The sequence below is a fragment of the Latilactobacillus curvatus JCM 1096 = DSM 20019 genome, from assembly GCF_004101845.1.
Lineage (GTDB): Bacteria > Bacillota > Bacilli > Lactobacillales > Lactobacillaceae > Latilactobacillus > Latilactobacillus curvatus.
In genome coordinates this window covers 1,786,987-1,844,657 of sequence record NZ_CP026116.1, presented here as the reverse complement: position 1 = coordinate 1,844,657, position 57,671 = coordinate 1,786,987, and the positions used below count along the sequence as shown (strand labels likewise).

Sequence of the window (57,671 nt, the reverse complement as noted above, 5' to 3'; positions counted from 1 at the left end):
AACCATACGTATCAAATAACTTGAAAGCATCTGCCCCAGCAATTTCACTTTGACCAGCAGCTTTGACACTGTCAATCGTTTGGTTCAATAAACGTAAACCATCATTCAAGGTTTCACGGAAACGATCTTCTTCAGAACGGATGACTTTTTCGATGAATTCTTTTTGTGCTAATACGTCTGGGTAATAGCTTTGCATGATTTCACCAACGATTGGTACTAACTTGTACATGAAAGCGTCGTTGATGCCGAGTTTCTTACCATTTAAGATGGCCCGACGAATTAAACGGCGGAGTACATAGCCGCGACCTTCATTGGCCGGCATTGCACCGTCACCAATTGCAAACGTCACAGCCCGCGCATGATCTGCGATAATCTTGAATGAAATATCATCAGCTGCATTTTGACCGTATTGTTTGTGGTCACTCATCTTAGCTGTCGCTTCGATCAATGGCATGAATAAATCTGTTTCAAAGTTGGTTGGGGCTTCTTGAATCACTGAAACAAGTCGTTCGAGGCCCATCCCCGTATCAATGTTCTTGTGGGGTTGTTCAACATATTCGCCGTTTGGTAAATGGTTGAATTCTGAGAACACGATGTTCCAAACTTCCAGATAACGTTCGTTTTCGCCACCAGGATAGTTTTCAGGATCATCTTCGCTAACGTTGTTGAAGCTTTGACCACGATCGTAGAAAATTTCTGAATCGGGGCCACAGGGGCCTTCACCGATATCCCAGAAATTATCTTCAACTTCAATGATGTGTGATTCTGGCAAACCGACTTTTTCATGCCAAATCCGGTGCGCATCTTGATCTTTAGGATAAACCGTCACGTATAATTTTTCAGGATCGAAACCAATCCACTTGTCGCTGGTTAAGAATTCCCAAGCCCATGGAATCGCATCTTCTTTGAAATAGTCCCCGACAGAAAAGTTGCCGAGCATTTCGAAGAAAGTATGGTGACGAGCAGTCTTCCCAACATTTTCAATATCGTTGGTCCGAATACTCTTTTGTGCATTGGTAATCCGTGGATTATTAGGTACAACGCGACCATCGAAATACTTCTTTAGGGTCGCAACCCCTGAGTTAATCCATAATAATGTCGGATCATCATCTGGGACAAGCGATGCACTTGGTTCGACATCATGACCCTTTTCTTTAAAGAAATCTAAGAACATTTGGCGCACTTGCGCACTGGTTAGTTTTTTCATCATGTTTGCTCCTTCAAAAAAATAAAACACCGCTGCAATTTCAAGGACGCAAAAGCGCGGTACCACCTTGATTGCAACGATGTTAGTCGTTAACCTCTTTATGAGTTTATTGAATTGTTTGTGATGTTGGGGAGCACGTCAACCAATGGCGGCACCTTCTCTCAGTCTAGAAAGGCGTTCCTGTCTCCGTCAGTTCGTTGCGTATATCCCAACACTTCCAAAGTATAAAAAAGATTTGCTGAATTGTCAACTAATCCAAGGTAACGGTAATCGCAGGCCGATAGTAGCACTGAAGCGTCGGATTGCCCAATGCCGCCGTTTGAATCCCAGATTCATAGGCGGGTGCTTCAGGCAACCATTGTTCCAAACTATACCGTCCCCCTGTCACACAAGCACCACCCTTATAAACAAGTGGATCTTGAGTAAGTTCATAACCGTCAGCGGCTGTTGCTTGTAACCCAAATGGCATCTGCTGGCGCTGAGTCGGTCGTGGTAAGTGATTACCACTTAACCACAACGTCTTACTCCCTGCACCTTTAAGCCATTCATACTGATCAACACTCACCAGATCAAAACCGCGCCGCCGCAATGTCTGGCGTAGTTCACTTTCGTCACCATTAGTTTTTTCAAACACTTGGTAACAATCTGGTCGCCCACCCGCTTGTAAAATTAGGTGCGCACTTTCAAGTGTTTCAGCTGAATTTTGTTCCCGCCGCGCCCGAAACAAGGTATTTTGGATTTCCGCCAAAAACTGACGCCCAACTAGTTGGTTTCCATTAAAACGTCCTGTTGTCGTTTCATACTCGCCTTGGAGTACCCACTCACTTGAAATTGGTGTTTGTGCCACTAACATCGGTGCCATATTAACAATCCGATATTCTGATGTCATCTGATCAACGTATTGATCGACATCCGCTTGCGTCGCCCAAACGAGTCCTTGATCAACTGGTAACGTACGTTTAGTTTGTGCAAACCACTCACTCGGTGCTAAGTGGGCTGCCCCTGCTTGCCATCCCAACTGCACATTAGCTTGGCCGGGGATAAAAATAAACTGCTGCCCAGCTAGCCGGGCACTGTAAGTTTGAAATACTTGAGTGCCAATCGTTGCGGTCTCACTCTGAATCGCTTCAATTGGAATCAGCGGGCTAACAAAGTAGCGCAACACCTGGCCAAAATTAGCGCGCCGTGCTTCTTCGGATAACGATAACCAGTTCAGTAATTGTAAGTCATTTTCATGCATCACAGCCACCTCGATTATGAATTAACTAGCTATTTTGCTTCTTGTTTTGACGTTTCTTTTCACGTAATTCAAGTCGTTGTTCAATCCGGCGTTTCTTTTGTGCATCTTGTTTAATGGCTGCTTTAATCTTTTTCTTATAACCGGGTTTGCGTTTAAGTTTGGCCTTTTTGACCATCCCTTTCATGCCGACATCTAATTCATGCGTGGTAGCTACCCGTTTTTTACGACGGTTCCGATCATATGATGTGACCAATTCGCCATCTTTAAATGTCTTTGGTGTGAACTTGATGCCCATTGCTTCAATTTGTGCAACGGCTTGTTCATCATCTGGACCATAAAGCGTAATCGCGGTTCCTTTAAGACCATTCCGACCAGTCCGACCAACCCGGTGAATGAAGAATTCTAAATCTTCACGTGGGACTTCAGCATTAATGACCATGCTAATCCCTTCGATATCAATACCGCGGGCCGCTAAATCAGTTGCCACAACATATTGATAGTCTAAGTTATGAATTTCTTTCATAATCCGTTTACGTTGGCGTGGTGGAATATCGCCATGAATTTTAGCGACTTTCAAGCCTTGTGATTGTAAATAACGGTGGATGTCATCAACCTTGCTCTTCGTATTAGCGAAAACCAAGACCATGAAAGGATGGCCCATCGTCAATAATGAATAAATGGTTTGGTTGAGGGCTTTCCCCTTCGTTGGCACTAACCAGTTGTCGATTGTTGGGCTAATCACAGTTTCGTTTTTAACTTCTTCAATCACAGGATTGTGCATGTATTTTTGTAAGAAGGGTTGTAACTTATCAGGAATGGTTGCTGAGAAGACCATCATTTGTAAGTCTTCTGGCAAACGACTAGCGATGTCATCAACTGGCTTCAAAAAGCCCATGTCAAGTGTCATATCCGCTTCATCGATGACCAAGATCTTCGCTGTATAAATCTTAAGCGCCTTGCTCTTGATTAAATCTAAAATTCGACCAGGAGTCCCAATCACAATCTGTGGTTGATGTTGTTCGAGTTTTTCGATTTGGCGTTGCTTGTCAGTCCCACCAACATAACGACCAATCCGAATATCCCCCGTCATGTGTTGAGTGATTAATTCGGCAGCCGTATAGATTTGGTAAGCCAATTCGCGACTTGGGGCTGTGATGACGATTTGAACTTCGTCTTTTTCAGGCACCAGTTTATTTAAAAGGGGTAATAAGAACGCGTGGGTTTTCCCACTCCCCGTTTGTGATTGACCGATAACACTTTTACCAGCGTTGATGGCTGGAATCACACGCCGTTGAACCGCCGTGGGTTTTGTAAAGTGCATGTCGTCTAAAGCCGCAATGATTTCGGGTTTTAGATTAAATTGTGTAAATTGATTATCCATAAAGTCCTGCTTTCTATTGTTTGAATCCGGTAAATCTGGATCTGCGTCTATTCAGTGTACTGCGCGGCTAGCGCTGATAATTCTGCAATAATTATGTCGATTTCAGCTTGATCAGCTGCCTTAGCGCCACTAGCGAGTGGATGACCACCGCCATCATGTTGCTTCGCTAGTTCATTAATGATTGGGCCCTTTGAGCGGAAATGCACGCGGTAAGTGTCATCTGCTTGTTGCACGAAGATGACCCACGTTAATACCCCTTTCAAACGACCGGGTGTTCCAACAATCGAGTGTACTTGTTGCGGTTCAACATGTAACCGGTCCTGGGTTGCGCGATCAACCACTAAGTAGGCGACTTGTTGGTCGTTCACTTGAAGTTGATCGAATAAGTACCCTTGTAATTTGGCTTGTTCCAACGTGATTTCGTTCATCTTTTGATTGAGCTTATCATGGTGAATATCAAACGTCATCATTTGGGCGGCACATTCCATGGTATGTGGACTGGTTGAATTAAACATGAAGCGCCCCGTATCACCAACAATCCCGGCATATAAAACACGCGCAGCTGCTTGATTGAATTGTAAGTGGCCTTCGCTGTTATTGACGATGTCAATAATGATTTCTGAGGTACTTGAGGCATCAGGTAACACCCAGTTTAAATCCCCATAAGGATCATCGTTGGGATGATGATCAATTTTGATTAATTCAGCGCCTAAGTTAAACGTCTCACCACTAATCCGAGGTGAGTTGGCTGTATCAGTCACAATCACTAATGCACCTTGATAAGCAGCCGGTTCAATTTCTTGAACGTTTGCGAGCCATGCCAAGTTACCGGTGTCGCTCCCGACTTGGTAAATCATCTTGTCTGGGTAGCTGTTACGCAGTACTTCAGCTAAGCCAACTTGTGAGCCAATCGCATCAGGATCAGGATTGACATGACGATGGATGATAATCGTATCGTAAGTTTCAATTTTAGCAATAATTTGTTCTGGAGTTGTCATTTATTAACCTCTTTCTAAGAGTTGACCAGTGACGAGGGCCTTAGCCACAATCACATGATTGGCGTAAACATCGACATCGATTTTAGCTGAACGCCGTCCAATTTCGAGCAAGCGTGGTAAAATCTGAATCTGCGTGTCGATTTGAATCAACCGTAAATAATGGAGGTTGATCTGTTCAATCATTGAATAGCGCTGATGTTGCGTCTGGAGCATTTGTTGACAAGCTGCCGAAACCGCTTCGGTCAGTACACCAAACGAAATTGTCCCTAAGTTATTCGTCATCTGGGGCGTCACTTCATATTCATATGCCGCCGTATAAAAGTCTGGGACAGTTTCACTAGGACGCAGTGGTTCGACAATCTGATCATAAAACGTCTCGGCGACTTGCGGTTGGCGTTGCGCCGTTTGCATGTTGCTCATGACATCTTGCCGGGTAATTAACCCTTCTAGTTCTAAATTGTCCGCCACCACTGGCATCACTTCTAAACTATTCCAAGTCATTGAATGGCCGACACTGGCAACACTCATGTATTTTTTAACGCTCGCGGGTTCCTTGGTCATGACTTTATCCAAGGTCATCGTGGCCGGTTTATCTAAAATATCCTTCACCGTCACAATCCCAACGAGGCGCATATGTTCGTTGACGACTGGAAAACGCGATTGTTTTACCGCCGCACTCAATTGCTTGTAGTCGGCTACCGTTTGATTAGCATGTAACGTGTGGATTTCAGCAAGTGGGTGGTAGATATCAGCCACCGTTATGATTTCTTTTTTAATCAATTGATCGGTCAACGCCCGATTAATCAATGCCGCCACCGAATAGGTATCGTAGGCAGTTTGCAAAATCGGTAAAGCCAAGTCGTTGGCCAATGCAATGACGTCCGCCGAAGTGCCAAAACCGCCGGTAATCAAAACAGCGGCCCCGTTTTCAAGTGCTAAGCGTTGCACATCCGTCCGATCACCAACAATCATCAATGACTTTGGCGTAATGTAGCGCGTGATGGCATCGATTTGCATCGCGCCAATCACAAATTTGTCCAACAACTTGTCTAAACCAGCGCGGCCACCAAGGACCTCGCCGTCAATCACTTGAACGATTTCTTCAAAGGTCAGATTTTCAATCTTCCCCTTTAACTTCTGTTCAATGCGGATGGTACCGACCCGTTCAATTGTGCTGACCAGGCCGTTATTTTCTGCCGCTTTAATTGCGCGATAAGCCGTTCCTTCACTTACCGAGAGTGTTTTGGCAATTGAGCGCACCGAAATCTTGTCACCAATTGGTAAATTTTCGATGTACATTAAAATTTGATCATGCTTAGTTGCCACTCAACGCCACCACCCTTTATCAGATTTACATAGTTATTAATAGTATATCGGTTTTAGCGCACAAAAACAAAGGAAACTCAACTATTCACGCTCCCAATCGTATAACGGTAACGTGATGTTTTCAAATGTTTGCGGTGCCAAGTTAGTCACCGTAATCCCGAGCAAGCGCACGCCATCTTCTGCATGGCCGATGGTTTGCCAAATTTCCCAAGCGATCGCCTCGAGTTCAGCTGCCTTGCCGACATATTCGTTAAATGTTTTACGCTTAGTAATAGTTTCAAATTGGCGATTCCGCACTTTTAAAACAACTGTCAAACCGTGTTTTTGATTCTTGCGTAAACGCCGTTCAAGTTCAATCGCTAACTTCTTCAACTCAACTTGCACCTGCTCTTCACTGATTAGGGGTTGCCCGTAAGTATTCTCATTGCCAATTGATTTGCGTTCACGTTGGTAGGCGACCGGGCGATTATCGATGCCGCGCACGTGCCGATATAAGCCGTAGCCAAGCTTGCCGAAATTTTGCATCAGCATCATTTCTGATTGTTCAAGCAAGTCCGCCCCCGTTAAAATCCCGAGTTCTTGCATTCGCGGCGCCGTTTTCTTACCGACCCCACGGAATTTTTCAATTGGCAAGCGACTTAAAAAGGCAATCGCTTGTTCCGGCAAAACGAGTGTCCGCCCCGCTGGCTTGCGGTAATCCGATGCCATCTTTGCTAAAAATTTATTGTACGAAATCCCCGCCGAGCTGACGAGTTGGGTTTCTTTAAGGATTTCTTTTTGAATGTAGGCGACCACATCAATTGTGTGTGCCAAGCCGAGTTTATTTTCCGTGACATCAAGGTACGCTTCATCAAAAGCAATCGGTTCAATCTTATCGGTTACCGTATGAAAAATCGTGTGAATCTGTTCCGAGACCGATTGATAAAGCGGAAAATTGGGCGCCTTAAAAACGGCTTGGTGATTCGGAATCAGTTCAGCTGCTTTTTGCGCACTCATCGCCGAGTGCACACCGTATTGTCGGGCAACATAGTTCGCGGTCGTCACGACCCCTTTGCCACCAGTATCACTCGGATTACGGGCAATCACGAGGGGCTTTTGGCGTAAGTCGGGCTGTTCACGCTCTTCAATCGATGCGTAAAACGCGTCCATATCAATGTGAATGATTTTGCGACTCGTATCATTTTCTAATGGAATCTTGAACAGCTCTGCCATGTTACCCCTCCTTAATTTTTTCAACATGCTTTTTCAGGCACATTGTTCCGCTTTTGACGCACTTCTTTCTTTAACGTGCTTTTAATTCGTAACCTTCTGTGCTTTGCTACATCAGCCAAATAATCGCCCTTGGCGCTTATCCGTCTGATTAGGCAAATGCTCAAAGGCTAACCGCGAATTAACGCACTTCTTCCTTTAACGTGCTTTTATCAACAACTTCTTCCGCTTTACCTCACTTGCCAAATCGGCGATTCCGTCGCCAATTCGTCAAGTGCTGTAAATGCTCAGAAGTTACCCGTTGATGACGTACTTCTTTCAATAAGAAAAGCCTGGCATGAGCATCTCATACACAGACTTTGCTGACTTGTTTAATTTAATTATTTTGAGTGGGATCAAAAATCCATTCGGCCCCTGTTGTTGCCAGTAAATCTGTTGCTTCTTTAGGCCCCATTGAACCGATTGAGTAACCTGGTAGTGGCGTTTGATCCGCATCCCAGACTTCACGAATCGCATCGACAAATTGCCATGAAGCGGCTAATTCATGCCAATGTGTGAAGTTCGTGCCATCCCCATTGAGCGCTTCTAAAATCAAACGTTCATAAGCTTCTGGACTGTCAGCCAACATCTGTTCATCATATTGGTAAGCCAATTGATCAGGTTTCAAGGCGAATCCTTGACCGACTTCTTTACCATTAATCGTTAATGAAAAGCCTTGTTCCGGTTCGACATAGATTGTTAAGACATCAGGTGCCATTGCTGAACGATCTGACTTATCATCAGCAAAAATATTGACGCCAGTCTTCTTGAAGACGATATTGATTTGCGTTTCTTTACGTGCCAATCGTTTACCGGTCCGGACGTAAAATGGTACGCCACACCACCGTTCGTTATCAATCATCACTTTCCCAGCGACAAATGTTTCGGTTTGTGAATCAGGCGCAACGTTGGTTTCTTGTTGATACCCCGGTTTGTTTTCGCCATCCACCGATGTTTCAGCATATTGGGCGCGCACAAAGTTTTGTTTGATTTCTGCTGGTGAGTAAGGTTGAATACTTCTGAAAAGACGTGTTTTTTCACGTTGCACATCTTCTGCCGTAAAGTTAACCGGCACTTCCATTGCAAGCATTCCGATCACTTGCATGATATGGTTTTGGAACATATCGCGCAAGGCCCCCGATGTTTCGTAATAGCCAGCGCGTTCTTCAACCCCTACTGATTCAGCCAACGTAATTTGGACGTTATCAATGAATTGATTATTCCATACACCACTCAATAGACCGTTCCCAAAACGCAAAGCAACGATATTTTGAATCATCTCTTTACCAAGGTAGTGATCAATCCGGTAGATTTGGTCTTCATCAAAGGTTTGCGTCAATTCTTGGTTAAGCGCCTTAGCACTTTCATAATCGCGACCAAATGGTTTTTCGATAATCAACCGGTTAAAGCCATCCGCCGTTAGGAGCGCTTCTGATCCGAGATGACTTGCGATTGTCCCGAAGAACCGTGGTGACATGGCCATGTAATAAATCCGATTTTGGTGTAATTCGTATTGTTCATCCAACTGACTTGCTAAAGCCTTTAATGTTTCGTAGTGCTTGGCGTCCGTCACATCATGTGATTGATAATAGAAATGACCTACGAAAGCTTCTTTAGTTGCTTGATCTTCATCAAAGTTGTCCAAAGCTGTCATGACGATTTCGTGATAATGATCATCCGTCCATGGCCGCCGTGCTGTTCCAATGACAGCGAAGTGTTCTTTTAAATAACCCTTCCGGTATAAATTAAATAATGCGGGGTATAATTTCCGTTGGGCTAAGTCCCCGGAACCACCAAAAATAATAAAGAGTGCTGCTAAATCTGTGTGCATATCTCACACCACTTTCATATAAATTAATTTTGTGGCGTCACAAAGATGTGTTGTGCCGCTTTGAGGCCGATTTGGATTTCTGTTTGACTCGTATTATTAAAAACAGTCAACGGACTTTCGAAGAGGCCAACCTTTTGGAGCGTCACACTGTCACCGACTGACAAGCCGATTTCCAGTGTATATTTTAATAAGTCATTATCATCCAATACGCGATCGATAATCGCCGTTTCACCCACTTGTAATGTTTCAAGTGCGATGTGACTTTGTTGTTCGAATTCCCCCTTGGCATTGGGTATAATCCCACCATGCGGGCAACGCGTTGGATGCCCCAAGAAATCAGCTAACCGTTCAGCCAAGTCGTGATTAGTAACATGTTCGAGTTGTTCTGCTTCTGGGTGCACCGTATTGAATTGATAATGTAACTTGTCGACTAAAAAAACTTCCCATAACCGATGATTGCGCACTAATAGGGCTGCTTCGCGGGCGCCTTCACTTGTTAGTTGAATTCCTTGGTAAGGTGTGTGGTTGACGTAGTTTTCCTTCACTAACTTATTGACCATTTCCGTGACTGATGCCGCCGAAACGTTCAATCCCGCTAGTATTTCCTTATTGGTAACTTTCTTTGCGTCGCCACCAAGTTCAAAAATAATTTTTAAATAGTCTTCTTTATTGGGTGTCATTGCCATCCAGATCCTTAATCAAGTTTGTCGACAAACTTTTCTTAGTTATCCCTGAACTAAATGAATGTCTACTTTCTATTATGCCTTATTTGTAATAATTTTCATACCATTAAGCTTCAATTTAGTCCCTTAAATAGTAAAAAATTAATCTCTTTTCAGCAACAAAAAAAGGCGGTAGACCGATTTGTTTCAGTCTACCGCCTTAAATTTGTGGTCGGGCTTCTCAAACCACTTATTCTAGCAAATCACTTGGTCAATTTGCTAGAATTCTGCTTCGAGAATCCCTTTCAATTCTTTAATTAATGGTTCTTTTGGATTGGTTACCGTACAGTTATCTTCATATGCCAGTTCTGCTAAATCATCAACGTGGCGATCAAAGTCGGCCTTTGTCACGCCATTATCACGTAAACGCATCTTGATGCCGATACTTTCCGCCAATGCAGTCACAGCATCTGCGTAAGCGGCCACCAGTTCTTCAGTCGTTTTACCTGGTAAACCGAGATAACGTGCAATTTCAGCATAATCTTCATCTGCTCTGAAGTAACTGTATTTAGCCCAGAGTGCCCGTTTCGTTGGTGTCTTAGCATTATAGCGAATGACATGCGGCATTGTAATGGCAATCATCAATCCGTGCGGCAAATTGAACGCGCCGCCCAGTTTGTGCGCCAGTGAATGGTTGATACCTAATAGCGCATTGGCAAACGCCATTCCCGCCATTGTTGACGCATCATGCATATTGGCTTTAGCTGTCTTATCGCCCGCATAACTCGCTTGTAAGTTATCAAACACTAATTTAATGGCTTGCAAACTGAGCCCTTTTGTATAATTTGACGCCATCGCTGATACGTAACTTTCAGTCGCGTGGCATAAAACGTCCATCCCAGTATGCGCAACCACGCGGGGTGGCACACTTTCGATGAATTGACTATCCACAATTGCCACATCTGGTGTTAACGCATAATCTGCCAATGGATATTTGATGTGCGTTTCACTATCAGTAATGACCGCAAACGGCGTTACTTCAGAACCCGTTCCAGAAGTGGTTGGGATACAGATTAGTTTCGTCCGATCGAGGTTTGGGAACTTGTAAGTCCGTTTCCGAATATCTAAGAATTTTTGCTTAGCGCCAAAGAAGTCGGCATCTTCTGAATCATAGAATAACCACATCCCTTTGGCCGCATCCATGACTGAGCCCCCACCAATAGCAACAATTGTATCGGGTTTGAAGCGTTTCATCACTTCGGCGCCTTTATAAATGGTATCGGTTGATGGATCTGGCTCGACATCGGCAAATACTTGGACCTGCACTTGATCTGTGCGGCGCGCCAAGACGTCTTCAACAATTTGCACGTAACCTAAGTCGACCATCCCTTGATCAGCGACGATAAAAACCTTATGCAAGTCCGCCATTTTTTCTAAATAGTTGACTGAATTTTTTTCAAAATAGATTTTGCTGGGCAACTTCACCCATTGCATGTTATTCCGGCGCTTGGTTAGCGTCTTCACGTTCAACAAATCGATCGTTGAAACGTTGTGGGAGATTGAGTTATGGCCGTATGACCCACAGCCTAAGGTTAATGATGGTAACATGTCATTGTATAAATCACCAATCCCACCTTGTGCTGATGGTGTATTCACTAAGACCCGGCATGCTTTCATCCGTTTTGCAAATTCGAGTGGTAAAGCTTCATCCGTTGTATGCAACGAAGCCGTATGCCCAAGACCACCAAGATCTAGCATTGCTTCACAGAGTTGCAAGCCATCTTCGCGATCTTTAGCTTTAATCATCGCAAGTACGGGTGATAATTTTTCATGTGAGAGTGGATATTGGTGTCCAACACCTTTAATTTCAGCAATTAAAACTGGCGTATCTTCTGGAATATCGATCCCAGCTAGTTTGGCAATTTTAGCAGCAGATTGGCCTGGAATTGAAGGTCGGACCGCATTCTTATCTGGGTCGATTACTGCGTCATTGAGTGCTGATAATTCGCTTGGTTTAGCGAAGTAAACCCCTTGTGCTTGGAATTCCTTCTTCACTGCCGTATAAATTTCAGCATCAACAATTACGGCTTGTTCAGAAGCACAAATCATCCCGTTATCAAATGATTTCGAGAGGATTAAATCATTGACGGCTTGTTTGATGTTCGCCGAAGCTTCGATATACGCTGGCGCATTCCCAGCCCCAACCCCCAGTGCGGGTTTACCAGTTGAATAAGCGGCTTTCACCATCCCAGGACCACCAGTTGCTAAAACAGTTGCGACCCCTTCATGGTTCATTAAAGCCTGGGTAGCTGCAATACTTGGTTCTTCGATATATAAGAGTGCATCTGCTGGCATACCGGCTTTAACCGCTGCAGCTTTAATGACATTCAATGCTTCAGCCGAACAACGTTGCGCACTAGGATGGAAAGCAAAGATGATTGGATTCCGCGTTTTAATCGCGATCTCAGCTTTAAAAATCGTCGTCGAGGTTGGATTCGTGACTGGTGTTACACCAGCAATGACACCAACGGGTTCTGCAATCTTAGTGATGCCATGTTCTGGATCTTCTTCAATCACACCAACTGTTTTATTGTCTTTAATCGCATTCCAAATTTCCTCGGTTGCAAAAATATTCTTGATGGCTTTATCTTCATAAATCCCACGGCCAGTTTCTTCAACCGCCATCTTAGCGAGTGTCATATGTTGGTCTAACCCAGCAATCGCCATTTGATGGACAATATTATCAATCTTGGCTTGATCGAATGTTTCCAAAATTGCTAATGCCCGTTGTGCACGCGTCACTAAATCGGTGACCATTTCATTCACTGTGTTTTCAACCGTTTCAACTGCTGCTTTCTTAACCATATCGATTCCCTCCATGCCAATTAACTATTGTGATTTATTTAACAAAGTTAGTTTAGCGCATTTTGAGTTGTTTGTAAACTGTTTTGTGATTATAATTACAAATTTTATTTCTTAGTTAAAGGCGATTTATCTTTTAAAAGCCTACATTTGATAATAAATTTACTATATAATGCAAATAAAAAAGCGCTCGGTTGAAGTATTCAATCGAGCGCTCTCTGAATTATTTTGTATCTTCTTTTGTTTCTTCAACCGTTTCTTCTTCAACCACTGTTGCGGCTTCTGAAGCAGTTGGTGTTACTGTCCGGATTGCGCTCAAGTTAAACTTGAGGTAAACGCCGTCACAATCTAAGACAACGATTTTAGTATCTGTATTAACAGAATCAATCACACCGTGTAAACCACCGATTGTGATGACTGCGTCGCCTTTTTTCATTTGGTTCACCATTTCTTGGTGTTTTTGTTGTTGTTTCTTTTGTGGGCGCATTACCATGAAATACATCATTGCCATCATTAAAATTAAGATAACGAAGAAACTGGGATTAAAACCGCCGGCACCTAACACAAAGTTTGCCATTTAAAAAACCTCTTTTCAATTTTGTCTATTACTAACTCTATCAGACTTATCAAGCAACTTCCAGTGATTCACTAGAAATTCCGAGTGTTCTTTTCATTGTAACCATATTCTTCGAAGAACGCTTCTCTGAATTCCAATAAATTATCTTGTTCGATGGCATCTTGCACTTGATGCATCAAATTAATCAAGAAGTATAAGTTATGGTAACTCGTTAAATGAATCCCAAACGTTTCGTCCGCTTTAATCAAGTGGCGAATGTAAGCGCGGGTGTAGTTCTTGCAGACATAACAATCACACTTAGGATCCAGTGGGCGGAAGTCTTCTGAGTACTTCGCATTCTTAACCACTAATCGGCCTTGTGAGGTCATTGTTGTCCCATTACGGGCAATCCGGGTTGGCAACACGCAATCGAACATATCGACACCGCGAATCACACCATCGATTAAGGCATCAGGCGAACCGACGCCCATCAAGTACCGTGGTTTGTCTTCAGGCAACATTGGTGTTGTGAAATCAAGCACGCGATTCATTTCGCCTTTTGATTCACCAACTGATAAGCCACCGATTGAATAACCGGGGAAGTCCATCCCAACTAAATCGCGCGCACTTTGGCGGCGTAAGTCTTCAAAGCCGGCCCCTTGGACAATCCCAAATAGACCTTGTGTTGCTGGGTTTTGATGCGCAATCAAGCCCCGTTCAGCCCAACGTGATGTCCGTTCAACTGATTTTTTAACGTAGTCATAACTTTCAAAGAATGGTGGACATTCATCGAAACTCATCATGATATCGGCACCCAAAGCATTTTCGACTTGGATTGCTTTTTCAGGAGATAAGAACAGTTTTTCGCCGCTCAAATGACTCTTGAAGGCAACACCGTCTTCACTGATATCCCGTAATTTCGCAAGTGAGAACACTTGGAAACCACCAGAATCGGTTAACACACCGCGATCCCAGTTCATGAACTTATGAAGACCACCGGCTTTTTCAACGATGTCTTCCCCAGGTCGTAACCAGAGATGATAGGTGTTCGATAAAATAATGCCGGCACCCATTTCTTTTAATTCTTCAGGCGCCATTGTCTTAACACTGGCTTGGGTCCCAACTGGCATAAACATGGGTGTTTTAAACGTGCCATGTGGTGTCACAATTTCACCAAGGCGCGCCCTGGTATGTTTTTCTTTCTTGATTAAACGATACTTGATCGCTGGTTCCATTTAATCGACTCCAATTCTAGGATTATTGTTGGTTCAGTAATAATTGGTACGCATAGCGTTTCGGTGACGGACCGTTTGCAATGAAGATGTCACCACGATATTGAAAGCCTACTTTTTGAATCATATGTTGCATCGCCAAGTTATCAGGGTGCGTATCGATGCGTAAATCATGTGCGCCTCGTAAACTGGCAGCGGTCACCAATAAGGTTAAAAACTGTGTCCCGAGATGTTGGCCGTGGAAGGCACTATCGAGTGCGACACGGTGAATTGAAAAATAAGGTGTCGAACCAGATTGCCATTGACCATTGGTAATTGCTGCATAGCCAGGATCTTCAGTTGCTAGAATTGAGGCGACCCCAATCACCTGTTGGTCAGCCATCAGAATGTAACATAATTCTTGGCGAATCTCGTCTTCAAACTGAGTTTGATTAGGTTCACCTGCTTGCCATTGATTTATTTGGCGATCCTTTAAGGCGGCCTTTGCATGTTCGATAATCTCTAAAATCCGCGGTAAATCTGTAAACGTTGCTTTTCTCAAATACATCAATGCTGCCACCTCATTTTTGTCGAATTATTTAACAAACATGGCATCGCCGAAGCTAAAGAAACGATACCGTTCATCAACAGCGTGTTGATAAGCATTTAAGATGTTTTCGCGACCGGTAAATGAAGCGACCAACATCACTAAGGTTGATTTTGGTAAATGGAAGTTCGTGATGAATGCATCAACAGCTTTCCATTGATAACCAGGTTTGATAAAGATTGATGTCCAGCCACTATCAGCTTTGAGTTCACCATCAAACTTCGTCGCAATTGTTTCTAGCGTCCGAATGCTGGTTGTCCCCGTTGCCACGATGCGGCCACCGTTTTGTTTAACTTCATTCAACGTTGCAGCAGCTTCTTCTGTTAAACGGTAGAATTCGCTGTGCATTTTGTGATCTTCCACGTTGTCTTCTGAAACAGGCCGGAAAGTTCCCAACCCAACATGCAACGTTAAGTACACGAGTTTGATGCCTTTATCTTGCACCTTTTGCAAGAGTTCTTCTGTCCAGTGGAAGCCAGCAGTTGGTGCGGCAGCTGAACCTGGTTCTTTAGCATAAACGGTTTGATACATTTCTGGATCGTCTAATTTTTCTTTGATGTATGGTGGTAGAGGCATTTCGCCTAAGGCTTCTAGAATTTGCATGAAGATGCCATCATACTTAAATTCGATCATGCGGCCACCGTGTTCGAGTTCCTTGGTCACAACTGCTTTTAATTGACCATCACCAAAAACAACTTCGGTGCCGACTTTGGCCCGGCGTGCTGGCTTCATCAAAACTTCCCATTCATCGTCATGCGTGTTGTTTAAAAGCAAGACTTCTTCGTGGCCACCCGTATCCGGTTTGACACCGTATAAACGTGCTGGCAAGACCCGCGTATTGTTCATGACAACTGCATCGCCGGGATTTAATTCATCGATAATGTCGTAGAAAACTTTATCTTCTAGTGCGCCTGTTTTGTGATCCATCACCAATAAACGAGACGCTGCCCGTTCAATCATCGGTGTTTGAGCAATTAATTCTTCTGGTAAATTATAATCAAAATCTTCTGTTGAAACCATTGTGTAACCTCTTTCTAATTTTCTGAATAGGGAATGCCGAGATGTTCATAACCAGCGGGCGTCACAACACGTCCCCGCGGTGTCCGTTTTAAGAACCCAATCTGTAACAAATACGGTTCGTAAACGGCTTCGATTGTTTCATTTTCTTCACCAATATTAGCCGCAATCGTCTTTAGACCGACTGGACCGCCATGATAATAGTCAATCATCATCTGGAGAATCTTGCGGTCAATACTATCTAAGCCACGTACATCGACTTGTAGTTGACTAAGCGCATGGTCGGCAATCGCTTGATCAATTGCCGCTTGGTCCGCCACTTGAGCGTAATCGCGAATCCGTTTTAATAAGCGGTTCGCAATCCGCGGCGTCCCCCGCGAACGACGGGCAATCTCATGCGCGCCTTCTTGGACAATGGCCATGTTAAAGACATCTGCCGAGCGTTCAACGATATCGACCAAATCATCTTCATCATAGTATGCCATATGTTCGACGATTCCGAAACGATCACGTAACGGTGCCGACAATAAACCGGCCCGAGTCGTTGCGCCAATCAAGGTAAACGGTGGCAATGGAAAATGCACCGGGTGCGCAGTTGGCCCTTGTCCGACCACGATATCGATGTAGAAATCTTCCATCGCCGAATAAAGTAGTTCTTCGACCACTTTCGGCAAGCGATGAATTTCATCGATAAATAGTACATCACCAGGTTGTAACTCGTTCAACAATGCGACTAAATCGCCAGGCCGTTCAATTGCTGGCCCACTCGTCGTCCGAATCTGAACATGCAGTTCATTGGCAATCACCATCGCCAAGGTCGTCTTACCTAAACCAGGCGGGCCATATAATAGCACATGGTCCAACGACTCTTCCCGCTTTTTAGCGGCTTCAATATAAACCGCCAACTCATTTTTGACCCGGTCTTGACCGATATATTGCGCGAGGACTTGTGGCCGTAACGTCTTTTCAATACTTGTTTCTGCGAAATCTTCGTTTTCTGCGGAAACAATTCGTTCTTCTGCCATCCATTAGTCCTCCTTTATTTCTTCATTAATAAGCGTAAACCTTCACGTAAGTACTGATCCGTAGTTTGTGCATTGAAATCAGCCAGTGTTTTGGTAATCGCTTTGACTTCGCGGGCTGAATACCCAAGCGCGGTTAACGCCGCTAACGCATCGTTTAATTCTGGTGATTCACCAGGCGTACCAAGATCGATAGCCGTTTGACCAGCGAGCGTTTCGGTTTGTTCCAAATCACCGAGCTTGCCCTTTAAATCTAAGACAATTTGTTGGGCAGTCTTCTTGCCAACCCCAGGGAACTTGGTCAAATAGCTCACATCATCATTCATAATCGCTTGGATTAACCCAGAATGATCGCTATTGGCTAAGATGGCCAAGGCACTCTTAGGACCAATTCCAGAAACACTGATTAATTTTTGGAAAATTTGCTTTTCATCTAGATCGTAAAAACCAAATAACGTGATATCCGTATCACGAACCGCTTGATAGACATAAATCTGAACGATATCGGTCGTTGATTCGGTGTAACGATACGGATTAGCAACTTGCAATTGATAGCCGACGCCTTGAACTTCTAAGACGACATAGTACGGACTAACCGCCGTCACCAAACCTTTTAAATATTCATACATAAATTTACCTACTTTACGAGAACGTATATTTGCTTGTTAAATTGTAACATAAAATCCGAATCGTGAAACAGCCAGCAGCCAAAAAGCGTAAAAGAAGGGCCTAAGTGACCCCCGGCCAACTCAAACCCTAGCAATTAGTATTCACGAATCTTCGGCGGTTGGTAATCCTTGATAAAGGATGCCATCACACTGAACGAATCGGTAAATAAGTATTTTTCAAAATCGACCTGTGTTAAAAAACCTTCACTGACCATGTGGGCTAAAAATTGTTGTAACAAATCATAATAGCCTGCGACATTATAAAAAATGCAGGGACCATTTTGTTGCCCAATTCGCGCCCATGAAATAACTTCACTCATTTCTTCCAGCGTACCGGGACCACCCGGCAATGCGATAAACACATCTGCCAGTTCAATCATCTTGGCTTTACGCGCTGACATCGTATCAACCTTAATCATTTCGGTTAAACCTGGATGGACGAGTTCTTGCTGACTCATAAACCCTGGCATGACGCCGGTCACTTGTCCATCATGGGCTAACACCGTGTCGGCCACGGTGCCCATTAAACCAACTTGGGCGCCGCCATAAATCAAGCGCGCATTGCGCCCAGCAATCCAAGTGCCTAACGCCTTAGCCGCTTCCGTGTAGATTATTTTATTACCACTACTAGCGCCGCAATAAACGGCAATGTTTTGCGTTGCCATTAGTCAGCCTCCTTAGCGGTTAACAACCGAGCCACCGTACTGATGGGCAAGCCAACAACATTGTAAAAGTCACCGTTGATTTTCTCAACGAGCAGACTTCCCTGTCCCTGAATACCATAAGCACCAGCCTTATCCCGGTACTCTTCGGTGTCTAAATACGTTTCAATCATTTCATGACTTAACGGCCAGAACGTGACATCAGTTTGGACAACCGTTTTGCGGATTTCACCATCAATGGATAACCAAACACCTGTATAAGCTTGATGCGTGCTGCCACTCAATTGCCGTAACATTTCGGCTGCATCTTGACGATCATGTGGCTTACCGTAAATCGTGCCCTGAAAACTGACAACAGTATCAGCACTGAGCACAGTGGCCTGAGGATTCTTTTGGGCGATGGATTCACCCTTAAGTTGCGCCAACATCTGCACGTAGTCAGCTGGTGCCGTCACTGGTACCTGGCGTTCATCGATTGTTGCGGGTTGGACTTCGAAATCAGGCACGACTTTTTGTAAAAGTTCGCGGCGTCTTGGTGATTGTGATGCTAAGATAAACATTATTCGCCCTCCCAACTATGGTGTGGATCTTGAATCCGTTTAAACATTTTTTCTAAATCTTTTTGCGTGTAATGGATTAAAACCGGTCGGCCATGTGGACAGTTAAACGGATTTTCCGTCTGTGCCAGATCAACCAACAATGCTTTAGCTTGCGCATCATCTAAGTGATGGTGTGCCTTGATTGACTGTTTACAGCTGATCATAATCGCCGTTTTTTCACGGAAATGGGCAATGTCTAACTTCCCGTTTTCCAATACAGTGTCAATCATCTCGCGAATCGTTGCTTCTTCTTGGCCTTGCGCAATCCACGTCGGATGACTATGGATAACAAAACTATTTTGGCCGAAGCTCTCTAGCTGCACACCCACTGCGGCAAGGAGTTCCTTTTGTGCTTGAATCTTAATCGCATCACTATTGGGATATTCCAACACAAGGGGCACCAATAAATTCTGGGCGTCGTTGCTAACTTCACCAATTTTTTCGCGATAGTATTCATACTTAATCCGTTCTTGAGCAGCATGTTGATCTAAGATGTAAAAGCCATCTTCACCTTCTGCTAATAAGAATGTATTGTGCAGTTGTCCAATATAGCGTAACGCTGGGAAACGCTCAATGGGTGCTGCATCATCTTCAGGTTGTTCACCAAACGGATTTCCGATCGCCTCTGCTTCGTACTTATCATCCCACCGGGCCAATTGTTGGGGTTGTTCAAATATCGGCAGGCTATTTAAATTAGGATTAGCAGTTGGTTCTCGTTTAAGGGGTGTTTCGGTTTCCGCAATTTGCGCTGCCGCTTGCATTTCAGTTTTAACCGGCTTTTCAGGAACTGTTTGGGGCTGAATTGGCCGCACCGTACCAGTCGCATTGCGCCGTTGACTCGTAATTTGGTTTAAATCCATTTGAAGCTGGTCCACATCGACCGGTTTCGTTTGTTTTAGATTCTGCACTGCATCGGGAATTAAATTCTCGGTGCTGAGTCGCTCACGAATTGCTTTTTCAATCAACGCCATCAAAGCAGGTTCCTTACTCAAGCGGACTTCTTGCTTGGTCGGATGGACATTGACATCGATTAACAGTGGATCCATTTGAATATTTAAAACGACGACTGGATAACGGCCGACCATTAATTTTGAACCGTAACCCTTGATAATCGCCTTATTCAATTGATAATTCTTGATATAACGACCATTAATCAACACTGAAATGTAATTACGACTGGCCCGCGTTAGTTTCGGTAGCGATACATAGCCGGTTAATTTAAAATCGAGATCTTCTGCACTGACTGGCAAGAGTTGCTTAGCCATTGTAACGCCATAGATCCCGGCAATCGTCTGTTGTAAATCGTTATTACCCGCCGTTTTTAACAGCAGGTGATCATCATTGGTTAACGTGAACGCAATCTGAGGATGACTCATCGCCAAGCGATTGACGATATCGATCACGTTTGCCAATTCAGTCTGGAACGTCTTCACATATTTCAAGCGGGCTGGCGTGTTGAAGAATAAATCACGAACCGTGATTGCCGTCCCAGGGCGAATTGGATTAGTTTTCTGTTCTTCTAAGACGCCACCTTTAAAATGAGCAAATGTCCCTAACGAATCAGCGGTTGCCGTTTCAATCGTCAAATCGGACACTGACGCGATACTGGCTAACGCTTCACCCCGAAAGCCAAGTGACTGAATTTTGAAAAGATCCTGGCGCGTGGCAATCTTACTTGTCGCGTGTCGCTTAAATGCAGTGGGTACATCTTCCGGTTCAATCCCATCGCCGTTATCGATGACTTGAATCAATTGCAAACCAGCCTGTTCAATCACGATGTCAATTTGAGTACTATTGGCGTCAATCGCATTTTCTGCCAACTCTTTGACAACTGAAGCTGGCCGCTCAATTACTTCGCCCGCCGCAATTTGGTTACTTAATATTTCTGACAGTTCATGAATTTTCCCCATTAGCGTTCTCCTTTTTCTGACGTGTGGGTATTTAGTGCTAAAACGTGCTTTTCAAGCTAACTTTCTGCGCTTAGCGCTGTGAATCAAATCATCGACTGCGTCGCTAATTCGCTTCCCTGTGCTAATGCTCAAAAGTTGGACAAGCTTGAATACACTCTTATCCGAAACGTGCTTTCATCAACAACTTCTTCCGCTTTACCCCACTTGCCAAATCGGCGATTACATCGCCAATTCGTCAAGTGCTGTAAATGCTCAGAAGTTACCCGTTGATGACGCACTCTTATTTGTTTAATTCCTTTTGCCATTTGTATAGCATGTTTAGCGCGTCTAGTGGTGTGGCGCTCATTAAGTCGAATTGTTTAACCGCCGCTAGGACTTTAGCTGCTTTTGGATCCGCTTGTGGTGCCACTTCTGGTTCGAATAGTGAAATTTGTTCATCCACTTCTTCAACCGGTTCAGCAGCCGGCACGACAGCTGCCTTTGGTTTATCTTCTAATTGATCCAAGATGATATCTGCGCGGTTCAACAACGGTGTCGGCATCCCCGCTAATTTAGCCACGTGAATCCCGTATGACTTATCAGCTGGGCCAGCCAGCATCTTGTGTAAAAAGACTAACTCGCCATTTTCTTCAACTGCCCCGACGTGGACGTTTTTCAATGCGGTTAGTGAATCCGCTAAGCTGGTCAATTCGTGATAATGCGTTGAAAAGAGTGTCTTGGCATGCACGTTGTCGTGAATGTATTCAATAATCGCTTGGGCCAAGGCCATTCCATCATAGGTGGCTGTTCCGCGTCCGATTTCGTCAAAGAGAATCAAGCTATTTTGTGTCGCGTTCATAATCGCGCGATTGGCTTCCATCATTTCGACCATGAAGGTACTTTGACCGGAAATTAAATCATCGGCCGCACCAATGCGCGTAAAGATCTGATCAAAAATCGGTAAGTTCGCAGATTTAGCCGGTACAAAACATCCCATCTGCGCCATGATGACCGTCAAAGCCAGTTGCCGCATGTACGTACTCTTCCCAGACATATTCGGACCAGTAATTAAGAGCATATCCGTATCGGTGCCCATTTGAACCGCGTTGGGAATGTATTTTTGGCGACCGAGCACTTTTTCAACCACTGGATGACGCCCATCCACTAAATCAATTTCGCGACTATCAGTCATTAATGTCGGCTGAACGTAGTGGTAGTTTTCACTGACTACGGCAAAACTTTGTAAGACATCAAGGGCCGCCACACTTTTAGCGAGGGTTTGAAGCCGTTCAATCTCCAACTTAACGGTTTCGCGAACTTGCGTGAATAACTCATATTCAAGCGCGGTTGAGCGTTCTTCGGCTTCTAAAATCAATTGTTCTTTCGCCTTTAATTCCGGTGTAATGAACCGTTCGGCGTTGGTTAAGGTTTGTTTCCGTTCATAACGCCCTTCAGGTAGCGCGTCTAAATTCGCACGTGTCACTTCGATATAGTAACCAAACACGCGATTAAAGCCAATTTTTAAATTATGAATCCCGGTAATTTCGCGTTCTTTAGCTTCAAGTTGTGCTAGCCATTGTTTCCCGTTAGACATCGCATCGCGATAATCATCTAATGTTTCGTTGTAACCCGATTGAATAATCCCACCGTCAGTCACTGAAATTGGCGCATCGGGATTGATGGCCGTTTCAATGAGCTCGCGTACATCATCAACCGGATCGAGTTGGTCTAACGCACGGTCAAAGGTCTGATCGTCATTAATGCCCGTTAAAATCGTTTTAATCGTTGGAATTTGTTCCAAGGAAGTCTTCAACTGAATTAAATCGCGGCCATTAACACTGCCAAATGCGACCCGACCTGCTAGCCGTTCTAGGTCATACACTTTTGTGAGGGCGTCTTGCAAGTTTGTCCGTTCAAAATAATGGTTCATGAAACTAGCGACTTGGCGTTGCCGGTTTTGAATCGCCTTTAAATCCAATAATGGCCGTTCTAACCATTGTTTTAATAACCGGCCACCCATTGCCGTCTTGGTTTCATCCAATAACCACAATAATGTCCCGCTCTTATGACCAGTGCGTAAAGAAGCCGTTAATTCAAGGTTCATCTTCGCAGAATGGTCTAATTTTAAATATTGGGATGGCTCGTACTCTTGGGCCCGTTGTAAATGCCCTAAATGGCGCTTTTGCGTCGTTGCCAAATACAAGACCAATTGTTTAATCACGGCCAGTTCAAGGGGCTGGGAGATGTTTTGTGAAACGAAACTGACTTCGGCCGTTGCATCGCCATCTTCTTGATACGACACGAGAATTTGTTGTTGAACAAACGCGTGCACAACCTCACTGGCAACACCGTGGTTAATGACAACTTCTTTGGTTTGTAAACTCAACATTTCGTTGAGCAATAAATCCAAACTCGCAATCTGGCTGACTTTCATCTCACCAGTTGATAAATCGGTATAAGCAAAGCCAAACTGATCGCCATCTGCCACCACTGCTGTTAAGTAATTATTTTGTTTGGCATGGCCGGCTTTTTCATCCATCATCGTTCCTGGTGTGACCAGTTGAATGACTTCCCGCTTGACCATCCCTTTAGCGGTTTTAGGATCTTCCATTTGTTCACAAATAGCAACCTTGTAACCTTGATCGACTAGAATATCGATGTAATTTTGGGCTGCATGGTGTGGTACCCCACACATTGGAATTGGATCATCCGCATTTTTATTGCGTGCTGTTAGTGTGAGTTCCAATAATTGTGAAGCTTTGACAGCATCATCATTAAAGAGTTCGTAAAAATCACCGAGGCGATAAAATAAAAAAGCGTCCGGATACTGATCCTTGACCTTTTGATATTGCGCCATCATTGGCGTTTCTTTCGTTTTTTGTGGCATGTTGTTAATCCCTCTCTCATTGACGTTGATCTGCTGCTAAGGTGCTTAAAATTGCGTATAGGGGTGATCTGGTGAAATCTGGATCGGTTTAATTGATTTAGCATGACCCGTTTTGTCATCAATTTCAATTAAACAGCCATTCAATTGACCCGGTCCTTCAGTCACTAATTCGAACCGTTCTGGCCGTTGTGTTTTAAACCGATTAATGATCTTTTCGCGCTTCACGCCTAGAATCCCGTTATAAGGGCCAGTCATCCCAGCATCCGTTAAAACGGCTGTGCCTTCAGGTAAGACGCGCGCATCGTTTGTTTGCACATGTGTATGGGTCCCAACTAACGCTGAAATCCGGCCATCAAGATACCAAGCAAGTGCGAGTTTTTCACTCGTCGTTTCGGCATGAAAATCAACGAAGATACAGTTGGTTTCTTTACTAATTTCAGCCACCATTTCATCTAACATTTCAAACGGATCAATTAGTAGTTCATTCATCAAGGCGCGCCCTTGTAAGTTAATCACGGCTAATTTGGCTTGATTGACGTTAATCATTGTCATCCCTTGCCCAGGCGTTCCTTTCGGAAAATTGGCCGGCCGCACTAATTTTTTAGCATCGTCGATGAATTCTAAAATATCGCGCTTATTCCAAGTATGATTGCCCATCGTAATCGCATCGGCCCCAGCTTGTAAAAGATTCTTATAATCCTTTTGAGTCATCCCCTTACCATCCGCGATGTTTTCGCCGTTGATAATGGTCACCTGTGGTTTGTATTGTTGCTTTAATGCTGGTAGGTAATCATTGATCATTTTTTGACCCATTGTGCCCACTGTATCACCAATAAATAAAATTCGCATGTTGCGCCCCTTAATGTTCTTTCTCAGACTTTGATATAGCTTCTATTGTAGCAATTTTTGCCCAGAATAAAAAGTTTTGCTGTACCCGTAGAAAAACAAAAAAAGCCCCGCGCACCGAAAAGGTGAGCGGGGCTGATAATGTGCTTTTCAAACCATGTTCCTGCGTTTAGCCTAATTAGCCAACCAATCGACTTCGTCGCTTATTCGTCTAATTTTGCTAATCCTCAGAACATAATCGGTTTGAACACACTTCTTCTTTTAACGTGCTTTTTGAAACTGACTCTTGCGCTTAGCTACAATCCGCAAACGATCAACTCCGTCGCTCATTCACAGATTTAGGCTAATGCTCAAAGTCAAACCGTTTCAAACACACTTCTCTTCTAACGTGCTTTTAGTTGCACCAACTTCCGCTTAATCTAAAATTGGCAGTCATCCCACAACTCGGGATAACTGCCAATTTTGTATTAATGCTCGGTTGCTAAACGCACTTCTTTCTTTAACGCGCTCCTCGATCAGTCTTTTCCGGTTAACTGCAAAATGAGCATCATGGCAAGAACCGCCACAATGCCCATTTTACTGTTAATCCTCAAAGCCTACTCAGATCGAGTCGCACTTCTAGTGTTTTAAGTGATAACTATATGTTGAAATAATAATGTTTTCGCGGTTTGCAAATGCCGTTCTTAGTCTTAGACTTGATTGGTTATGCAAAATGTTTTGCCATGGTTTTCTTGGTACGAATTGTGGGACCAAGACCGTGGTTGTAAAGTTCCGTTTTTGCGCATTCTTGCTAACAATGTCAACAAAGCGAACAATTGGTTTTTGAATTGACCGGTATGATGAATGGACATCGACGAACCGGACATTCGGAAAATCTTCCTTGAATTCAGCTTGAATTTCACGTTCCTTGGCTGGATTTTCATCCGTTGAGACATGCATCGCAATCACATAATCCCCGATTGATTGTGCGTAATCTAGCGCACCACGGGTTACTTGGGTCACGTTGCTGACCAAGACAATCACAGTTGAACCGTCATAATCATGCAAGACGGCTTCTTTAGCACTCACGCGTAGTTGAAGCGCCACTTTCTTGTAATGATCATGAATCTTATAGAAAATCCAAATCATAACAGGCATGATGATGAAGAATGGCCAGATATCAGGTAAGCGATAAACGAAGAGAATGACTAAGATAGCAAACGAAATCAAAGCGCCAACAAAATTGGCAATTGATTTACCAAACCAATTCTTTGGTCGTTCGACCCACCACTTGCGCAACATCCCAGATTGAGAAAGCGTAAATGGAATGAACACACCAACCGCATAAAGTGGAATCAAGCGTGATGTATCCCCGTTAAAGATGAAAATCAATGCCATTGAACCAATCGCCAATGTAATAATCCCGTTTGAATAACCTAAACGATCGCCACGATCCATGTACATGTGTGGCATATATTTGTCTTTGGCTAAATTATACGCTAACACTGGAAAAGCGGAGAATCCAGTATTCGCAGCGACGGCTAAAATAAAGGCCGTTGCAAATTGCACAATATAGAATAAAAAGCCTTTCCCAAAGGTGTGTTGGGCCACTTGTGATAGAACAGTTACTTTTTCTGCTGGTACAATGCCGTACCAGTAGTTTAAAAATGTAATCCCAGCAAAGAAGAAACCTAAGATGGCTGCCATGATTGCTAATGTTTCAGCCGCGTTTGTTGCACGTGGCTTCTTGAAAAATGGTACCGCATTACTGATGGCTTCAACCCCAGTTAATGATGATGAACCTGATGAGAAGGCTCTAAAAATCAACGCCATCGAAACACCTGGTACAACAGCCCCAACGGTTGATGTTGCGTGGAACGGAATCGCACCTGTGAAGATCTTATAACACCCAACGATGATCATTAAAGTCATCATCAAGACGAATAAGTAAACGGGCACCATTAAAAATGATGCTGATTCACGCATCCCACGTAGATTCATTCCCATCAAGATCAAAACGATAATGAAGGAAATCCCTACTTGATGCCCATACAATGCCGGAATGGCCGAGGTGATCGCTTCCGCACCCGCGGAAATACTAACCGCAACGGTTAACATGTAATCCACAAGCAGTGAACCACCTGCCACTAAACCAGCATTTTTCCCCAAATTTTCACTGGAAACAACGTAGGCGCCACCACCACCTGGATAGGCGTGGATCACTTGGCGATATGACAAAGTTAATGACAATAGCAATACGAGCACAAAGGCTGCGATTGGAATTGAATACCAAATTGCCGCGGCCGAAAGGGTCGTCAATACGATGACGATTTCTTCTGTCCCGTAGGCCACTGATGACAATGCATCAGAAGATAGCATCGCTAACGCTTTAAAGCGTCCTAATTTTTGATTACCCTCATCGGAAGATTTTAACGGTTTCCCGATAAAAATCCGTTTTAACTGTTGCATAGCAATATGACCCCTTTAAATAATATTTCTAACATAAAAAGCCCTCATGTGAATATCATTCGTCGCAATCCACACAGTGACTTTTGAATTTCTCTATAACTTAAAAAAATAATTGCCGTTTATTCAAACAAATCGTATTCTACTATAGTTACGCATGAATTACTACCACAATTTAAAAAAGAACTGACCAAGGTAATCGAAACGCCTCGATTCCTTGGTCAGTTCTTATTTTTTATGATAAACGACGGGCAAAATCTGGTTTGTAATCTGAAATTTTAGTAATTCGAACTTTATCGCCAGGTTGTGGTGCTTGGATAAAGTAGCCATCCCCAATGTAGATTGCGACATGGTGGGCTGTTCCAACCCCTCCCCAGAATAATAGGTCGTTTGGTTGTAATTCATTGAGCGGTACATCTTTGCCTAACTTACTTTGATCTTGTGAAACACGGGGTAATTTAATCCCATTTTTAGCGTAAACGTATTGCACTAAGCCAGAACAGTCAAATCCTTCGGGTGTGGTGCCACCCCAAACATAGGGTCGCCTAAATATTTAACCGCTTCTTGGATAATCTTATTATTCATTAAATCCTTGTTACCAGTAATTAATGCGGCACCTGCATCACTCGCCGCTTTTTGAGCAGCCGCTTGCGCCTCTAATTCTTTCTTGAACTTCGTTTGTAGTTGCGTTAATTGGTCGTTAGCTTGTTGTTTTTGTTGATCTAAGTCCTTAATTGCAGCATCATTTTCCTGTGATAATGATACCAGCTTGGCCTGTTGCGCTTCTAATTCAGTCTTTTGTTCAGCTTTTTTTCAGCTAATGAGGCCGTTTCAGCGGCATTATCCGCCTTAGCGTCTAACAGTCGATTGATGATTGAACCTTTTTGGAATAAATCGCTCAAACTTTGGCTCGACAATAAACTATCGATCATATCAAGATTAAAACTGCTATCTCGTGTTTGTAATTGCCGCAGGTTACCTTCAATAATCGCCACTTGCTTTTGATAATCAGCAGATGTTTTGCTGAACTCGTCTTGTTTTTCTTTAATATCCGCCTGTTTTGCAGTCATTTGTTCGTTCAATTGCGTTGTTTTTAACGTTAAATTACTAATATTATTATTCAATTCGGATAGATGATCTTGTGCTGTCTTAATGGCAGTTTGCGTTTCTTCAGGCGTTGCTTGGACCGTTTGTGGTCGCGCTAAAAAGAAGCCACCTAACATTAAACAGGTTATCAGTATCCGCCGGTTTCGAAAAATCATTGTCAACACCTCCAACTATTATTATACCGCAATCAAAATTAATTAATAGGGTTGCGCACAATTTATATATGCGCATTTTTTTTGAAAAATAAAAAAGTTCCAAAACTTTTGCCAGTTTTGGAACTTTGGATTTAATCGTGCTTTTTGGTTATAACGACTTCCGCTTAACTACAAAACGAGCGTTATGGCAAAAACCGCCATAACGCTCGTTTTTAGGTTAATGCTCAGAACCAACCCGTTTCAAACGCACTTCTTTACATCATACCGCCCATTGCTGATGGGTCCATGCCTGCTGCTGGTGCTGGGTTGTCTTCTGGTTTGTCAGCAACCACTGCTTCAGTTGTTAACATTAAGGCCGCCACACTAGCTGCATTTTGTAATGCTGAACGTGTCACCTTAGTTGGATCTAAGATGCCGGCTTCAATCATATTTTCCCAGTTGCCGTTGGCTGCATTGTAGCCGACTTCAACTGGTTGTGATTTAACTTTTTCAACAATTACTGAGCCTTCAAGACCAGCGTTGGTTGCGATTTGACGAACAGGTTCTTCCAATGCACGAAGCACAATGTTAATCCCGGTTTGAACGTCGCCTTCTTCTTTAAGCGCAGCAACACTTTCGATCACATCGATTAATGCTGTCCCACCGCCGGCAACGTAGCCTTCTTCAACAGCTGCACGCGTTGCGTTCAAAGCATCTTCAATCCGATATTTTTGTTCTTTCAATTCTGTTTCTGTGGCAGCACCGACTTTAATCACTGCAACGCCACCAGCTAATTTAGCCAAGCGTTCTTGTAATTTTTCACGGTCAAAGTCTGATGTTGTTTCAGCAATTTGTTTCTTGATGTTTTCAACCCGTTCAGCGATGGCATCTTTGCTACCAGCACCTTCAACAATTGTTGTATCATCTTTTGTAACAGTTACCTTACCAGCTGTCCCTAATTGATCGATAGTTGTTTCTTTCAATTCTAGACCGAGGTCACTTGTAATCACTGTGGCACCTGTTAATGTGGCGATATCTTCTAATTGTTCCTTACGACGATCACCAAAACCAGGGGCTTTTACAGCAACCACGTTGAATGTCCCACGAATCTTGTTCAAGACAAGTGTTGGTAATGCTTCGCCATCAACATCATCAGCGATGATTAACAAGGCTTTACCTTCTTGCACGATTGATTGTAAAAGTGGTAAAACATCTTGAATATTTGAAATCTTTTTATCTGTAATTAAGATATATGGGTTATCTAGGTCAGCTTCCATCTTATCGTTATCCGTTACCATGTATTGTGACAAGTAACCACGATCGAATTGCATCCCTTCAACAACGCTTAATTCAGTATCAATCCCTTTTGATTCTTCAACTGTGATGACCCCATCGTTGCCAACTTTTTCCATTGCATCAGCAATTAAACGACCAGTTTCTTCGTTAGCTGATGAAACAGCAGCCACTTGGGCAATGGCATCTTTACTTTCGACTTTGTGTGAAATTTCGTGTAACTTCTTAACAGCTTCTTTAGTTGCTAATTCAATCCCACGACGAATCCCAACTGGGTTAGCGCCGGCTGTGACGTTCTTCATCCCTTCACGAATAATTGCTTGAGCTAAAACAGTAGCAGTAGTTGTCCCATCACCAGCGATGTCATTCGTTTTTGAAGCCACTTCAGAAACTAACTTAGCACCCATATTTTCAAAATGATCTTCTAATTCGATTGCTTTAGCAATTGTCACACCATCATTAGTAATTTCTGGTGAACCGTAAGCTTTTTCCAAAACAACGTTCCGGCCTTTTGGTCCTAATGTTGTTTTCACTGTGTTGGCTAATTGGTCAACCCCTGCCAACATTTTTGAACGTGCGTCTTCTGAAAATTTAAGTTCTTTTGCCATAATTTATTCACCTCAAAAAATTTTTTTGTTTATTATTATTCAACAATAGCCATAATATCTTTAGCATGGAGCACTAAATATTGTTGACCTTCATATTCAACTTCTGAACCTGCATATTTATCGTAAATAACTTCATCGTTTTCTTTAATATCAAGTGGAATTCGTTTGCCGTCACTTGTTAATGTGCCGGTACCAACTGCGACTACTTTGCCGGTTTGTGGTTTTTGTTTAGCATTACTTGCCAAAACAATCCCACCTACTGTTTGTTCTTCTTCGTCTTTAACGGCGATAATCACGCGATCTTCTAATGGTTTTAACACTTAAAATCCCTCCATCAATTTTACTTTTTTAGCACTCTATCATCTCAAGTGCTAATCACAATTTTTATCATAGCATTTTTTCAGAACATTGCAAGTATTATGCTAGCACTTTTGCAATTTGAATGCTAATACGCTAAGCTATTGTCACAACAACCTTTGAGGAGCTTTCACATGACGCTATACAAACAAAATTTTTCAATTATCATTAGCTATTTGTTCATTTTATTGATTCCTAGTGCAGTCGTCCGTTTTGGTCATCTATCTGCCTCGTTTTTTCTAATCACAACCATTGTTGATTGCCTCGGTGCCGCCTGGTTACTCTATCTTAATCAACGCACACAAGCCAATGCCATTGAGCAGCGGCCTTTCCCACTCAAACCCATTATCATTTGGGGGTTGTGTGGCATTGTACTGGTCTTAGTAATTCAGATTCTCGCCGGCTTCATTGAACAAAACATTCTCCACATCACTGCCAAATCGCTCAACACCATTTCACTGATGACCATGATGCAACAACAACCGTTTCTTATTTTAGCAACGACCATCGCCGCACCGATTATGGAAGAAATCACGTTTCGCAAAGCAATCTTTGGTGGATTAGCCAGTCGCTTAAACCGCATTTTAGCCGCCATCATTTCAAGTTTACTGTTTGCTTTTTTACATCAGGACGGGCATTTGTTAATCTACACGGCCATCGGTCTTTTCCTATGTTGGCTGTACCGCAAGACAGGTTCGATTTTCACCACAATCATCAGCCATGCTGGGATGAACCTGATCGTCACTTTACTGTATCTCAATCGTTAAAAAAAGCGTTCAAACAGGCGGCTACTACGAGCAACTTGTTTAAACGCTATTTTTATTCTTGATTTTGTTCATCAGTATAATTATCGAGGAAGTAAATCAAAGTTTGTAGTTCTTTAGCCAAATCAACATTTTGAATCCGCACGTTTGATGGCACAGAAATTCGAATTGGCGTAAAGTTCATAATCCCTTTAATCCCAGCGGCCACTAATTCATCGGTGACTTCTTGAGCTTCATCAATTGGCACTGTTAAAATGACAATCTCGATCTGTTGGTTCTTCAATTGTTCGGCCATCTCGTCCATTGAATAGACAGGAACACCGGTTTGAATTGTTCCAATCATTTCGGGTTTAACATCAAATGCTGCGCTAATCCGAATATTATTGGTTTGCTTAAAGTTGTAGTTCAATAAGGCGTGGCCTAAATTCCCCACCCCAATCAATGCAACGTTTGTCAATCGATCTTGGTTCAAGGTCTTCTTGAAAAAATCTAGCAACGAAGCGACATCATAGCCATAACCACGTTTGCCCAGTGCACCGAAATATGAAAAATCACGACGAATTGTCGCACTATCTACTTTAACTGCTTCAGATAATCCAGTAGAGGAAATTTTAGTTTTCCCTGAATTGTTCAAAAAGTTTAAATAGCGGTAATATAAAGGCAATCGTTTTGCAGTTGCTCTTGGGATATTATTCTCAACCATTTGAAACCTCCTTTTTGATTTGCTTGTGAAAATAGTGTAGTACCATACTGAAATCATACTGAATTTTCTTGTGAAAAGCAATATATTTACAATTTTGACTGTCCATCGTTTAAATCTGTTATGATAGTTGACAGTAGTATTATAAAAATGAACGCAATTAACTTTAAAAAACACCGCACGAAAGGATTTTTAGCCGTGATATTATTACAAGTTCAACAAGTCGCACGCAGTTTTGGCGGCGATTACCTTTTCAAAAACGCACAACTCGAAGTACAAGACCGCGCCCGTGTTGCCCTCGTTGGTCCAAACGGGGCTGGTAAATCAACCTTATTAAAAATGATTGCCGGCATCACAACGCCTGATGAAGGCCAAATCATTCTTAGCAAAAATGCTCAAGTCGGTTACTTAGCGCAAGATAGTGGCTTAGACTCAACCCGGACAATCTATGCGGAGATGTTAACCATTTTCGATGATCTCCGCCAAATGGAAGCCCAAATGCATGAACTCGAGACCGCAATTGCGGACACAACCATTGACCATGCTAGCGAAGAATATGCAGCCTTACTAAAACGATATGACCAAGTCCAACACGATTTCTCTGAAGCTAATGGTTACGGCTATGAAGCCGAAATCCGTGGCGTCTTACATGGTTTCCAATTTCCAGAAGACACCTTTGAAAAGCCAATCAGTACACTATCGGGAGGCGAACGCTCGCGACTCGCACTTGCTAAGTTATTGCTTGAGAAAAAAGACGTCCTTATTTTGGACGAACCAACGAACCATTTAGATATCGAAACACTAACATGGTTGGAAAATTATTTACAAACTTATCCCGGTGCCTTGCTCACCGTCTCGCATGACCGGTACTTCTTAGATAAAATCACTAAAGAAGTCTACGACATGAGTCGCCACACATTGACCCATTATACCGGTAATTACAGCCATTTCTTAAGTTTAAAAGAAGCTAACCTCTCACTCGAATGGAAGGCTTATGAAAAACAACAAGCTGAAATCGATAAACTTCAGACCTTTGTTGATAAAAACTTAGTGCGCGCAAGTACCACGAAACAAGCCCAAAGTCGCCGCCGTCAACTCGAAAAGATGGATAAATTAGACCGGCCGCAAAACGAAGCCGGTAAAATTCATTTTCATTTCGAAAGCGAACATCCAAGCGGTAACGAAGTATTGCAAGTAAGCGATGCCGCTGTCGGCTATTCCCCCGATAAAATCATGGTACAACCAATCAATTTTGAAGTGAACCGCCACGAACGCTTAGCCATCATCGGACCTAACGGAATTGGTAAATCGACCCTTCTCAAAAGTATCTTGCACCAAATTCCGTTCATCAAAGGCCATGAAAAAGTCGGTAGTAACGTTTCAATGGGCTACTACGATCAAGAGCAACGCAATTTACACACTAACAAAACCGTCCTCAACGAATTATGGGATGAACACCATACAACACCTGAAAAGGAAATTCGCACACTACTTGGTAGTTTCTTATTCACCGGTGACGATGTTTTAAAGGTTGTGTCACAACTCAGTGGTGGTGAAAAAGCCCGCTTACTCTTGACGAAACTCGCGATGAACCATGACAATTTCTTAATCATGGATGAACCAACGAACCATTTGGACATTGATAGCAAGGAAGTCTTGGAAAAAGCCCTCCGTGAATTCGATGGCACCGTCCTCTTCATTTCCCATGACCGGTATTTCATCAATCAAGTCGCCACTGGCATTATCGAACTATCAGATACTGGTAGCAAACGATACCTCGGTGATTACGATTACTACCTCGCCAAGAAAGCTGAAGAAACAGCTTACGCAGAAGCAGCTAGCCAAAACAGTGCAATTATCCAACCAAGTGCCAATGCACTAGATGCCTACAAAGCAAGTAAGGAAAACCAACGTGCACAACGGAAACTAGAACGCGAAGTTACTGCTTTAGAAGAAAAAATGGCCGCACTAGAGACTAAGGCCAACGCAATCCAAGAACAAATGACCCAAGCAGACGTAATTACTAAACCCCTCATGCTTCAAGAACTACAACAAGACCTAGAAAAAGTCCAAGCTGAACTCGCTCAAACAGAATCAGACTGGGAAGAACAAGCGATGGCACTAGAAGAACTAACACAATAGAGTGCGTCAAAAGCCGGTTATGCTGCGAGCATCAGCCTAACAAGGCGAATGCTTGCTACAAGCAATCGTTTGACTTGTGTAGCTAAGCACAGAAATATGCCTGCACCACATAAAAAAGGGTAGCGATCAATATCGTTGCCCTTTTGCATTTTAATTAATTTGTTTGCCGAACGGACTTAACGATAACGCCGCTAGCTTAAAGTGTTGCCGGCCAAATGGAATCCCAATAATCGTAATTGATAATAATAGCCCCCAAAAGACATGGCTCGCCCACATCACAAGACCACCTAAGAAAAACCAAACAATGTTTAATAAAAACGAACCTGCACCCCCCGTTGAAACAACGGTTGCGTTAAACGGCATCAAGGTCAATGCGCCAATCTTAAAACATTGTAGCCCGACTGGAATTCCAATAATCGTAATACTCCAGGCAATCCCCAGAATAAACCAACCGATAGCCTCTACTAATCCCCCGAATAGCCACCAAATTAATGTACCAATTAAACTCATTGAATAAACTCCTTTATACTTGATTACCTTAATTATACCTGATTCATAAACAAAAAAAGCGGTAGCCGCCTAAAAATAGGTCGCTACCGCTTTTCTTAATCTTTTTTTAACCGATTAATGCTAACGCTTGTTTCAAGACAGTTTCGCCGTCCATCATGCCGTAAGCCTTCATATCAATTACTTCAACACCGATTCCTTTTGGTGCCAATTTTTCTTTAAATTGACCTTCCATGAAACGAACTTGAGGGCCTAATAGTACGCAGTCAATTTTTTTAGATTCGAGTTGGTTGTCTGCATCTGAAGCGCCAGTTGCAAAAATTTCTGCGTCTAAACCTTGTGCTTCAGCGGCCTTTTGCATCTTTGAAACTAATAAACTTGTTGACATCCCTGCTGCACAACATAACATGATTGTTTTTTCTGCCATAATGAATTACCCCTTAAATTTTAATTGGTTAGAAAGCGATAAAAGGCTTATAAAAAGCGTTTTCATTTCCTCTATGTTTTTAGTATAAGCGCTTTCTTTATTAATGTCAATTAATGTTATTTAAAAATATATAAGCCGCCCATTTTGTTGACCTATCCCAATCATTAACCTGTCACCTGTTATTTTATCGCATGAAAAGTATTTTTTATGCTCCCTACTAAACACAAAAAACTGCTAACCAATGCCTAAAAATCGTCGGTTAGCAGCTTTTAGCTATTTTATTGTTTAGTATAGAATCGTTTTAATTTTGTCTGGCAACGCGATTGTGCCCGTTTCATCTGTTCAAACGTGCAATCTAGCTGGCTACACGCTTGCTCAACTGCTAGTTGCCCCGTCAAAACCCGAAAGGCCACTAACTCTAAAGCAGATAGTGTCTCTAAGTACGCCCGCATTTCAACCGTTGACTGATAGTATGCCACGGTATCTTCAGCGAGCGCATTGCATTCCGGACAACAATCAAATAACAGGGCTTGCTGATCGACCCGTCGTTTCTGAGCAAGTTCTTTGCGAATCAAGTTTAATACGTGGTGGTGAAAGCGTAATTTATAAAAACCACCAAAACTTTTGCCGCAATTTTGATCATAACACTGGCAAGTCTCATAACAGACGATTCGCGCTTCTTGTAACCAATCGTCCTCATCAAATAAGCGAATATAATATGGAGTAAAGGTGCGATAAACCATTGGTAGGTAGGCTTTAAATAAAACATCCAACGCCTCAGAATCGTTTTCAACCACCGCTTGAATTAAGTTTGCATCACGTTTTGCTAATTCCATCAATGAACCACCTCTCACGCAACCCCACGCCTTTATCTTAACAAGTTATCGTACATTTATTAAGAGAACGTTTGTTTAATCATCTTTTTCAGCACTTAGTGCATCTCGCACCTGTGCAAGTTGATCTAGTTGCGCCGGATTCCACGGCATATTCCGTTGCAAGGTCCGATCATGATAATGCTTGGCATCATGGTCAATTTCACGGTGCGTTCGGCGAATCTCACGATAAAAATCGTGCGAAGACACCCGCAATGCGCCCCGTGAAAAAATCGTCCACTGCTCAGCTTGATCACTCGAAACCACCGTCACTTGCGTAATCGGCGACATTAATTTACCCGCTAAGCCTTCGATATAACTGTCCGCTGTTTCATCCTCATCGGTGAAGACAACTTCCAAATTATACTGCACATAACTTTGTTTAATCCCTGGCACATACATTGCATCAAATACTAAGATGACTTCAATCTCACGAAACTTGCGATATTCTGATAATATCTGCAATAAGCGATCACGCGCATCCGCGAGATGATCATTTTGTTTCAACTTATTCAGCTCGGGCCAGTTCCCAATGATATTATAACCATCTGCAATTAAGATCTGTTTTTTCATCTGCTATACCAAAGGTTGACGGCTATTATAAGCCTGATACATTAAAACCCCCGCAGCGACACTCGCATTTAAACTTTGCACATGACCGACCATTGGAATCGTCAACGTTTGATCAACTTCTTTTTTAACAATTGGTGAAAGCCCCTTGCCTTCATTACCAATGATTAAGCCGATTGGTCCTTTAGCATCCCACTTACGATAGTCGGTACCAGCCATATCGGTGCCAAAAATCCAAAGACCACGGTCCTTCAATTTCTTAATTTCTTGTGTTAAGTTCGTGACACGCGCCACTAGGATATGTTCGATCGCACCAGTCGATGTCTTAGCAACTGTTGATGTTAACCCCACCGCACGATGCTTAGGAATAATAATCCCATGCACACCAACCGCATCAGCTGTCCGCATGATTGAACCCAAGTTGTGGGGATCTTCCAAGTTATCCAAGATTAAGATAAACGGTTCTTCTTCTCGGGCTTTGGCCTTAGCGAAAATATCATCAACACTCGCATATTCAAACGGTGCGATTGCTAAGATAATCCCTTGGTGATTTTGACGGTCACTCAATAAGTCCAACTTATTTTTAGGCACATTTTGAATGATTAGACGTTTTTCTTTCGCTAATTTCACAACATCGTGGACAAAGTCAGCCTTCAAGCCATCTTGTAAGAAAATTTTATTGATTTTCTTCGCATCACTGGTCTTCAATGTTTCTAAAGAAGCGTGTTTTCCGATGACGAAATCAGTTTGTTCTTCAACAACTGCTTCTTCGACGGGTGCTGCTGGTTTCTTGTTAGCTGGACGGCGCGTTGGCTTTGCCGAATTATTGGCCGTCCGACGACTATTGAATTCGTTGTTCTTTTGTTTGAATGGTTGGTTATTATTTTTTCTCATGGGTCCTCCCAGCGTCGACTTGTTGAATACACCAGTGGGCTAATTCAGCGACGCGCTCTTGTTGTTCAGTTAAGTATAGATAGCCAAAAACTGCTTCAAAGCCCGTTGAGGTCCGATAAGTCGAAACACTCGTATTCTTGGCTTTCGTATAACTTTTGGCATTTCTACCGCGTTTAAAAATATTCATTTCTTCTTCTGTTAAATAATTATCATCGATCATCAAACCAATCAAAGCAGCTTGCGCTTTAGCCGACACATAATGTGTCGCCACTTGTTGCAAGCGCGTTGGTTTGGTTAAACCGAGTTCTAGCAAATGGGCGCGGACATACACTTCGTAGGCTGAATCGCCCATATATGCCAACGCAATCCCGTTTAGTTGTAAAGCATTTTTCATGCGCGTCTCCATCTCATTCCTTGTGGTGTATCTTCCAAAATAATCCCTTGTTCTTTCAATTGATCGCGAATCGCATCGCTGCGGGCAAAATCCTTTGCTGCCCGTGCATCTTTGCGTTCTTCAATCAAGCTTTCGACCTCTGCGTCCAACAGTTGGGCCGCCTTAAACTCAACACCAAAAATGGCTAACAAGCGCGTTAGACGGGTAGTTAAATCCACTAACGTACCAGCTTGGACGGTAGCCCGTTCCAGGTATTGATTACTAAGCTTAGCGAGTTCATACAATTCTGTTAACCCGTTTTGCACGTTAAAATCATCATCCATCGCTGTCACAAAGGCGTCTTCCAAGCTTGCCGCTTGTGCGGCAATGTCTGCGTCTGCACCCGCTTCAGCAGTCGCTTGGCGGAACGCTAAGTTATCGAGGGTCGTTTTTAAACGATCCAGATTCGTTTGCGCTTCAGCTAACAATGATTCACTGTAGCGGATTGGTCGGCGATATTGCGTGCTACTCATCAAGAAACGTAATGCTTGTGGATTAACTTCTTGAATCAAATCATGCACCGTCACGAAGTTGCCCAGTGACTTACTCATTTTTTGATCATCATCCCCGACTGTCACAAAGCCATTGTGCAACCAATAGTTGACAAAATGTTTACCAGTCTTCGCTTCACTTTGAGCAATTTCATTTTCATGATGTGGGAATTCTAAATCTTGGCCACCGCCATGAATATCAATCGTATCGCCTAAATATTTGGTCGACATGACCGAACATTCGATGTGCCAGCCTGGTCGACCCTTACCCCAAGGTGAATCCCAAGCAATGTCGGTCCCTTTTTCTGACTTCCAAAGGGCAAAGTCGATTGGATCTTCCTTACGTAGGGTTTCTTCGGTTGCTGTATGTTCGCTGGCCCCTTGTTCGAGCTGATCGATATCTTGACCAGCTAGATGTCCATAGTCCTTAAATTTACGGGCACGATAGTAAACATCGCCATCAACGGCATAGGCATAACCTTTATCAATTAAATCTTGAATGAACGCGATAATTTCTGGAATGTTTTCTGTCGCCCGCGGATTGAGCGTCGTCGTTTCAATATTAAGTGCTTGGGTGTCTTCTTTAAAAGCGGTGATATAGCGTTCAGCTAATTCCGGAACCGTGATTTGTTCCGCATTCGCAGCCTTAATCATCTTGTCATCAACATCGGTAAAGTTTGAGACATAATCGACTTGATAGCCACGGTATTCGAGATAGCGCCGAATCGTATCAAAGGCAATCGCACTGCGCGCATTCCCGATATGAATATAGTTATACACAGTTGGTCCACAGACGTACATTTTAACGCGGTCTGCTTGAATCGGTTTGAAGACTTCTTTTTGACGTGTGAGGGTATTATAAACGGTTAACATCGAATCTTCCTTTCTTAAACGTGCTCTTGCAGGCTTATTTCTGCGCTTAACCAAATTTGCCCAATCGGCGATTGCATCGCCAATTCGTCAAATCCAGTTAATGCTCAAAATATAACCACCTGCTGTCGCACTCTTCTTCTAAACGTGCTTTTTGAAACTGACTTCTGTGCTTTGCTCCATACCGCAAACGATCGCCGGTGGCGCTCCCTCACGGTATTAGGCAAATGCTCGAAGTCAAACCGTTTCAAACGCACTCTTCCAAATAAAAAGCGTCCTTTGTTGGTTAACAAAAGACGCCGATTGAGCGTGGTTCCACTTTTCTTTGCAAAAATGCCTTGAACAGGTAACGGTGTCCCGGCTAAGTCACAAAGTCACTTGGCATTTCAGAGGTGCATTTCGATGGGTCAATCGGCTTTCTTCCAGCAATTCGAAAGCTCTCTTAACAATTGGCATCATCTACTTCTTCTCTTCATCAATTTTAACGGTTTAGTTGGTCTCCATGATACAGATTATTGACGACCGTGTAAAGTGTTCTGCGTGGCTATTTTTCTTTCAAGCCTTTTTGTTGATGCGCTGGTCTGGCAAAAATCATCCGCCCCGCAGCGGTTTGAAGCGCACTTGTCACAATGACTTCTAGCGGTTTATTTAAGTAATGTTGGCCATCTTCAACAACGATCATCGTGCCATCATCAAGATAAGCAACCCCTTGTTGTCGTTCTGTTCCGGCTTTCACCACCGTCACGGTCATCGCTTCTCCAGGTAAAACTGCGGGCTTCAACGTATTAGCGAGTTGATTGATATTGAAGACCGGTACGTTTTGAAATTCACAGACCTTGTTCAAGTTATAATCATTCGTCACGACAATCCCATCAAGTAATTTTGCCAATTTAACGAGTTTACTATCGACTTCCGTTAAATCTTCGAAATCACCGTCGTACATTTCAACAGACAAGCTATCATCTTTTTGAATATCGTTTAAGATATCCAATCCACGGCGCCCACGTGCCCGCTTCAAATTATCAGCGGAATCTGAAATTAATTGTAGTTCATGTAAGACAAAGTTTGGCACCATCAATGTGCCTTCGATAAAGCCCGTCTTAGCAATTTCTTTTATTCGGCCGTCAATAATCACACTCGTATCTAGAATCTTATACTTACGGAAATTATCGCCGACTTTACGTTCTAATACATCAGCATTGCGTTTCTTAGGTTGCATCAAACGGCGCCATTCTTCCATTCGCGTTGTCCCAATTCGAAAGCCGAGATACCCTAAGGCAATCATCAATAAAATGGGCACAACTGTATTTAATGCAAAAATGGGCATCCGGTATAGCGGAATCGAAACAACGTTTGCTAATAACAATCCAATTAGTGAAAAAACACTCCCAAATAAAATAAAACTAGGTGATTGTTTCGTTAAGGCTTTTTCAAGCCGGTGCATAGCTCTCAACATTGGTGTTGCCAGCGCCAAGAATAATAGATAGAAAATAATGGCCCCTAAAATGGCGTTAGTAATACCGTTATTGAGATACATCATGTCTTCCAAATGAACTAATGGCCAAAATACTGGGAACGCCGTAATTCCAAGCGCACCTCCTAAGATAATGAACACAATTCCTAATATTCTTTTTTTAGTAAATCGTTTTTGTTGCATCGTTCAACCTCCTCTCGCTCCAACTTATGCCTAGTTGAATACTTTCTTTAAAGTTTCTGCAATCGTGGTCACACCAATCACTTGAATATCCGTCGGTGCGTCCCACCCTTGTAAGTTATTCTTTGGTACATAAATACGTTTAAAGCCTAATTTAGCAGCTTCACTGACGCGTTGTTCAATCCGGTTGACCCGGCGAATTTCACCAGTCAGACCGATTTCACCGACGAAACAATCAGTTGGTGGAATTTCTTTATCCCGATAGCTTGATGCAATCGAAACAGCCATCGCCAAATCAATCGCAGGTTCATCTAATTTAACACCGCCAGTTGCTTTTAAATACGCATCTTGGTTCGATAACATGAGACTAGCACGCTTTTCAAGCACCGCCATAATCAAGGAGACTCGATTATGATCTAACCCTGAAGACGTGCGCTTTGCATTCCCGAATAGTGTTGGGGTAATTAGGGTCTGTAACTCGACCAAGATGGGTCGCGTGCCTTCCATCGAAACAACCACGGCTGAACCTGTCGCCCCTGCCAAACGTTCTTCTAGGAAAATCTCGGATGGGTTCGCGACTTCTTTTAAGCCGGCTTCACGCATTTCGAAAATCCCAATCTCATTGGTTGAACCAAACCGGTTCTTAACCGAGCGAAGAATGCGGTAAGTATGATGCGTATCCCCTTCAAAGTACAACACAGTATCTACCATGTGCTCCAAAATCTTAGGACCGGCAATAGCGCCCTCTTTAGTGACATGCCCAACCACAAAAATCGTAATCTGGTTCGTCTTCGCAATGCGCATCAATTCAGCGGTGACTTGACGCACTTGTGAAACACTACCGACTGCGGAAGTCACTTCTGGTTCGCTCATCGTTTGAATTGAATCAATCACCACAAAGTCGGGTTTCATTGTTTCAATCTGATGCCGAATATTGCCCATATCCGTTTCAGGATATAAGTAAAGTTGATCGCCATTCACATCAAGCCGGTTAGCCCGCATCTTAATCTGGGATGCACTTTCTTCACCAGAAACATAAAGAATCTTACCAACCTTTTCAAGTTGTCCGGAAACTTGTAGGAGTAACGTTGATTTTCCAATCCCAGGATCCCCACCAATTAGAATCAATGAGCCCGGTACCACTCCACCGCCAAGCACGCGGTTGAGTTCGTTTAATTCAGTTTTAATACGCGGTTCCTTTTGAATATTAACGGTGCTGATTTGTTCTGGTTCAGTTGCCCGCCCTGAAATCGTAAAACTTGATTTCGCGCTAGCTGCAGGTTGTTCACGTTCTTCGACCATTTGGTTCCAAGCGCCACAATTCGGGCACCGACCTAAGAATCTCGGGGAACTATAGCCACAATTTTGGCAAACAAACTGAGTCTTAATTTTAGCCACAAAGATTCTCCTTCATTATCGAGATTAGTTTTATTTTAACATAAGTTTGTGAATTTTCGGCGACCTAGCGATTAACGTTTAGCGACCAGATGAGCCAAACCCACCCGTTCGTTTGGTGGTTACCGTCGCTTCATCATCTGCGACTAAATATGGCATGAAGATGCCTTGTCCAATTCGTTCACCTTTTTTCAAGATAACATCCCGCGGACTGAAGTTAACCATTTGGATAAAAATTTCACCTTCGTTGGCATCATTGCCGTAGTAATCCGCATCGATAATGCCGACGCCGTTGGGTAAAATTAACCCTTTTTTGAGTGGGTTGCTTGAACGATTGGCGATCATTAAATATTCGTCGTCTTGCATGTAAGCCTTAATCCCGGTCGGTACTAGAAAGGGTTTCAATGTTTTTGATGCACGTTCAAAATCGTCATCCACTAACGGTTTGCCATTTCGAATCATTCGGAACAAACGCACAAAGTTGTAATGCCAGATTGATGGCAACACGAAGTCCTCCGCACAAGCAAAGTCGTAGCCCGCCGAATGCGCTGTTGAACGCACCGGTAAACTCAATCCCGCCTCTTGGTATTTGGTCACAATTTCAAAGCCGCGTTTTTTCATTCCTAAAACTCCTAATATTATCGCCCATTTGGGTTCTTTTTGTACCACTGTATCATACCATGAAACCGCGGAGGCTGTGAATAATGCCTAAGACTGATTTAATTAAAAATTTAACAAAAAGCGCCCAATTAAAGCGTTTTTTTCGTATAATAGATTTATTAATACAAAAGGGGTGTCTTGATGGATAAGAATGCAATGAAAAAGATGGCAGCTGAACGCTCAGTGGATTTTGTCGAAGATAACATGATTTTAGGACTCGGAACAGGTTCAACAGTAGTTTACATGGTGGAAGCCCTTGCAAAACGGGTACAAGCAGAACACCTCAACTTAACATGTGTCTGCACCTCAATTCGTACTGAAGAACAAGCCAAATCACTTGGGATTCCGGTCAAAGCACTCAACCATGTCGACCACATTGATTTAACCATCGATGGTGCCGATGAAGTCGATGCCAACTTCCAAGGGATTAAAGGCGGCGGTGCTGCGCACTTATTCGAAAAATTAGTCGCAACTACTTCAACCCGCAACATTTGGATTGTCGATCAAGAAAAAGTGGTCGATACAATCGGTCGCTTCCCACTACCAGTTGAAGTGATTCCATTTGGCAGCCAACAAGTGTTCAACAAAATGGCTAAAGAAGGCTTAAATCCAGAATTCCGGATGACTGCAGACGGCCAACACGTCTTAACTGATTCTAAAAACTACGTCATCGATTTACACCTCAACCAAGTCCAACATCCCCACCTACTGGCATCATGGCTCAGTGAACAAGTCGGCGTTGTTGAACATGGCCTATTCCTAGACATCGTCGACCAAGTCGTGGTTGGCGCACCTGATGGCGTGAAGATTTTAACAGCAAAATAAAGCGTGCGTTTAAAGCAGATTTGACACTGTGCACTAGCACAGTGTTTTAAATGACCGACAAAATCGGTCGTTTGCAATACGTAGCTAAGCGCAAGCGTCAGCTTTAAAAAGCACGTTTCCAAACGAACCCTCAGCGGTTCGTTTTTTTGTGTCCCGTGCTCTCATATAAATCGTTTTCTTTCACATTTATCAATCACCATTCTTTTAGCTTTATCCCCGTTATTCGGTTTACATCTCCCATCTAATCAACTAGAATTAAACTAATTCAAAAATTAAGGAGTGATTAGATGACCCAAGAAATTACACATAATAATTTAATCAAGATGCGGACCGCTTTAGCTGGCGTGCCACAAGCAACGACGCTCAAAAATGCTGTGATGACGAATGGCATTAACGCCGTTAGTCAACGCCCCGATGCTGCCGTCACCCTTGATCCAACCTACTCAATCGACCTCCCCACTGGTGATGTCAGCTTTCAAAAAAAGAGTGGGCGGTGCTGGTTATTTGCCACTCTAAATACATTACGCCACGATTTCGAACAGAAATATCACGTTAAGAATTTCGAACTCTCCCAAAATTATCTATCTTTCTGGGATCGCATCGAAAAGGCGAACCTCTTTTATGAAAAGATTTTAGCAACTGCCGACAAGCCGATTACGGATCGCGAAGTCGCCTTCACCCTCGCTGGTCCCGATTTTGACGGTGGCCAATGGGACAACGCAGTGGCACTGATTCAAAAATACGGTGCTGTGCCCAAGTCGGTCATGCCCGAAACTTATAACAGTGACTTAACCACTGAATTCAACAGCACTCTTAATTTGAAACTGCGCAAAGATGCGATTCAATTACGGCAACTTGTTGCTGACAACGCTAGCGAAACAACCATCAGTGAAACGCGGACTGGTTTCTTAAGTGAAATCTATCGGCTATGTGTTTACGCATTCGGCGAACCAGTCGAAACGTTTGACTTCACCTATCGCGATGACGACCAAAATTACCATGAAGACCGCGGTTTAACCCCGCAAAGTTTCTATCAAAAATATCTCAATCGCAACTTTGACGACTACATCACCGTTGTCAGCAGCCCCCAAACAAGTAAACAATACAACCAACTCTACAGTTTAGAATCGCAAAACACGGTAGTCGAAGGTCACCCAATGCGCCTCTTAAACTTACCCCCTGAACGTTTAAAAGCACTGGCTATCCAATCCTTACAAAACGGTGAAACAATTTGGTTTGGCAATGACGTGCTCGCGGATATGGACCGACAAAAAGGCTGGCTTGATCGCAACCTTTACGACTATTCTGGACTCTTTGGTTTCGATTTGACGATGCCAAAAGACCAACGACTTGACTACCGACAAGGCGTTGTTTCCCACGCGATGACCCTCACCGGTGTCGACCTCGTAAACGACCAACCAACGAAATGGAAAGTCGAAAACACATGGAGTGCCAAAGTCGGTACAAAAGGTTACTTCAGTATGAGCGACGCTTGGTTTGACGACTACGTTTACGAGGTAATTGTCAAAAAAGCGTACCTTACAAAAGAAGAACAAGCCGCACTCACAAAAACCCCAATTAAGCTAGACCCATGGGACGCACTGCAATAGAGTGCGTAGTAAGCCGAGTTTATCCTGAGGATTAACACAGAACGGCGAAGGATTGCGCCAGCAATCGTTTGACGTTCAGGGTTAACCGGAAGGATATGGCTTACGGAGCACGTTTCAAATCAGAGTGCGCCATCAACGGGTTACTTCTGAGCACTTACAGCACTTGACGAATTGGCAATGCAGTCGCCGATTTGGCAAGTGAGGTAAGGCGGAAGAAGTTGTTGATGAAAGCACGTTTCAAAAAAATAATGCCATTCAAACCGGGTAATTTAATTTAACCCACCAAATTTTAGAGGAGGTTTTCCACATGGTTCAACCCATTACAGCAAAAGATATTCAACAATTCAAAGCCGATTTCAAGGCAACACCACAATCCAACACAATTAAAAATGCCATTATGAACAACGGCTTTTTAGCCACGAGTGCTAATACCGATTCAAAAGCCAAAATGGCCCCCGTTTTTTCAATCGACTTAGATACCGGTGCCGTTTCCAATCAAAAGCAATCTGGTCGTTGCTGGATGTTCGCCGCGTTAAATACAATGCGCCACAGCCTCCAAGACCAATTCAAAATTAAGGATTTCGAATTGTCCCAAAACTACACCAACTTCTGGGACAAATTCGAAAAATCAAACTACTTCTACGAAAACGTCTTGAAGACTGCCAGCCAACCAATTGGCGACCGCAAAGTCGACTTCTTAATGACAACGCCCCAACAAGATGGCGGCCAATGGGACATGCTCTGCGCACTCATCGAAAAATACGGGATTGTACCTAAGTCAGTCATGCCCGAAACATATAATAGTGAAAAATCAAGCGAACTCAACGGCGTTTTGAACCTTAAACTCCGTAAAGATGCCGTTACATTACGCCAATTAGTAGCCGACGGTGTTAGCGAAGCCGACATCCAAGCTAAAAAAGACGCGATGTTAACCGAAGTTTACCGGATGCTCGTTTATGCATTGGGCGAACCACCCGTTGAATTCGACTTTGAATACCGCGATGATGATCACAACTATCACATCGAAAAAGGCCTCACACCGCAAACGTTCTATCAAAAATACGTTGGCTGGGACCTCGAAAATTACGTTTCATTGATTAACTCACCAACTGCCGACAAACCATACAACCACTTATACAGCGTTGAAATGTTGGGCAATGTGGTCGGTGGCCGTGAAGTGCGGCATTTAAACCTCGACATCGACACCTTCAAACAACTCGCGATTAAACAACTACAAGCAGGTGAATCCGTTTGGTTCGGTAGCGATGTAGGCCAATCATCTGATCGCAAACTCGGCATCATGGACACTGAAATTTATCAAAAAGATGCCATGCTCGGCATGGATCTTTCAATTTCTAAAGGCGAACGCCTTGATTACGGTGAAAGTCTCATGACCCATGCGATGGTCATCACCGGTGTCGACCTCGTCGATGGTCAACCAACCAAATGGAAGGTTGAAAACTCATGGGGTGACAAAGTTGGGACGAAAGGTTACTTCGTCATGAGTGATAGTTGGTTTGACGAATTTGTTTATCAAATCGTGATCAACAAACGCTTCTTAACGGATGAAATGAAACGCATTGAAACAGAAGAATACGATCACCCAACCGTTCTCGCACCATGGGATCCAATGGGCGCATTAGCAAGTCGCTAAACAGTAAAAGGGGCTGAGACAAAAGCAAATTTTGTCTCAGCCCCTTTTTTGATATTAGAACTTTAATCGTCTAAACGTGTTCTTATAAGTCATCCCCTTCCGGCTAATCCTCAGGGTATCCCGACTTATGGCACACGCTTTTTTATGTTCCAGTACCGACTGCGAGCAAGCTATCATAATAAATCTGCATCATCATTTGCCAGTCACTGAATTGAAGCCATTCATCCCCTTTATGGGCAATCCCTTTTTGACCTGGAAATGATGGGCCAAACGCGATGATGTTCGGTAACGCGCGCGCATAAGTCACGCCCGTTGTTGTGACCGGTGTGCCATCCAAACCAGTATCTGCCGCATAAATCGCAGAGGGTTGTTGAATAAATGGCAATGTTGGATCAGTAACTTGCGATGGATAACGCCGTTTAACCGTCAACGTCATCCCCGGCAACATGGCAGCTTTAATCCCAGTTAACAACTGATCTTCCGTCACTGGGATTGGGTAACGACATGTCAGATGCACACTTAACTGTTGGGCTTCAATCGATACCCCATAAAAAGCAAGTTGCAATGCTCCTGATGCTTCATCTTGATAATTAATCCCCAAGTTTTCCCCAGTTGACTGCGTCCCGATTTTAGCGGCTACCCATTGATAAAATTGACCCGTTTGACCAGTGAGTTGACTTGCATCGGCAACTAACTTCGGTAACACATTATCCGCCATTTCGGGGGCATTGCTAGGTGCCTTTTTGCCGTGATAAGTTTTAACCGTGCCATCGGCCAAAATCAGCTGTGCATGATCTGGCAGATAACTTTTAGCGAACCGTCCTTCAATCGCCGTAATTTGTTGCTCAGAGCCGTCCGTAATCGGTAACGCTAACTGGACATCTAACAAGCCCCGTTCGCCGTAGACGGCTGGAAATTTACAATCTGGTGTGAATCCGGCATATGGTGCGGAATGTTCCGCCAAATAAATTGGCATATCCTGACTCCCAGATTCCTCATCAGTGCCAAAAATAATTCGGACGCGTTGTTTAAATGTTATCTTTTGCGTCTTAATCAGATACAGGGCAAATAATGTCGATAAAAGTGGTCCCTTATTATCCAAAACACCACGCCCATACAGCATATTATCTACCTGAGTCAGTTCAAATGGTGGATAATGCCAATCATCTTCAACATCCACGACATCTAAATGACCAAGAATCCCAAAATAAGTTGGCGCTTGCGTTTCGTCTGGTCCATATTCTGCCCAGCCAACACAATTGCCGACTTGCCCCGTCCTAAAGCCCATTCGATCAGCAATCGCCAACACTGTTTCCAATGCGCGTTTCGGACCAATTCCAAACGGCGCTTCAAACGTTTGCGCTCCACACACACTCGGCACGCGTAACACTTCCCGCAAGTCCGCTAAGAACTCATCAGCATGTGCTTCAAATAATGCCTTAAAATCTGCTCTAATCGGTTTCACAAGAATGGCTTCTTTCTATTAAATTTCGTCAAAATTAATATCAACATCGTCTAAGCCAGCCGCTTCGGCTTCTTCCGCCAAATACTGCCGATCAATCATCATGATAAATGGATAGTAAATTAAAATTCCAAGCACTAATTCAAATAATTGGAGGACTGACCCTGTCCAACTCCCAGTTGAAAGCCACCCAGAAATAATCGGTGGTGTTGTCCATGGCAACATAACGCCATTTGTATACGGTACCCATCCGAGTTGGAATACAATCCCTGAAATCAATGTATTTAAAACCGGTACGATAATGAATGGAATTGCAATAATTGGGTTTAAAACGACTGGCAAACCGAAGATAATCGGTTCGTTAATCCCGAAAATACCGGGGACAATTGCCAACTTACCCAATTCTTTGACGCGTTTTGACTTGCAGACGGTTAACATGACGATTAAGAGTGAGAGGGTACTCCCACCGCCACCGTATGTGGTGAAGATGTCAATAAATTGTTGGGTGAAAATATGTGGTAACTGCGTATGATTCTGGAATGCTGTTAAGTTATCTTGCGTCAGAACGAAGAAAATTGGTGACCACACACTGTTGGTGATAGTTGGACCATTAATCCCAAAACACCAGAGCAACATTGCGATGAAGTTATAAAGCAATACAGATGGCAATGAGTTGCCAGCACCTTTTAACGGTTGTTGCAGTAACGTGTAGATGAAATTGTAGGCCGTTTCGAAACTCGAAAGGCTAAAACCAATTCGAATTAAGAAGAAAACTAATACCACTAAGCCAGCCGGTAGTAAGGCATCGAATGATTCACTAACTGCAGGTGGCACACCATCTGGCATCTTAATTCGCCAGTTGCGTTTAATCGCAAAACGGTAAATTTCAACACTGACTAATGCGATAAAAATCCCTAGGAAAATCCCGTTAGGTCCCAAATACATTGTTTGAATGGCACCGATTGATTTTTTACCAACGGTGACAACAGTCGGTGTCAAAATTAAGAATGAAATAATAGCAATTGCACTGGTATGAATCGCTTGTAACCCTCGGTTTTTACCATAGGCATAGGATATCCCAAAACAAGCAAGCAACCCTGTAAAACTAAACACTAAATTAGAAACAGCACTAAACCATTCTGTCCAGTGCGGCCCTAAAATCCCACTCCAAAATTCAGTCCAACCAGGAATTGGAAAATTCCCAATCAGTAAGAAAATCGATGTCACGATAATCAATGGCGTAATGATTAAGAAACCATCTCGCAATGATCGGAGTACAACATTATTCCCCAGTTTAATCGCAACCGGCATCAAAATCTGTTCGAGTTTCTTTTGCATCGGTTTTGCCTCCTTTTAATAACAATATTGGTTAATAAAATCAGTAAAATCAGCGCCTTTAACCTTCATTTTGCATAACTGCAATGCGTGGTCGATTGAATCCGAAAGACCAGTACCACCCTTTTTTGGCATCTTCACAATCGTTATTTGATCTTGATACTGTTGAATTAAATCGGCATTCTTTTCGATCGCGGTCAGCCCAACAACCGGAATTGTTGTTTCTTTTTGAATAGTGGCTGCTAATTCACACGCCATCGTCGAAAAGTCCCGATAATCATAGGTCGGTCCCGCAATCACAACGTCTGCACCCATTTTCGCAACTTTCCGATTCACTTCGGCTTTGTTCGCCTGATAATAATCAGTTCCGCAATAAAAGGTCCCGATAATTTCAGAGTCCATTTTTTTTAATGCCTTATCGAGCGTATCCGCAGCACCCATCGCTAATTTTTTCCACCTAAAGGGGTATCCCCTTTTTCCTTACCACCTAATCCAGCTTGGATTTGATCCAACAAGACAATTACTTTCATTTAAAACCCTCCTTTTAATGTTCACGTTGCAAGATGTTATGGAACGTGTATTTATCAGCACGATAATGCGAGTTATCATAAAGAATTGGATAACCGTCCATTGAATACGCAACCGTGTGGGCTAGAAAAGCGGGTTGCCCTGGAGAGGTCTCAAGTAAGTCACTTAAGCCTTTTTCCAATACGACTGCTTCGAGTTCTTGGTTGGCATACCCGATTGGGATTGTTTGCTCAATCAAGCGGTAGAGTGACCCTTGTGCCTCATGGGCCGTTAATTCTGGTAGAATTTTTTGTTTCAGATAGATTTGTTCGTGGGTCATCGCTTCACCGTCTGCCATTCGCAAGCGTTCAATCTGCCAAACTGGCTCCTGTGGTGCTAAATCTAACTTGGAGGGGCCACATAGTCCGGATAAACGATTGTCCGGCGTAAATCTAACACCCGCGTGCTGACATCCAATTGAAACTGTTTGGCTGCTTCGGTAAAACCAACTAAACCAGATGAACCACTCGAAATTTTACTTTGTGTTGCAAGTACATAGGTGCCACGATTTCGATCGCGTACCACGACATGTTGTTTAACCAATAGATCGATTGCTTTGCGAATTGTTAGCCGCGTCGTTGAAAATTGATTGGCTAAATCCGTTTCCGATGGTAATTTCTGATGGATCCCATAGACCCCTTTTTGAATGTCATCTCGTAAGGCTTCTGCAATTTCAACGTATAGATACTTAACCATTCCAACCACTTCCTCTATTCAACTGGTGCTTTAATCCGTTTCGCGTAGGCTTCAAGCCATTCTGCTGAAATGGGTTCGATCACCGTCGTTTGACTTGGCCCTGGATTAGCCATAAAAATTTGTGGTGCCGCATCTTGATTGCCAGCTGCAAACGTAAACTCAACGTTCGTCGCCACGCCCCATTCACCTTGATTATTTAAGGCAACCAACGAAAACTCGCCAGCTTTGCCGTAGCGTTTTTTTAATTTCTCAACAAACGGATAGACTGCTTGATCACACGCTGCTTGTGGTGATAAACCGGTCCCCATCAGGCGCACAATCTCATATGAAAGACAGCCCTTCATTAAATAAATCTTCGCCTAACCCAGTAGCGGTTGCGCCACCGATTTCGCTATCCACGTAAAAGCCACTGCCAGATAATGCAGAATCACCAGTCCGCCCTGGTTTTTTCATAAATAATCCAGAAGTTGACGTCCCCGCTGCCATACCGGCAGCTTGATCCAAACTAACCATGCCAACTGTATCGTGACCATCATATGGGCTAAGATTTTTTTCGTTAATTTCTTTAATTCGTTGCATCCAGATTTTGTGTGCGCGTTCGGTCAACATATTACGGCTTTCAAAACCGTTAAACATCGCATATTGTGACGCTCCCGCACCAACCAAGAAACTATTAAAATGATCGTCACTTAATTGACGCGCAACTGAGATTGGGTTCTTCACATCACTAATTCCTGCAACAGCACCAATTGCAAAAGTGTTGCCATCCATGAATGCCGCATCCATCTCCACTAAGCCTTGCGCATTTGGCAAACCACCGTAACTGACCGATTTAAAGAAGGGGTAATCTTCCACTTTTTTGATAGCGGTTTCAATTGCATCCGTACTTTGCCCACCATTTTTTAAATCAGCCATCGCTTTTTGAATCCCTTCAAAGGCCATTCGCCAAGTCTCAATCATTGCATATGTCATAACTCTCATCTCCACATGTAAGCGTTTTAATAATCACGGTATAATCAAAATTGTATATACAATGGTAGATTGCAAATTTAATCCGAATTTTTGGACAAATTTGTCAGCATAACCTGATACGGTGTTTGCCAGTCGAGTATTTTAAGCGGTCGCTGGTTAATTTGGAGTAACGTCGTCGTTAAATCTTGAGCACTAATGTGCTCAAAACGAGTCCCTTTAGGATAAAAATAACGTAAATTCCGATTAAAGCGTTCATTACTACCACGTTCAGCTGGAGTATAAGCATGGCAGTAATAGGTCTTAATACCATATTGTGATTCAAGTGATACTAGCCCACTAAACTCAGTGCCACGGTCCACAGTAAAGCTGTGCACCGGACCATTAAAAGTGGTTAGGAACTTAGTTAGTGCTTCATTAACAGTCGCTGTCGTCCGATCTTTTAACCGGTATGCCCAAAGGAACCGTGATTTGCGATCGATTAAAGTTAATAAAACTGCCTTACTATGCCCACGAGGACCAACGACTGTATCTAGTTCAAAATCGCCGATGCGCTTACGTTGATTAATCATCATGGGACGCTGTTCAATTGATCGCCCCAAAGATTGATTATATTTGGATCGTTGGTCAACGTTACGCCGTTGGCGTACGCCATGTTCAGGTAGATCATTCAAGGAGAAGCCAATTCTCCCCTGATTTAGCCAATTATAAATAGATTTAGTAGCTAGTTTAAATTCGTGAGCAATCATTCCTGGTGACCAGCTTAGACGTAAATGGTTGAGAATTTTTTGCTTTAACTCATCGCTCAGCTTAGTTTTCCGACCACATCGTGATCGCTTGTATTCGGCATCTGTTTGTGCTAATTCAGCCTGATAAGGTTGACATCGAGATAATTCATAAGAAATTGTTGACGGTGATCGGTTCAGCCGAACGCCCATTTGGATATTGGACAGCCCTAGTTCACAAAAGGTTTCGATTTTAATTCGTTCGGAATAGGTTATACTAGACAAAAGATCAGCTCCTAAAAGATGGGTTTGTGGTAAACACCATTTTAAAGGAAGCTGATCTTTTTTGTCCGAACAGCGTTCGGATTAATTTTACAATCTACCCAATCAATACTTTTTTTGAAATAAAAAAGCCACCGCAGTGACTTTTCATTTAAAGATAGAGGCCAATCAACATTCCCACTAGCCAAAAACCGTTAAAGACAATTAGATTCTGAACCGCTGTACCAAATACAACGCGTTTTTCCTGACTCTTCTGTAATGCAAACCCATTACGTAACAAAGTTGGGCCACTCGCAAAAGCTAGCGCTGCTGGCCATGGATATAATTTCAGGCCAATCCCAACAATAATCACCACGTAACAACTATACGCACTAAGTTGATAAAGTTGAATGCCGCGCTTTTGACCAATGTAACTGATTAATGTGTGCCGCCCATTCTCTAAATCGACTGTGTAATCACAAATATTGTTCATTAACATCAAATTAGCAATCAGGAAGACAGTTGGTAAACTCGCCACAAACACCAAAATCACATTCAGCCAATTCAGTTGGAATAACATTAACGGCCCATCAAAGCGCAAATCGACCAACTGATCCGCCGGAACGTTGACATACACCGTCAAAAAGAAATTACCGAACCCTAATACCAGACTCGATAACAACTCACCCAGTGGTAATCGTGAAATTGGGAATGGGCCGTAAGTATATAAAATCCCGATTAAGATGAACAGAACACTGACGGCTAACACAATTAAATTTGTGCGCCAGACCAGAATCAGCCCCAGAACGGTTGCCGTACTTATAAAGCCGATCAACCAGCGTAAAGCAACCTTAGGGGCAATATTTTGTCGTCCTAATGCACTGGTTGATTGCTGGAGCGTTTCATTTTTAGCGAGGTGAAAGTCGTTGTAATTATTCCATCCCGTTGTGAAGACATCAATTAACACCAATGCACAGAAGTACAACACGGTATTGATCGGATCAATTTGGTGGAAATAATACAACGTAAAAAAGAACCCAGCCATAAAGGGAATCACGCTACCAACTTTAGTGCGTAATTCGATAAAATCTAAAAACGCCTTAACAGACATCTATTCCGCCTCCGATAACATTCAATAGTCCTATTCTAACAGAGAATGTCTAACAAATAAAAAAAGAGTCGGTTGGAACAAGGTAGATTGTAAAATTAATCCGAACGCTGTTCGGACAAAAAAGATCAGCTTCCTTTAAAATGGTGTTTACCACAAACCCATCTTTTAGGAGCTGATCTTTTGTCTAGTATAACCTATTCCGAACGAATTAAAATCGAAACCTTTTGTGAACTAGGGCTGTCCAATATCCAAATGGGCGTTCGGCTGAACCGATCACCGTCAACAATTTCTTATGAATTATCTCGATGTCAACCTTATCAGGCTGAATTAGCACAAACAGATGCCGAATACAAGCGATCACGATGTGGTCGGAAAACTAAGCTGAGCGATGAGTTAAAGCAAAAAATTCTCAACCATTTACGTCTAAGCTGGTCACCAGGAATGATTGCTCACGAATTTAAACTAGCTACTAAATCTATTTATAATTGGCTAAATCAGGGGAGAATTGGTTTCTCCTTGAATGATCTACCTGAACATGGCGTACGCCAACGGCGTAACGTTGACCAACGATCCAAATATAATCAATCTTTGGGGCGATCAATTGAACAGCGTCCCATGATGATTAATCAACGTAAGCGCATCGGCGATTTTGAACTAGATACAGTCGTTGGTCCTCGTGGGCATAGTAAGGCAGTTTTATTAACTTTAATCGATCGCAAATCACGGTTCCTTTGGGCATACCGGTTAAAAGATCGGACGACAGCGACTGTTAATGAAGCACTAACTAAGTTCCTAACCACTTTTAATGGTCCGGTGCACAGCTTTACTGTGGACCGTGGCACTGAGTTTAGTGGGCTAGTATCACTTGAATCACAATATGGTATTAAGACCTATTACTGCCATGCTTATACGCCAGCTGAACGTGGTAGTAATGAACGCTTTAATCGGAATTTACGTTATTTTTATCCTAAAGGGACTCGTTTTGAGCACATTAGTGCTCAAGATTTAACGACGACGTTACTCCAAATTAACCAGCGACCGCTTAAAATACTCGACTGGCAAACACCGTATCAGGTTATGCTGACAAATTTGTCCAAAAATTCGGATTAAATTTGCAATCTACCACAAAAGTAACTTTTGCCCTAACCGACTCTTTCAACAGCCGAAATTTGATCATCTAACCATGTTCTATCTGAACAGATCGCATACGCTGTTTGATTCTATTTTGTTTTCAAATCTTCAATCGAATTAATATTCGTCATATACTTCGGTACAGCTAAACCGACCTTAGCACCCTCTAAGTTCGGACCTAAGTCTTCAATCTGACCTTTGTAATCCTTGTAGTATAAACCAGAGGTCTTCGGTAACCATGCGGAAACTTGTGCATCGGCTGCTTTAGTTGCGACTGACGCCCACATCGGTTGAATTTCCATAGCTTGAATCGTTGGTTGATAACCTTGTTGACGTAAAACTTCAGCCACCACGTTAGTTGACGCGATTTCTGAATCCCAAGCCACATAGGTTAACTTAATTTTCGTGCCATGAACCTTTTTAACACCCTTAGTCCACTCAGCAACTTTTTCTGGATTGTCTTGAATCCAATCGCGCGCCGCCTTTTCAGGTTCAACACCGTCATTGACTTTAAGCATTACGGTCGACATTTCCTTTGGCGTCCAATGGAATCGATCTAAGATGGTATATGCTTCTGGCATATCCTTCTTTAGCCCCTTACGAACAACCGTATTAATGTGTTCAGCTTGACCAAAAACATTTTTGGGGTCTTTTAAAAACTTGATTGGATATTTAGTAAACATCCAATGTGGTTGCCAACCAGTAATGACGATTGGGCGTTTATCCGCAATCGCTTTGTCTAACGTACTGGTCATTGCCGCAGTTGAGCTGGTTTGCAACTGCCAGTTCTGATCATTCAAATGATACTTGTTAATTGCAGTTTGTGTGGATGCCATAATCCCAGCACCCGCGTCAATTCCGGTAATCGTGTAATTAATTTGACCGCCTAATTTCTCATCGGTAGCGTACGGCTTAGTTTGCGAACTGCAGGCCGTTAGAAGTGTGACGAGCCCCACTAAGGTGAAAAAAGCTATTAATTTATTCTTCTTAATCACTGAATCCCTCCTTAATGTTTACGTTGCCGGTTCAAAGCTTGGGTTAAACGATCAATAATAATCGCTAAGATTACGATTGCCAAGCCGGCTGCAAAACCGCCCCCAGCATCATTCCGGCCAACAGCAAAGTAAACTCGTGTTCCTAAGCCCATTGCTCCAATCATTGACGCAATCACGACCATTGATAAGGCCAACATCATACTTTGGTTAACCCCAGCCATTAAGGTCGATTTCGCCAATGGTAATTGAACCTTAATTAACTTTTGCCATTCAGTTGAGCCATATGAATCAGAGGCTTCGATCAATTCGGTTGGCACTTGGCGAATCCCAAGGTTTGTCATACGAACCGTTGGTGGCATGGCAAAAATCACTGATGCGAAAACGCCCGGGACCATCCCGATACCAAAGAAGGCAACGGCTGGAATTAAGTAAACAAATGCCGGCATTGTCTGCATGAAATCTAAGATGGGTTTAAATATTGCCTGGGCAATATCGCTTTTGGCCATCCAAATTCCAAGTGGCACCCCAATTACGAGGGAAATCAGACTCGAGGTTAACACTAACGTTAACGTTTGCGTCATATCCCGCCAGAAATCAAGGTTCCAAATCAAGAGTAGGCCGAGGACTTCAAAGATAATTAAACCCCATTTTTTGGTGTCGCGATTCGCTAAATAAGTGACGCCAGCGATAATCACGATGAATAACCAGATGGGGATTAAATCAAACACCCATTGGAAAGCGTTGATAATTCCGCCAATAAAATTCGTTAAACCATTAAAAAAGCCAGTAAATTGTGTCAGCCAATCGACAAAGTGATCCATCCAATTGGCAATTGGTAATTTAGCAATCGTCATTAAATTAAGCAAAATGGTTCACCTCGTTTCCTGCAAGTGCCCCTAAGACGGCCCCGCGAATAATAATCCCACGTAATTGTTGCTTATCATTTAAGACAGCAAACGGAATGCCCGTTTGCGAAATATCATCTAAGATATCAGCAATTGGTGTCTCTTCATCGGTTGTTGGAACTTCAGTATTCACGATTGATTGCAAATCACGACTTTCTTTGCGGACTAACTCAAGTACATCACGCGCATCAATAATCCCAACTAACTCACGTTTACTGTTGACAACGTAAGCATTAGAAACTTCATTTTCACGCATTCGTTTTAAGGCCAAACGAGGGCCATCTTTTTCAATATTAACAGTCGTTGGGCGAATCATAACGTTGCCGGCCGTGTAAACTTTACTACGATCAACGTTTTCGATGAATTTCTCTACATACTCGTCA

51 protein-coding genes and 2 pseudogenes (2 of these 53 only partly in view) are annotated in these 57,671 nt (G+C 43.1%); 6 read left to right on the top strand and 47 right to left on the bottom strand.

Translation table 11 applies throughout. From position 1 onward, the window contains the following. From alaS to groES, 25 genes are all read right to left on the bottom strand, one after another. Positions 1–1,207 carry the beginning of an alanine--tRNA ligase gene (gene alaS, locus LCU_RS09480; protein ID WP_004265177.1) on the bottom strand. Its footprint begins 1,436 nt before the window's first position, so 1,207 of the gene's 2,643 nt are visible here — the first part of the coding sequence; it begins with the start codon at positions 1,205–1,207; its stop codon lies beyond the left edge, outside the window. 250 nt (positions 1,208–1,457) lie between these two features. Then, a complete protein-coding gene (locus tag LCU_RS09475; RefSeq protein ID WP_223315560.1) occupies positions 1,458–2,447 on the bottom strand; it encodes a hypothetical protein in 990 nt (329 codons plus the stop codon). A gap of 25 nt (positions 2,448–2,472) precedes the next feature. Further along, positions 2,473–3,828 carry a DEAD/DEAH box helicase gene (locus tag LCU_RS09470; RefSeq protein ID WP_004265041.1) on the bottom strand — a complete coding sequence of 452 codons (1,356 nt, stop codon included), beginning with the start codon at positions 3,826–3,828 and terminating at the stop codon, positions 2,473–2,475. A gap of 47 nt (positions 3,829–3,875) precedes the next feature. Then, the gene (locus LCU_RS09465; protein ID WP_056966712.1) at positions 3,876–4,826 is read right to left on the bottom strand and encodes a DHH family phosphoesterase; all 951 of its coding nucleotides are present in this window, start codon (positions 4,824–4,826) and stop codon (positions 3,876–3,878) included. A gap of 3 nt (positions 4,827–4,829) precedes the next feature. Next, positions 4,830–6,152, bottom strand: a complete 1,323-nt coding sequence (locus LCU_RS09460; protein WP_004265047.1) for a DRTGG domain-containing protein — start codon at positions 6,150–6,152, stop codon at positions 4,830–4,832. An 81-nt stretch (positions 6,153–6,233) separates the two neighbouring features. Next, positions 6,234–7,364, bottom strand: a complete 1,131-nt coding sequence (gene dinB / locus LCU_RS09455) for a DNA polymerase IV (RefSeq protein WP_004265134.1) — start codon at positions 7,362–7,364, stop codon at positions 6,234–6,236. A gap of 373 nt (positions 7,365–7,737) precedes the next feature. Further along, on the bottom strand, positions 7,738–9,231 hold the full coding sequence (gene zwf / locus LCU_RS09450; protein WP_004265121.1) for a glucose-6-phosphate dehydrogenase: 1,494 nt from the start codon (positions 9,229–9,231) through the stop codon (positions 7,738–7,740). A gap of 23 nt (positions 9,232–9,254) precedes the next feature. Further along, complete coding sequence (locus tag LCU_RS09445; RefSeq protein WP_035185906.1) at positions 9,255–9,911, bottom strand: metal-dependent transcriptional regulator; 657 nt, start codon at positions 9,909–9,911, stop codon at positions 9,255–9,257. A 261-nt stretch (positions 9,912–10,172) separates the two neighbouring features. After that, on the bottom strand, positions 10,173–12,758 hold the full coding sequence (gene adhE, locus LCU_RS09440) for a bifunctional acetaldehyde-CoA/alcohol dehydrogenase (protein ID WP_004265139.1): 2,586 nt from the start codon (positions 12,756–12,758) through the stop codon (positions 10,173–10,175). Positions 12,759–12,978: 220 nt separating this feature from the next. Further along, positions 12,979–13,332: a preprotein translocase subunit YajC gene (gene yajC, locus LCU_RS09435; RefSeq protein WP_004265163.1), complete on the bottom strand. Its 354-nt coding sequence runs from the start codon at positions 13,330–13,332 to the stop codon at positions 12,979–12,981. 71 nt (positions 13,333–13,403) lie between these two features. After that, on the bottom strand, positions 13,404–14,546 hold the full coding sequence (tgt, locus tag LCU_RS09430) for a tRNA guanosine(34) transglycosylase Tgt (protein ID WP_004265103.1): 1,143 nt from the start codon (positions 14,544–14,546) through the stop codon (positions 13,404–13,406). A gap of 22 nt (positions 14,547–14,568) precedes the next feature. Next, a complete protein-coding gene (locus LCU_RS09425; protein WP_004265027.1) occupies positions 14,569–15,090 on the bottom strand; it encodes a GNAT family N-acetyltransferase in 522 nt (173 codons plus the stop codon). A gap of 27 nt (positions 15,091–15,117) precedes the next feature. Then, positions 15,118–16,149 carry a tRNA preQ1(34) S-adenosylmethionine ribosyltransferase-isomerase QueA gene (queA, locus tag LCU_RS09420; protein WP_004265030.1) on the bottom strand — a complete coding sequence of 344 codons (1,032 nt, stop codon included), beginning with the start codon at positions 16,147–16,149 and terminating at the stop codon, positions 15,118–15,120. A 14-nt stretch (positions 16,150–16,163) separates the two neighbouring features. Beyond that, on the bottom strand, positions 16,164–17,171 hold the full coding sequence (ruvB, locus tag LCU_RS09415) for a Holliday junction branch migration DNA helicase RuvB (RefSeq protein WP_004265034.1): 1,008 nt from the start codon (positions 17,169–17,171) through the stop codon (positions 16,164–16,166). Between the two features lie 14 nt (positions 17,172–17,185). Continuing rightward, positions 17,186–17,797 (bottom strand): Holliday junction branch migration protein RuvA, encoded by a 612-nt coding sequence (gene ruvA, locus LCU_RS09410; RefSeq protein ID WP_004265116.1) that lies wholly within the window; start codon positions 17,795–17,797, stop codon positions 17,186–17,188. Between the two features lie 134 nt (positions 17,798–17,931). Then, positions 17,932–18,501, bottom strand: coding sequence for an LOG family protein (locus tag LCU_RS09405; RefSeq protein WP_004265105.1), 570 nt, complete (start codon positions 18,499–18,501; stop codon positions 17,932–17,934). Continuing rightward, positions 18,501–19,058: a Maf family protein gene (locus LCU_RS09400; RefSeq protein WP_039098684.1), complete on the bottom strand. Its 558-nt coding sequence runs from the start codon at positions 19,056–19,058 to the stop codon at positions 18,501–18,503. The genes LCU_RS09405 and LCU_RS09400 overlap by 1 nt, the downstream gene beginning before the upstream one ends. Then, entirely contained in the window at positions 19,058–21,007 is a 1,950-nt protein-coding gene (gene mutL, locus LCU_RS09395; RefSeq protein WP_039098683.1) for a DNA mismatch repair endonuclease MutL, read from the bottom strand. The genes LCU_RS09400 and mutL overlap by 1 nt, the downstream gene beginning before the upstream one ends. A gap of 280 nt (positions 21,008–21,287) precedes the next feature. After that, a complete protein-coding gene (gene mutS / locus LCU_RS09390; protein WP_056967078.1) occupies positions 21,288–23,873 on the bottom strand; it encodes a DNA mismatch repair protein MutS in 2,586 nt (861 codons plus the stop codon). A 45-nt stretch (positions 23,874–23,918) separates the two neighbouring features. Further along, the gene (locus LCU_RS09385; protein WP_004265113.1) at positions 23,919–24,722 is read right to left on the bottom strand and encodes a TIGR00282 family metallophosphoesterase; all 804 of its coding nucleotides are present in this window, start codon (positions 24,720–24,722) and stop codon (positions 23,919–23,921) included. Positions 24,723–25,337: 615 nt separating this feature from the next. Then, a complete protein-coding gene (locus LCU_RS09380) occupies positions 25,338–27,167 on the bottom strand; it encodes an APC family permease (RefSeq protein WP_004265141.1) in 1,830 nt (609 codons plus the stop codon). 232 nt (positions 27,168–27,399) lie between these two features. After that, positions 27,400–27,717: a C40 family peptidase gene (locus LCU_RS09375; RefSeq protein ID WP_080563390.1), complete on the bottom strand. Its 318-nt coding sequence runs from the start codon at positions 27,715–27,717 to the stop codon at positions 27,400–27,402. 232 nt (positions 27,718–27,949) lie between these two features. Further along, positions 27,950–28,426 (bottom strand): coiled-coil domain-containing protein, encoded by a 477-nt coding sequence (locus LCU_RS09370; RefSeq protein ID WP_056967174.1) that lies wholly within the window; start codon positions 28,424–28,426, stop codon positions 27,950–27,952. 254 nt (positions 28,427–28,680) lie between these two features. Continuing rightward, the gene (groL, locus tag LCU_RS09365; protein WP_004265033.1) at positions 28,681–30,306 is read right to left on the bottom strand and encodes a chaperonin GroEL; all 1,626 of its coding nucleotides are present in this window, start codon (positions 30,304–30,306) and stop codon (positions 28,681–28,683) included. 35 nt (positions 30,307–30,341) lie between these two features. Then, positions 30,342–30,626, bottom strand: a complete 285-nt coding sequence (gene groES, locus LCU_RS09360; protein WP_004265176.1) for a co-chaperone GroES — start codon at positions 30,624–30,626, stop codon at positions 30,342–30,344. A 171-nt stretch (positions 30,627–30,797) separates the two neighbouring features. Between groES and LCU_RS09355 the strand changes: the two genes are divergently transcribed. Beyond that, entirely contained in the window at positions 30,798–31,430 is a 633-nt protein-coding gene (locus LCU_RS09355; RefSeq protein WP_004265005.1) for a CPBP family intramembrane glutamic endopeptidase, read from the top strand. A gap of 52 nt (positions 31,431–31,482) precedes the next feature. Here LCU_RS09355 and LCU_RS09350 read toward each other — a convergent pair whose 3' ends face one another. Beyond that, positions 31,483–32,130, bottom strand: a complete 648-nt coding sequence (locus LCU_RS09350) for a redox-sensing transcriptional repressor Rex (protein WP_004265080.1) — start codon at positions 32,128–32,130, stop codon at positions 31,483–31,485. Between the two features lie 195 nt (positions 32,131–32,325). Between LCU_RS09350 and LCU_RS09345 the strand changes: the two genes are divergently transcribed. Then, positions 32,326–34,269 (top strand): ABC-F family ATP-binding cassette domain-containing protein, encoded by a 1,944-nt coding sequence (locus LCU_RS09345; protein WP_004265038.1) that lies wholly within the window; start codon positions 32,326–32,328, stop codon positions 34,267–34,269. A 150-nt stretch (positions 34,270–34,419) separates the two neighbouring features. Here LCU_RS09345 and LCU_RS09340 read toward each other — a convergent pair whose 3' ends face one another. From LCU_RS09340 to LCU_RS09295, 10 genes are all read right to left on the bottom strand, one after another. Further along, the gene (locus LCU_RS09340; protein ID WP_004265057.1) at positions 34,420–34,779 is read right to left on the bottom strand and encodes a YccF domain-containing protein; all 360 of its coding nucleotides are present in this window, start codon (positions 34,777–34,779) and stop codon (positions 34,420–34,422) included. Positions 34,780–34,885: 106 nt separating this feature from the next. After that, the gene (locus LCU_RS09335; protein ID WP_004265021.1) at positions 34,886–35,203 is read right to left on the bottom strand and encodes a PTS sugar transporter subunit IIB; all 318 of its coding nucleotides are present in this window, start codon (positions 35,201–35,203) and stop codon (positions 34,886–34,888) included. Between the two features lie 278 nt (positions 35,204–35,481). Continuing rightward, positions 35,482–36,039 (bottom strand): sigma-70 family RNA polymerase sigma factor, encoded by a 558-nt coding sequence (locus LCU_RS09330; protein ID WP_035185909.1) that lies wholly within the window; start codon positions 36,037–36,039, stop codon positions 35,482–35,484. A 75-nt stretch (positions 36,040–36,114) separates the two neighbouring features. After that, entirely contained in the window at positions 36,115–36,648 is a 534-nt protein-coding gene (locus tag LCU_RS09325; protein WP_004265051.1) for an NYN domain-containing protein, read from the bottom strand. A 3-nt stretch (positions 36,649–36,651) separates the two neighbouring features. After that, positions 36,652–37,539, bottom strand: a complete 888-nt coding sequence (gene rlmB / locus LCU_RS09320; RefSeq protein ID WP_080752752.1) for a 23S rRNA (guanosine(2251)-2'-O)-methyltransferase RlmB — start codon at positions 37,537–37,539, stop codon at positions 36,652–36,654. Continuing rightward, entirely contained in the window at positions 37,526–37,933 is a 408-nt protein-coding gene (locus LCU_RS09315; RefSeq protein ID WP_004265086.1) for a Mini-ribonuclease 3, read from the bottom strand. Before LCU_RS09315 ends, rlmB begins: the two co-directional genes overlap by 14 nt. Beyond that, positions 37,930–39,336, bottom strand: coding sequence for a cysteine--tRNA ligase (cysS, locus tag LCU_RS09310; protein WP_056967009.1), 1,407 nt, complete (start codon positions 39,334–39,336; stop codon positions 37,930–37,932). Before cysS ends, LCU_RS09315 begins: the two co-directional genes overlap by 4 nt. A gap of 541 nt (positions 39,337–39,877) precedes the next feature. Then, positions 39,878–40,990, bottom strand: coding sequence for a PIN/TRAM domain-containing protein (locus LCU_RS09305; RefSeq protein WP_004265009.1), 1,113 nt, complete (start codon positions 40,988–40,990; stop codon positions 39,878–39,880). A 30-nt stretch (positions 40,991–41,020) separates the two neighbouring features. After that, on the bottom strand, positions 41,021–42,385 hold the full coding sequence (gene radA, locus LCU_RS09300; RefSeq protein WP_039098345.1) for a DNA repair protein RadA: 1,365 nt from the start codon (positions 42,383–42,385) through the stop codon (positions 41,021–41,023). Positions 42,386–42,463: 78 nt separating this feature from the next. Next, a complete protein-coding gene (locus LCU_RS09295; protein ID WP_004265089.1) occupies positions 42,464–43,003 on the bottom strand; it encodes a dCTP deaminase/dUTPase family protein in 540 nt (179 codons plus the stop codon). A 180-nt stretch (positions 43,004–43,183) separates the two neighbouring features. Between LCU_RS09295 and rpiA the strand changes: the two genes are divergently transcribed. The 3 genes from rpiA (at position 43,184) to LCU_RS09280 (ending at position 47,131) form a co-directional block, all read left to right on the top strand. After that, positions 43,184–43,867, top strand: a complete 684-nt coding sequence (gene rpiA / locus LCU_RS09290) for a ribose-5-phosphate isomerase RpiA (protein WP_056966947.1) — start codon at positions 43,184–43,186, stop codon at positions 43,865–43,867. A 287-nt stretch (positions 43,868–44,154) separates the two neighbouring features. Further along, positions 44,155–45,477, top strand: coding sequence for a C1 family peptidase (locus LCU_RS09285; RefSeq protein WP_056966945.1), 1,323 nt, complete (start codon positions 44,155–44,157; stop codon positions 45,475–45,477). A gap of 307 nt (positions 45,478–45,784) precedes the next feature. After that, a complete protein-coding gene (locus tag LCU_RS09280; RefSeq protein ID WP_056967168.1) occupies positions 45,785–47,131 on the top strand; it encodes a C1 family peptidase in 1,347 nt (448 codons plus the stop codon). Between the two features lie 142 nt (positions 47,132–47,273). Here the strand turns inward: LCU_RS09280 and LCU_RS09275 are convergent, their stop codons facing one another. The 8 genes and pseudogenes from LCU_RS09275 to LCU_RS09240 form a co-directional block, all read right to left on the bottom strand. After that, positions 47,274–48,596: a Sapep family Mn(2+)-dependent dipeptidase gene (locus tag LCU_RS09275; protein ID WP_081038347.1), complete on the bottom strand. Its 1,323-nt coding sequence runs from the start codon at positions 48,594–48,596 to the stop codon at positions 47,274–47,276. 18 nt (positions 48,597–48,614) lie between these two features. Further along, positions 48,615–49,931 carry a PTS sugar transporter subunit IIC gene (locus LCU_RS09270; protein ID WP_056967007.1) on the bottom strand — a complete coding sequence of 439 codons (1,317 nt, stop codon included), beginning with the start codon at positions 49,929–49,931 and terminating at the stop codon, positions 48,615–48,617. 15 nt (positions 49,932–49,946) lie between these two features. Continuing rightward, positions 49,947–50,458 (bottom strand): annotated as a pseudogene (locus LCU_RS09265) (GrdB-related putative oxidoreductase). Positions 50,459–50,472: 14 nt separating this feature from the next. Beyond that, complete coding sequence (locus tag LCU_RS10130) at positions 50,473–50,793, bottom strand: UTRA domain-containing protein (protein ID WP_235805442.1); 321 nt, start codon at positions 50,791–50,793, stop codon at positions 50,473–50,475. A gap of 44 nt (positions 50,794–50,837) precedes the next feature. Beyond that, complete coding sequence (locus tag LCU_RS10125) at positions 50,838–51,191, bottom strand: GntR family transcriptional regulator (protein ID WP_235805441.1); 354 nt, start codon at positions 51,189–51,191, stop codon at positions 50,838–50,840. A 14-nt stretch (positions 51,192–51,205) separates the two neighbouring features. Beyond that, positions 51,206–52,163 (bottom strand): annotated as a pseudogene (locus tag LCU_RS09255) (glycosylasparaginase). Positions 52,164–52,240: 77 nt separating this feature from the next. Beyond that, positions 52,241–53,170, bottom strand: coding sequence for an IS30-like element ISLpl1 family transposase (locus LCU_RS09250; RefSeq protein ID WP_003592463.1), 930 nt, complete (start codon positions 53,168–53,170; stop codon positions 52,241–52,243). Between the two features lie 148 nt (positions 53,171–53,318). After that, positions 53,319–54,257, bottom strand: a complete 939-nt coding sequence (locus LCU_RS09240; RefSeq protein ID WP_056967172.1) for a UbiA family prenyltransferase — start codon at positions 54,255–54,257, stop codon at positions 53,319–53,321. 180 nt (positions 54,258–54,437) lie between these two features. Between LCU_RS09240 and LCU_RS09230 the strand changes: the two genes are divergently transcribed. Continuing rightward, positions 54,438–55,367 carry an IS30-like element ISLpl1 family transposase gene (locus LCU_RS09230; RefSeq protein ID WP_003592463.1) on the top strand — a complete coding sequence of 310 codons (930 nt, stop codon included), beginning with the start codon at positions 54,438–54,440 and terminating at the stop codon, positions 55,365–55,367. Between the two features lie 110 nt (positions 55,368–55,477). Here LCU_RS09230 and LCU_RS09225 read toward each other — a convergent pair whose 3' ends face one another. The 3 genes in view from LCU_RS09225 to LCU_RS09215 are tightly spaced (at most 11 nt apart) and all read right to left on the bottom strand, a layout consistent with a single transcriptional unit that may run on beyond the window. After that, positions 55,478–56,383 carry a glycine betaine ABC transporter substrate-binding protein gene (locus LCU_RS09225; protein ID WP_004265175.1) on the bottom strand — a complete coding sequence of 302 codons (906 nt, stop codon included), beginning with the start codon at positions 56,381–56,383 and terminating at the stop codon, positions 55,478–55,480. Positions 56,384–56,394: 11 nt separating this feature from the next. Then, positions 56,395–57,237 (bottom strand): ABC transporter permease, encoded by an 843-nt coding sequence (locus LCU_RS09220; protein WP_039098356.1) that lies wholly within the window; start codon positions 57,235–57,237, stop codon positions 56,395–56,397. A gap of 4 nt (positions 57,238–57,241) precedes the next feature. Further along, positions 57,242–57,671 carry the 3' portion of a quaternary amine ABC transporter ATP-binding protein gene (locus tag LCU_RS09215; RefSeq protein ID WP_054644675.1) on the bottom strand. Its footprint extends 770 nt past the window's final position, so 430 of the gene's 1,200 nt are visible here — the last part of the coding sequence; the start codon falls outside the window, past its right edge — the gene reads right to left on this strand; it ends in the stop codon at positions 57,242–57,244.

Bases quoted from the DNA above. Each gene is read 5' to 3' on its own strand.
- LCU_RS09475 (WP_223315560.1), bottom strand. From the start codon at position 2,447: ATGCATGAAAATGACTTACAATTACTGAACTGGTTATCGTTATCCGAA.
- LCU_RS09470 (WP_004265041.1), bottom strand. From the start codon at position 3,828: ATGGATAATCAATTTACACAATTTAATCTAAAACCCGAAATCATTGCG.
- LCU_RS09465 (WP_056966712.1), bottom strand. From the start codon at position 4,826: ATGACAACTCCAGAACAAATTATTGCTAAAATTGAAACTTACGATACG.
- dinB (WP_004265134.1), bottom strand. From the start codon at position 7,364: ATGGCAGAGCTGTTCAAGATTCCATTAGAAAATGATACGAGTCGCAAA.
- zwf (WP_004265121.1), bottom strand. From the start codon at position 9,231: ATGCACACAGATTTAGCAGCACTCTTTATTATTTTTGGTGGTTCCGGG.
- LCU_RS09445 (WP_035185906.1), bottom strand. From the start codon at position 9,911: ATGACACCCAATAAAGAAGACTATTTAAAAATTATTTTTGAACTTGGT.
- adhE (WP_004265139.1), bottom strand. From the start codon at position 12,758: ATGGTTAAGAAAGCAGCAGTTGAAACGGTTGAAAACACAGTGAATGAA.
- yajC (WP_004265163.1), bottom strand. From the start codon at position 13,332: ATGGCAAACTTTGTGTTAGGTGCCGGCGGTTTTAATCCCAGTTTCTTC.
- tgt (WP_004265103.1), bottom strand. From the start codon at position 14,546: ATGGAACCAGCGATCAAGTATCGTTTAATCAAGAAAGAAAAACATACC.
- LCU_RS09425 (WP_004265027.1), bottom strand. From the start codon at position 15,090: ATGTATTTGAGAAAAGCAACGTTTACAGATTTACCGCGGATTTTAGAG.
- queA (WP_004265030.1), bottom strand. From the start codon at position 16,149: ATGGTTTCAACAGAAGATTTTGATTATAATTTACCAGAAGAATTAATT.
- ruvB (WP_004265034.1), bottom strand. From the start codon at position 17,171: ATGGCAGAAGAACGAATTGTTTCCGCAGAAAACGAAGATTTCGCAGAA.
- ruvA (WP_004265116.1), bottom strand. From the start codon at position 17,797: ATGTATGAATATTTAAAAGGTTTGGTGACGGCGGTTAGTCCGTACTAT.
- LCU_RS09405 (WP_004265105.1), bottom strand. From the start codon at position 18,501: ATGGCAACGCAAAACATTGCCGTTTATTGCGGCGCTAGTAGTGGTAAT.
- LCU_RS09400 (WP_039098684.1), bottom strand. From the start codon at position 19,058: ATGTTTATCTTAGCATCACAATCACCAAGACGCCGCGAACTTTTACAA.
- mutL (WP_039098683.1), bottom strand. From the start codon at position 21,007: ATGGGGAAAATTCATGAACTGTCAGAAATATTAAGTAACCAAATTGCG.
- mutS (WP_056967078.1), bottom strand. From the start codon at position 23,873: ATGCCACAAAAAACGAAAGAAACGCCAATGATGGCGCAATATCAAAAG.
- LCU_RS09385 (WP_004265113.1), bottom strand. From the start codon at position 24,722: ATGCGAATTTTATTTATTGGTGATACAGTGGGCACAATGGGTCAAAAA.
- LCU_RS09380 (WP_004265141.1), bottom strand. From the start codon at position 27,167: ATGCAACAGTTAAAACGGATTTTTATCGGGAAACCGTTAAAATCTTCC.
- LCU_RS09370 (WP_056967174.1), bottom strand. From the start codon at position 28,426: ATGATTTTTCGAAACCGGCGGATACTGATAACCTGTTTAATGTTAGGT.
- groL (WP_004265033.1), bottom strand. From the start codon at position 30,306: ATGGCAAAAGAACTTAAATTTTCAGAAGACGCACGTTCAAAAATGTTG.
- LCU_RS09355 (WP_004265005.1), top strand. From the start codon at position 30,798: ATGACGCTATACAAACAAAATTTTTCAATTATCATTAGCTATTTGTTC.
- LCU_RS09350 (WP_004265080.1), bottom strand. From the start codon at position 32,130: ATGGTTGAGAATAATATCCCAAGAGCAACTGCAAAACGATTGCCTTTA.
- LCU_RS09340 (WP_004265057.1), bottom strand. From the start codon at position 34,779: ATGAGTTTAATTGGTACATTAATTTGGTGGCTATTCGGGGGATTAGTA.
- LCU_RS09335 (WP_004265021.1), bottom strand. From the start codon at position 35,203: ATGGCAGAAAAAACAATCATGTTATGTTGTGCAGCAGGGATGTCAACA.
- LCU_RS09330 (WP_035185909.1), bottom strand. From the start codon at position 36,039: ATGGAATTAGCAAAACGTGATGCAAACTTAATTCAAGCGGTGGTTGAA.
- LCU_RS09325 (WP_004265051.1), bottom strand. From the start codon at position 36,648: ATGAAAAAACAGATCTTAATTGCAGATGGTTATAATATCATTGGGAAC.
- rlmB (WP_080752752.1), bottom strand. From the start codon at position 37,539: ATGAGAAAAAATAATAACCAACCATTCAAACAAAAGAACAACGAATTC.
- LCU_RS09315 (WP_004265086.1), bottom strand. From the start codon at position 37,933: ATGAAAAATGCTTTACAACTAAACGGGATTGCGTTGGCATATATGGGC.
- cysS (WP_056967009.1), bottom strand. From the start codon at position 39,336: ATGTTAACCGTTTATAATACCCTCACACGTCAAAAAGAAGTCTTCAAA.
- LCU_RS09305 (WP_004265009.1), bottom strand. From the start codon at position 40,990: ATGCAACAAAAACGATTTACTAAAAAAAGAATATTAGGAATTGTGTTC.
- LCU_RS09295 (WP_004265089.1), bottom strand. From the start codon at position 43,003: ATGAAAAAACGCGGCTTTGAAATTGTGACCAAATACCAAGAGGCGGGA.
- rpiA (WP_056966947.1), top strand. From the start codon at position 43,184: ATGGATAAGAATGCAATGAAAAAGATGGCAGCTGAACGCTCAGTGGAT.
- LCU_RS09285 (WP_056966945.1), top strand. From the start codon at position 44,155: ATGACCCAAGAAATTACACATAATAATTTAATCAAGATGCGGACCGCT.
- LCU_RS09280 (WP_056967168.1), top strand. From the start codon at position 45,785: ATGGTTCAACCCATTACAGCAAAAGATATTCAACAATTCAAAGCCGAT.
- LCU_RS09270 (WP_056967007.1), bottom strand. From the start codon at position 49,931: ATGCAAAAGAAACTCGAACAGATTTTGATGCCGGTTGCGATTAAACTG.
- LCU_RS10130 (WP_235805442.1), bottom strand. From the start codon at position 50,793: ATGGCAGACGGTGAAGCGATGACCCACGAACAAATCTATCTGAAACAA.
- LCU_RS10125 (WP_235805441.1), bottom strand. From the start codon at position 51,191: ATGGTTAAGTATCTATACGTTGAAATTGCAGAAGCCTTACGAGATGAC.
- LCU_RS09240 (WP_056967172.1), bottom strand. From the start codon at position 54,257: ATGTCTGTTAAGGCGTTTTTAGATTTTATCGAATTACGCACTAAAGTT.
- LCU_RS09220 (WP_039098356.1), bottom strand. From the start codon at position 57,237: ATGACGATTGCTAAATTACCAATTGCCAATTGGATGGATCACTTTGTC.